The following is a 57671-nucleotide window of genomic DNA, read 5'->3' on the forward strand; positions in this document are numbered from 1 at the left end:
CATGATGTAATCCCCTCCGGTGCTTACTCTAGTATACAAAAAAAGGTACCCACAGTCTGAACACTTTTTCAAAGTGTCCAGACTGTGGGTACCAGTGTAAACCTTATAGCCTTTTTCATAATCCGAAGTGTATGAAAGAAACAATAACTAAAGCTTATTATCTTCCAGATGTAGTTAGAAGGTCCAATGAAGAGGATATCGCTAAACCCAGACTCAAAGACCCGGAATTGTAACGATCATAATCGTTTTGGTTCCAGCCGCGAGGATCCATTCCAAGTTCTCGCCTGCCCTCTCCTTTTTCATCTCCGTAAGTATGTTTTTCATTCTTACAGAACCGTTTCCGGACTTCTCTCACTCTATAACGCTGGAAAACAGCGTTACAAGTCAAGTTCCCACTCGTTCTGTCCTTTTCCACCTCTGTAAGTATGTTTTTCATTCTTACAGAGTCGTTTCCGGACTTCTATCACTCTATAACGCTGAAAAACAGCGTTACAACTTTAATAATTTAAATTTTAGCCTCAATCATAGCTATAGTATCCTTTTGAGCCTCTATATGGTTATCTTATTCACCTTTTAAAGGCTCCGAAAAATAATTTAGATGTCATTATTTCATATTTACATACACTAGGGTTGCTTAATATCAGCTGAATATTCATAAATTTCCGCCTTTATTAAATCCAAGCATAAAAATATTTTAAAATGGAATGGCAGGTAGTTCCTACCCTTCATCCACTAAAAAGGACAATCACGTGGAAAAGGATACCCCATTTTCTTCATTTGGTAGCAGCGATGTTGGGTGCATGACTGAATAGAGCACAACCGCATATTATAGTGAATTTGTCATACTTTACAATAATATCCTACAATGGAGGTTACTCATGGGAAAATGGATGCCCTTGTTTGTACTATTGATTTCCTTTATTCTTTCAAGTTGTACTTCCGATGAAAATGATATCCCTTCTGAAAATCAGGCCATAAAAGTGATTATTTTACAAGGAGTTCAATATCGTGTCACTGAGGAAACCATCGATGTAAAAGCCATTGAGCAGAAAGTTGGACAAGTTCATTCCTATTCCAATAAGCGCGGCGAACACTATATTGTCGATGCTTTTTCTAATGCATTTCCGGTTGGAACAGAACTTTACAAAATAAAAGATGATCAGGTCGATTTGGCTATTGCTGTACAAACAAATGCCTTGTATTTACGCGCAGTAAAAAGATAATAGTTATACCCCGCCTCAAAAACAAAACAATATACAAACTTCCCACGTCAAATAATAAGAATTGTTGGGCTTGGGGGGATAAAATTGAAAAAGATTTTGTTTGGTTTAGCTTGTGCTTTTGCCCTAGCCGGAATGTATGCTGTATATGTCACTAATAATAAAAAGTCCGCTAGTACCACTACTAACAAACAGGTTGAATCTCTACAAATTATTCGTAAAATAAATGATGTTGATGTCGATCAAGATGGCAAAAATGACGAGATCCTCTTATATTACAAAAGCTCTCAAAGAGAGGTTGGCTTACAGATCAAAGACGCGCAAGCTAAACTTTTAACGGTTGAGAGTGAAAAGCAGATTTTCAATCCCCAACCAAGTGATCAATATGTTTTTCAGTTATTTACCGAAGGAAACAAAATTTTAGTAGGAGTCACCTATTCTCATACCAATAAATACGGTTCTACTTCAAAAATAGATGCTTATGAATACAAAGATCATCTTTTATCTCCCTTATGGTCATCTGATGACGAATTACAAAAACGAATAATTATTAACAGTTATAACGAAGAAGTCATATCATGGATGTCAGGATGAATGAGGAAATAAAGAAACTCACATTAGATCACGAAGAAGAATTGGCTTATTTGGCTTTTATAAATGCTCAGAAAGAAAATGGACAAACTGAACTGGCATTAAATATGAGAATTACTCCTCAATTTACCTTCTTTGATTATAATCATGATGGCATCAAGGAACTCATAACCAAAACCATAGTAAGTTTTGAGGCCTGCCCAATTACTAAAACGTACTATTCAACCTATCGATTCTCGAAAGATGGTATTAGGCAGCTCGAAGGTTGGTTTCATGGGAGTTACCTTCCTACAGAACTGAATATCCCTTTTGATTAGAAAAGGGGACTATCATGTAATGTCCTTATTATACTTGCATTCTGTACGCTTTGGGCGTGATTCCCCGAACGGCCTTAAATACTCGACAAAGTAGGACCCATTCAGAAAGCCAACCTCCTGTGCAATGAAACTGGCCGTTTTCGTGCTTGTTTCCAGAAGCAAACAAGCCTCCTTCAATCTGCGAGAAATAATATATTCCGTAATCGAACTGCCCATAGACTGTCGAAAAGTATGGGACAAATAGTAGGTAGACAAGTGCAAATCTTCGGACATCCGATTTAAATCAAACTTTTCCTTATAATGAAGCTCGATCCACTCTATCATCAATACGACCGTCTGGCTGTAACGCGGCATCAACTTGCCTGTTAGAGATTTATAGATCACTTTCTCGCATAGCTCAAGGAGCTGCAGCATGGACAATAGAGACAACATAAACTCTTCTTGTTGTTGACCAGAGGAAACTTTCGAAAGCCTCTCATGCAAACGTTCATATAGAATTGCAAAATGATGCTGCTCCGGTATGACCTGGCATGTTAATGGCTGCTTCCAAAGGAGGTTAAACCATTTGCGGATACCGTTAAAAGACAGCAGCGCAGCATCCAACACATAGGGATCGAACATGAGAACGGAGCGGATGAAAGGCCCTTTTATTTGAATGCGGTGCAATTGAAAGGGTTGAAAAACTAACAAAGTACCCGGTCTTATTTCCAACACTTGCTTGTTTATTTTCACACTGCCATGACCTTCATACACATAGAGAAATTCCATACAAGGATGTGCATGATGGATTTCCCATATCTGCTTGCGACTAGACTTATTATGGTTCAAATGAAAGGGTTCTTTCCTGACATCAACACGCGTACTTAATTTCAACAGCTATCCCTCCATTGGATGAACTATTTGGTACCCGTAATCATGTGCAAATCGTAACATACTCTTTCAAGATAGGATTGTGTAAATCCAAGGCTTCTGGTGTTTTTCTCATATTCATGAAAAACCTGTATCTGTTTGCTTCCCACAAGCGAGAAGAACCACAGATACAGGCTATGACGTCCAACCCCAACGTAACAGATGGGCAGTTAGCTTTTATAAATCACATTTATATCGTATTCCTTCTGCAAAAAACTTGAAATTTGGTCACGCGACTCCGATTTCACATCACATAACCAGGAAGCATCCAGTCTATCGATCGTTTCCATTCTTAAGTTCTCATACTTCGTTTTTGCCTTTTCCGTTTGCGTCATGCGATTTCTTGTAAAAACAAACAATGAGATACAAACTAAGATCATATAACATAAATAGGTATTAGAAATGAGCAAATCTATCATTTTCATCGCATTTCCATCCGAATTCACCAAAACTTGTTTGTAAAAGGAAACCATGCAAAAAAAGCCAAGTCCACCCGTCAAAATGGCATATAAAGGCTGCTGGGATTTTAGTTTGTCCCATTTTTGTTTTCTCTCCTGCAATTCTTTTAACAATCCAATCGTATCATCACTTAAATTGAGTTCTGGCCAATGCATGGGACATTCCCCCCTGATACCCATCGTATGCAGGGTTGCTCAATTTCTTTCCATAAAAAAAAGACCAAGCCGCATATCTCTCCCCTTATAGAGATACGCGCTGGTCTTTGATTGGCAATTAGAAACGTTTCTTACCTACAAGAAACTTTTTATTTCCTTTTTTAGCGGCTACCGGCACATGCTTATAGCTGCGAACCATCGGATTTTTACATAGTGGACAAGGTGGTAAAGCTTCCGTAACGAATTCTTTGCGAACCCATGCTTTACAATCTGTCTCTTTACATTTCCATATTTCAATCTGTTCTAGTTCTGGTTTCTGTTCTTCTGTCACGGTACTCGTTGGTGTTGGCATTTCAGTATGTGCTCCCTGCTTCGTATATTAGACTACTAATTATTATACAGATCAGTTCGAATATCAAGTCTTCCTTGTCCAAATTTATTTACCAATGGTAAAATGAATCAGGCGGTTACAATTTAGACACAGAAAAAAAGGTAGGATCATCAAATGGCGCAATTTCTTCACGAATGGAAATCACAGTTTAACGGCTACAGTCGGAACATCATGTTATTTTTTTGGTTTAATTTCGTATGGAATTTAGGATTAGGGATGTTCGGGCTTGTTTATAATTTGTATGTCCGAAGTCTGGGTTATGATCAAACCACAGTCGGCAGCATGGTTGGCATTTCTTCCCTTGCAGCAGCTATTATCCTTATCCCTGCCGGCCTTATGAATGATCGATTTGGACCTAAGCGTGTTATTTCTTTCGGTCTTATTTGTGTCCTTGTTGCATTAACAGCTCGTTCTCTCATTGATGTTAAAGAAGGTATGCTCGTCGCTTCTTTCTTGAGCGGGATGTCGCTAGCCGTCGTCTCGGCAACCATTTTGCCTTTTATGGCGAATAATTCTTCTCCGCAGCAGCGCGTCCATTTATTCAGCTTTAATATGGCGTTGGTCATGATTGCCAATGTTGTTGGCATCGCACTTGGAGGCGTGCTTTGCGACTTTTTCCAATTCATCATCGGTTTAGACGAAATTAGAAGCTTACGTTTTACACTGCTCGTTGGTGTTGTCTTCGCTTCACTTGGTGTTATTCCAATTGCTTTATTCGAGAAAGGCAAAGACGTACAACAGACGCAGCGCCAAGCATTCCATTGGAAGGACATGTGGCGTCAACATAAGCCGTCTCTGCAAGTCATTGCTATTTTCTGTTTCCTTGGTTTATTATCCTCGACGGCCGGGGGCATGATTGTTCCTTATTTAAATGTATATTTTGAGGATCGATTTGAGGCTTCCAAGTCAGCTATTGGCATCGTCGTATCCTTAGGCCAAGGCGCTACCGCCGTTGCCTTTCTAATTGGGCCCATGATTGCCAAAAGATTTGGAGAAGTAAAATCCGTTGTGTATCTGCAGCTCAGCTCCATTCCTTTTCTGCTTTTAACGGCTTTCTCGGCCAACTTTTACTTGTCGTCAGGGGGATATTTGTTCCGTCAAGCCTTGATGAATGCAGCGAACCCTTTTTACAATTCAATTAAAATGAGTTATGTGCACCGCTCACTTCGCGGACTCGCGTCAAGTTCAGGAGAAGCTGTCTTTAACCTCGGGTGGTTCTTGGCATCCCCCGTCAGTACAGGTCTTGTTTTCCGTTATGGATCTTATTATGGGTACGCTTATGCGTTCTGTATTACCGCAGTCGTTTATTCACTTATTTCTTACTTATTTTACTTCTTTTTCGGAAAAAACCGCTTCAAGCCTGTGGAAGAACCGACTTAAGCATCTCGGATAAACGACTTCTTCGTCTTTCAGGACGCGCGAGTTTGTTAAGGTAGATGCGAAGCAAACGTATAGACATTTACTTTCTCTACAAAGAAGAAACGGAGCTCGCAAACTGCGCGGCTCCGTTTCTTCTTTAGCTTCCTAATCAGCATAACCTGCAAAGCCATTTTTCATCAAATAAGACATCTCAGCTTCGAGGATATTGTCTACATCCAACTCCGTCAACTTTACATCGGGTCGCCCCAAAATATAATCGATAAGCTCATCGCTATCAATATCCACTTCACCCTTGGTATTTTCCTCAGCCTTTTTAATGAAAGCTTCTTCATGCTTCAGAACCAGAGCAATCTGCTTCGGATCCAGCTTTGTATGATCCGCAATGAAGGATAAAAGCTCTTGCTCATTTAACGTCGCGCTCATTCAGTGTCATCTCCTAGTTATATGTCTGTTCCTATTGTAGCATACATATAAAAGGCTGCGCACGATTCACAAAGACGCCTATGGCTGTTTAAAAACAATCTCATTCTTATCTCTGTTCGCATGTAAATCCCAGTAGGATTCAGCGATGGCATCCGGATCGAAGAACGTCCCCGGTTTCACGCCTCCGGCAATCGTCACCGTGCCAACGTGAATGCCATGAGGCTGCAATTCCTCTGCTAAAGTGAACGCTAACGAACGAATGCCCGCTTTGCCAATAGATAACGAAGTAAGGGCAGCAGCAGGATACAGCGCAAGACCTCCGCCTGTAAACAAAATCGTTCCTTGCTTTCGCTCAACAAAGCTAGGAATGACTTGCTTAGCACTAGTTAAGGCGCCGACTACATTTACTTTAAAATCATGAATGAGCTGCTCCTCCGTAAGAGAGGAAGGATTTCCCTGCACTAATGCAGCTGCGTTGTAAACAAGCACATCCGTTGCCCCATATTCAGCTTGAATATGAGCAAACGCCGCGATTAAGGAATCCGTATCTGAGGCGTCGGCTTGCACCGAATAAGCCTCAATCTCATTTTCATGGAGTTCTTTCGTGTAGAGCGACAAGGATGGCTCGGATCTTGCTACGAGAACGATACGGTAACCTTTAGCGCCAAATTTTCTTGCAACCCCTGCACTCACACCAGGTCCAGCACCGACGAGAACTAAAAGTGGTTTACTCAATGTTCATCTCTCCTTATTTGATATTGACTATGGAACGAATAATCTCAATGATGGCTGTTTTCTCTTGCTCATGAGCTTGAGGCCGTTGTTTCTTCAAATAACCGAAAAAAGCCCTTCTCACGTCCTCATCCAGCTCGGAGATCGCTTTTGTGCGCCCCTCCCACTCCGGATGTTGATCCCAAAACTCTTCTTTCCACGCCTTATTCAGCTCTGTGATTTGATCGGGACGTTCGATGAATACCCCCAATTCCTCGCCTGCTTGATTAAAAAACACATAGGTCGGAATATGATTGCGGCCATCCGGATGCAAATAGCTTTCAGCAATATCTTGATTGTCAGGATCACGCGGCAAAATATGCAGCTTCAGCTTCTTCGTTTCGTGTTCAATCTTAGCAAAAAGCGGTAAATTCGCCACAACATCACCGCACCAATCGTGAGCGAGTACCAGAACATCAATAGGCTCAGATATTTCTTTCAAAAAGGCCAAATCCTGTGCATGTAAGGTATATTGATCATAATTGGATCGAAGTAAATCTACATTGACTTGGGCGCTATCCACAAACCTCTGGTACGTCCAACCTTCCCGAAAAGCACGCTCTCTTCTTTCCTTAGTAATACCACCAACTTTTTGAATACTCATACTGGTCATCCCTCCATGAAATGAATAATAAAAAAGACGCAACAAGTCATTGTTCGTCTCCGGTTGTCCGGTATAACAAGTATACACATTAAATTACTTGGTATTCAAACGTTAGCACACTATGGTCGTTGTGTAAAGAATTACCGTTTCATTCAACTCATTTTGGACCGTTAATATGATTCGACTGTAAGCCGCAGTTAAAGAAACGACCAAGTACAAACACTTGGTCATTTCTTTAGTTGTTAGCTGCTATTTAATCTCTTTTCCTATCTTTTCAAGTTCATCCCATGCTTTTTCCGGTGTTAATTTGTTAAACATCACTTGCTGTCTGATACTCTCATAGCTTAAATCAAACTTATCCCAACCGTTGGCTTTCCCTGGACCCGGGTCATATGTTTGGGCATCAGGTGCAACTTTGCTGATCATGTCAATGCCCAATTTATCCACAGGTGTAAATTTCGGCTGTAGGTAGGACAAGATTGATTTAGAGACCGGTACTCCACGTGCGGTGCCCAGCAGGTCAGCGGCTTCTTGGTCGTTGACGAACCAATCGATGAACTTTTTCGACTCTTCTACGCTTACAGAATCAGGACTTACACTAAAATACATGGAGGCTTTCAAGAAGCCGCTCGCTTGCTTGTCGCGCGGAGCTGTCGTAATTTGAATTTGGCCCGGCTTCAAGGTCTCTGATCCGGCAACCTCTGCCGCGTGAGAAGAACGAACCAAAATTTTATCCTGTCCGAGCAAATCCAATTTGGCGTCTCCCAGCTTATCGGACACGGTAACATCCGCAGGCGGTACGAATCCGCCGTCGCGCAGTTCCTTAAATTTAGTCATAAATTCAATAAATGTTTGTTTGTCATAGTTGAATTTGCCGTCTTGCTTCGGCCAGCCCTTACCTTTGCTTGTCTGGTAAGCATTGTAGAAAACGAAATCGTTCGTGAAGTCAGAAGTGAAGTACTGGTCTTTTCCCAACTTAGACTTGGACTCTTTAGCCAGACGAAAGAAATCGTCCCATGTCCAGTTCGCCGGTATCTTAATTCCGAGCTTATCCACCAACGATTTGTTGTAAACCATCCCATAAGCATTGTTGCCGAGCGGAACAGCGAACAGCTTGTCTTTGTACTTCCCTGAATTAACGAGCGCAGCATCTATCTCTTTGGTGTTAATGCCTGTTGAGATATCTGCTAACCGGTTTGAACTTTCCCAATCTTTAAGCCAGCCCGCATCCAGTTGCACAATGTCCGGCAAATTCTTGGCTGCTGCCATCGTGGCGATCTTGTCTTGGTAACCGTCGATGCTGGAGTATTCTGGCTCAAAGGTGACATGCGGATTTTTCTTCGTATACAAATCAAGCGCTTTCAAAGTAGCATCATGTCTGGCCTGAGAACCCCACCATTTAATCCGCAGCTTAACAGGCTTCTTGGCCTCTGGCGCCTTTGTTGCTTGAGACGTTGATACAGCGGTTGCAGCTGCCGTTGGCTGCTCCTCCTTCTTAACGCCGCATGCGGCGAGAGTAAGCGCCATTGTCAATGACAAACTGCTTAACAACACTTTACGAGGTGCATTCATGTTTTTTGTCCCCTTCCTAATATTGAATGTCTACATATTGATAGTAACAATGCACGTGTGCACTGTGTAGGAGAGAGATGTGCAATTCCTTTCAATTTTCTACGAAATAAGCACCGCTGCGGGCGAAATCACTCGGATTCAGACCTGTGCTCTTCTTGAATAGCGTGGTAAAGTAGGGCACATTTTTGAAACCAACCCTCTCGGCAATCTCATAAACCATATATTTGCCTTCAATGATCATACTCTTCGCTTTCTCCATACGCACCTTCGTCACATAGTTGTTAAACGTTTCCCCAGTTGCATCACGGAAAATGTTGCTTAAGTAACTGCGTGAGATAAATACTTTTTCAGCGAGATCAGCCAACCGCAAATCATCGCCATAATTCTCATGCACATATTGAATCATAAACTCGACAGCCTGCCTGTGCTTGATACTGTCCTGGCGGTTTACCTGACCCAGGATGGAGACGATGGCGTTTCTCAGCCAATCCGCAAGTTCTTCCGCCGTAGACAGCGCCAACATCTCTTTGTTCAAGTCCAGCATCGGCATCAGATCTTCCAATACAATACCGACATCGTATAGCGTATAAGCAAAAATCGTCCATATATTCGCACCAAGCTGCCGTATCTGAGGGGGACTAAGGCGGTTGTCACCATGAAGTCCAAGCGTATACTGCTGAATCAAATCTAGAATTTCTTGTTCTTGAAGGCGCTTTATCGCCCCAGCAAGCTGCTGATAGAACTTCACAGGACGGTGTCCGCTTTTATCGATCCTCTTTTCAGATATGCCATATTCATAAAAATCAATACCGCTGCAAGGGGCTGAAGTTTTGACTGCGAGCGCATGAAAAGCTTCCTCGGTTGAGTCAGCTATATCCTCGTATGTTTCCTTCAAACCTCCCATACCGATATGAATTTTGAGACTTAAGTACTTGTATACGCTGAGAATGAGCTCCGTGCCCACGTCCCGCGTCCGTAACAGCACTTCTTCCTGTGCCATCGCTGCTGGCACAGGAATGAGTATCGCCAAATACTGACCGTGGAGATCTATACAGGAGGCTTCTTTCCATAGCGAGTTTACAACTTCTTTGGCTATATTGCTGACAGCAAAGCGAAACAGACTCCAATCCGTCAAAGAGATCTCAGAAACACGCGTCGTACGGATTATTTCAAGCACGATGACGAGAAAGCTGCTTCCTTTCCACTGCTGAATAAACTTTTGCGTGAAAGGATGTTTAACTTGACGTTCCGCTGTGCCTGCAACAATCGTCTTTATCCATTCCTTTTCCACAAAAGGCTCATACAGCATCAGCTTCTCATGAAGCTCGTGCTGTTCAGTCATTTGCTTGGAAATCTCCTGCAGCCTGGCTATCGATTTCTCCAGCACCTCATAGATTGTCTGTACAGTAATTGGCTTTGACAAGTAATCGTTAATGCCTAATCTCAGCGCCTGACGGGCATATTCGAAATCGGCGTAGCCGCTAAGGATGATGATTTCCCCCTGATATTGCTCTCTTCTCAGCTGCTCCACCATATCCAATCCGTTCATTACCGGCATGTAAATATCCGTGATAATAATGCTCGGCTTAGTGGCCCGTATAAGTTCCAATCCTTCTTTGCCATCCATAGCATCCCCGACGTACCGGAGACCAAGCTGCTCCCAGGGTATTATTTTTTTCATTCCTTGTATCACTTGTTTTTCGTCATCGACTACCACTACATCCCACATGCCACTTCATCCTCCGTCCTTTTGCGTTTGCTTGGGCAGTCGGATCCTTACTTCGGTTCCGCCTGATTCGCCCATCTGCATCGTGATGCCGTACGGATAACCGAAATAAGCATCCAGCCGCTCGCGAACGTTACGGATCCCGTATCCTCCGGTTTTCCGTTTTGTCCCTTTATCCCAATCTGGCTCTAAACCGCATCCATCATCCCGTACCGTAATGGCCAATTCATCGTCGTTTACAACAGCCTCAATCTCAATATGACCGCGCTTGCGTCCATGGAATCCATGCATAATCGCATTTTCCACAAAGGGCTGAAGCGTCAGCTTCGGTATGAACAAGGGCATGGCTGACTCCGGAATGTTAATCTGATAGGTTAACCCTTCTTCCCAACGGATCTGCTGAATTTGCAAGTAGCTCACCGTGTGGACCAGCTCCTGCTCCAATGAAATCAGGCTTTCACCGTTCGACAATCCGACGCGAAACATTTTGCCCATCAGCTCCAGCACATGACTCATCCTTTGGTGTCCGGCCTCAATAGCCATCCAATTCAATTGATCGAGAGTATTATATAAAAAATGCGGATTAATCATTGCTTGAAGCGCTTTCATTTCTGCCTTGCGCTGCTGCTTATGTTCGGCTTCCAATGATCGGTAAAGTTCCTCAATCCGATCAATTAATCGATTATAACCGTTAAACAAATGTCCGAACTCGTTGCTGTAATCACCTGGCAGCTTAGGTCTTTTATCGTCCGCCGGATATTTCGCCATTTGGCGCGTGAGCAGAATAATTGGCTTCGTAAAGCTTCGAGATAAGTAAAAAGTAAACAGCAGAACGAATACAATCGCGGTCAGTCCAATGGTAAATACGGTAATGGCCAGCTTAACGCTGCCCGCCGTTATTTGGCTCCAAGGCGTCACTTCCAACAGCAGCCAACCCTCGCTGAAGGTTCGTGACCATACGACTAAATTGTCTTCTTTTCCCTTACCCAACGTGCCGCTCATGTCCGATTGTATACGCAAATAGCCCGAGTTGTCCTTAATATCAGGGATCAACTTTTCCAAATTCATCGGTATCCGATTCATATCAGAGGTACTGAGGATCGGTCTGCCGCCCGTATCAAGCAGGAATCGGGTAGCCGCCGATTTATCCTCCTGCATCATATTTTGGAGTACTTTCACTTTCACATTGATAAGCAGCATTCCCTGATACTCGAAAGAGCTGGAAAACAGCTTTCGAGCAAAAGTAACTACAGGCATTGTTCCCTGAAAGGTCTGAATATCGCGTTCTCCGATCCAGGAAAAGTCGGATTTCATTGCCGCCTCATACCAATCCTCTTTACTGGCCTGATCCAAATTTGTAATCTGCACGTAAGCTTTAGGGTTCGTGAACACGGAACGCTTCATATAAAGCTGTATCGATTCAATATTTGGGGTGCTGTATACGATTTTCAACAAGTTAAAGTTGGTTAAATCGTCTTGCGCTTTGTTTCGCGTGTAATAGTCGTCTACCGATAAGGTTAATAAGTTGTTGAGATCGTTGTTTTTCGATATCGTCAGGGAGATTTGTTCAATGGAACGCAGCTCGGAAGCCACCTGTTTATTTAGCTCATTCAACAATCTCTGTTGATAAAAGGAGGTGTTGCTGGCAAGCTCCCGTGAGGAAAGGAAATAGCTTGTAACGCACACGAGTATGAGCAGAATGATAAAAACACCGGCGAAACTTACCGCCAGTAGCGCATTGATCCGATAGCGCTTAATCGGGCTTCGCATACGGTCCCCCCCTTCGACGATAGACTAAAAAGCTGCAGAAAATCGCAGCTTTTGTCATTTTTATGTTCCATTTTATCCCTTTAGACCTGTTGTTGCAATACCTTCGACGAACTGCCGCTGCGCCGAGAAAAAAATGATGATTTGCGGCACGATCGAAAGAAGCGACATCGCTAGCAATTGCCCCCAAGCAGTAGCAGAATGAGCATCTACGAACATGCGAATCGCTAGCGGAATGGTAAATTTATCAACCGAGTTTAAGTAAATCATAGGTCCGAAATAATCTTCCCAATGCCATAAAAACGAGAAGATCATGACGGTGACCAGTGAAGGCTTCGTCAGTGGAACGATGATCCGCCAGTAGATGCCAAATGAGCTGCAGCCATCGATTCGGGCGGATTCATCCATCTCGCGCGGAATGCTTTTAATAAACTGCACCAGCAAAAAGATGAAGAATGCCCCTCCTAGGGTAGCCCCTCCTAAGGCGCTAGGTACGATGAATGGTAGATAAGTATTGACCCACTTAAAGGAATGGAACATAGAATATTGCGGGATCAGTGTCACCTGTGAAGGCAGCATGAGAGTAAGAAGTAGCAGCGAGAACCAAACCTTCTTGAATTTGAAATCCAGCCTTCCGAAGCCGTATGCCGCCAGGCTGCAGGAAATAACTGTGAATACCGTTGTCGCTATGTTCAGTTTCAAGCTATTCATATAAAAGTACGTAAACGTATAGCGGGGCAGAGCCACCCAACCCTTCGAATAATTACTCCACATGAACTCCTTAGGGAACAAGCTTGGCAGGCTCATTTCCGCATTCGATTTGAGCGATGCCCCGATCCACCAAAGCACTGGATAGAACATCAACAAACCAATAACAATTAAAAATAAGTGGACTAACCAATTCCATTTTGTGCTATTACGAATCATCGTCAGCGGCTCCCTTCCCCGTCATAGACCCAATATTTCGACGCCAAGAAGTTGATCGATGTGGCGATTGCGACAATAAGCAGCAATATCCAGGCAAGTGCAGATGCATATCCCATATGAAGATTCCCGAACGCCACCTGATACAAATACACCGCGTATACTTGTGTAGAGTTCATCGGACCACCGTTCGTAATGACAAATGCGGATGTGAACGTTTGGAAGGAACCGATTACCCCCATGACCAGATTAAAGAAGATAACCGGCGACAACATGGGCAATGTAATGTGGAAAAATCGTCTGATTTTGCCCGCTCCATCGGCAGAGGAAGCCTCATAAAGTTCAGTCGGGATTTGCTTCAAACCTGCAATGAAAATAATCATGGCCGATCCGAACTGCCAGACACTGAGAATGATGATCGTGCTGAGCGCCGTTTGCGGCATGCCAATCCAGTTTTTAGGCGCGATGCCAAACCAGGGTACTATGTTGTTAATAAATCCATCCAGTCCGAAAATGTTTTTCCATAGTACAGCTACCGCGACGCTCCCCCCGATCAGAGATGGTAAATACAATAGCGTTCGGTAGACCGACATTCCGCGAATGTTGCGGCTCAGCAGCATCGCCACACCCAATGCTACTGCCAATTTAATCGGTACGGAGAATAATACAAACGTAAATGTGACCTTCAGTGAGTTATAGAAGAAACGGTCGTGAAAAATTTCCTTCATATTGTCAAAGCCGGTCCACTGTGCCGAATTCAGCAAGGAATAGTCGGTAAACGAATAGTAGAGCGACAATATCATCGGCCACAGAGTCAAAAAGCAAAATCCTATGAGCCAAGGGGATATAAACAAGTAACCCGCCAAATTTGTGCTGGTATGTCGCTTTTTCAGCTTCTTCGCGCTAGTTTGTGGAACAACTGCGATCGTATCGGAATGCATAAGGCCACCTCCTTCTTTCGAATACTTGGCCTTACAGAGGCAGCGTAACCTCGCGACCTGTGCGAGCCGATTCATAAACGGCGAGAATAATTCGGAGCGGCCTTAATCCGTCTTCCCCGTTCATCTTGGGCTCCCGGTCCTCTTCGATTGCGGCAATCATATCTCTAATTTGGAACATGTGGCCTCCGACATCAATAGCAGAAGGGTTTGCCGCCCCCGTACCGGCTTGGACAGCCTCATTGTTTTCTTGATTGGATTCATCGCGGAACTTCTGATGCACCAGTTTATCGGATTGAATAACCGCGCTGCCGTCTTTGCCGAACACTTCGATTCGCGCCGAGAGACCGGGATACGCACAGGTCGTTCCGAGCAGTGTGCCGATGGCCCCGTTGCGGAATTTTAGAATTGCTACAGCAATATCCTCAACCTCGATTCGATCATGACCGGCAGTCTTGCAATAAGCTGTTACGGATTCCACTGGACCCATTAAATATTGAAGCACGTCTACGGTATGGACACCCTGGTTCATCAGTGCGCCTCCGCCATCAAGCTCCCACGTACCGCGCCACTCTCCACTGTCATAGTACTCCTGAGAGCGATACCAATTGATAGCTCCTGTACCTGCGATCAATGTCCCGAATCGGCCCGCATCAAGCTCCTGTTTAACCTGAACGGTGGAATCCTGGAACCTGTGTTGTGAAATGACCGCCAGCTTTACGCCGGCCTTCCGACATTCCGCCACCATCTCTTCCGCCTTCGCAACCGTTGTATCAATCGGCTTCTCCGAGATGATGTGTTTGCCTGCTCTGGCGCAAGCAATCGTATGTTCACTATGCATGCCGCTTGGCGTACAAACATGGACAATGTCGATATCGGGACGACTCAGCATGTCGTTCAAGTCCGAATAATAATCGCATCCGTACCGCTCCCCTATTTCCTTAGCTTTGGCCGGATTGATGTCACATACGGCGATAAGCTTGGCCCGTTCAATCTCCTGCAGCCATTTAGCATGCATACTTCCGATAACACCGACGCCGATAATTGCAAAATTGTATATTTTTTCTCCCATGTTCATATCCCCCTTTATAGTCGAAGTCATTTAGTTCCAATCCATTCCAGCTTGATTCAACATTGCCTTAAGCGCTCTTAAGGCTACAAGATAACGGTCTTTATCACTTAGCTCAGGGAATGCCTTATGCAAGTGGGGCTCTACAGACAAAAAACCTTTAAATCCTTCCTGTTTCAATGCTTGTAGAAATGAACCAAATTCCGAATCGCCTTCTCCTGCCGGAACAAAAATCGGCCCTTCCTTACGAGCATCCTTGACGTGGACATATGCAATATAGGAAGACAGCAAAGGGTATGCTTCTGCCATCGGCTGTTCTCCGTTGATTACGAAATTGCCTGGATCGAATGCAAGCCTTAAATAAGGAGAATCAATGGTCTGCAAAATATCAAGGCAGCCTTGGATCGACGTGCCGTACAAATTACTGTCATTTTCCATGACCAAATGAATTTGGGCTGCTTCAGCCTTACTGACCAGCTGCTTCATGCGTAGCATGACTTCATCGCGATGTATCGCAAGATCGTCGCCTTGCGGAATATAGTACGAAAAAATACGAATATAGGGGACATCAAATCTTTTTGCAATACGAATGGCCTTATCCATGTCATCCAACTGTGGAGCAAAGTCTTCCAAGACGCCATATTTGCCTAGTGGCGAAGCGATGGATGAAATGCGAAAACCTCTGGTGTGTAAACGTTCCTCAAGCAAGTCGAGTTGAGAATCGGATAATTTCATCACGTTGGTGCCCCAGACTCCACGGAGCTCTAGATATCTGATGCCCTCCTCCTCCAGCACATTCAATTGCTCCTCTAATTCCTGTGAAATTTCATCTGCAAAACCGGTTATCATAATCAAACCCGGCCACATCCTCTCTTTGAAGTATTACCTTCATTATAGAGAAGTTATGACCGGGCCTTAAAGAAGGGATATGTGTAATTTCTTTTGAAATAATACGATCGTGTCAGCTTATCACGAAACTATCATAGACGCTTTTGTTTGTTGTGTAAGGCACTGACTTCACCTGTTGATTTACAAATTCCGCATATTCGGAGTCAACATAGTTCGATCTCACCAGATCCCGGTTTGCTTCAAATGGTTTATATCCGCCTTCTTTCCGCTCCACGCAGCGAAGGATCAGAAACGAGGCGTCTTCCTCTAATATCTCGCTGGTCTGGCCGGTCTTCAACGTAAAGGCAGTTTCCATCATCAGCGGAGCCAGAATTAAATTTTTGCCTGAGCTTTCAGGATCAAGCGTAATCATTTCTGACACCATCTTGATGCGATCCTCTTTCCGATTCCGATCCTGCTTCTCTTCAATCGACCCTTGATCCATATCTTTCTTGATCGCTAACATGCTCTGGGACGCCAGCATTCTTTGAGCGGACATCTCTTCGGGCGTTCTCCCGCTGTAAGATATCGACAGCTTCTCAAGCGTTATGGTATCCGTATTTTTGTACTGCCGATCTTTAACGGATTCATAATACAACCTAAGCTGCTCCTCAGGCATATTTAAATCTGTCTGAGACCATTTTGCTTTTAGTCCGCTTACCATATTATCGAATATATATTCGAAATATCCCCGCTCGTCATATTCTTTTGGTCCATATATGACTTGTCGGTTTTGCAGTGCCGAGCGTCTTCTTTCGTTTTCCTGCAGCAAGCTTTTCAAAAAGCCTTCATAGCTGATATCTTTCATGACTCCGTATTTCTTGGCGGTGATCTGCTGCTGCTTGACGGTTACAGCCTCTTTCAACGCTATAGCCTTTAGCTTATCCGCCGGAATTCGTTGCCCAGCGGAGTGCTCCAGAACGAAGCGCTGTCTTGAGCGCCATACGTTTGCTGAAAGTATCTGTATACGCTCGCCCTGTTTTTATCAACGAAATGTTTGAATTCACGAACGGATATCGGTTCACCCTCGATGCTAGCCACTGCAGGATCCGCCTCATTGCGAGCATAGGATACGCCAATCCATAGACCACAAAGTACCATCAGCAGGATTACATATCCCAAATAACGGTAAAGGTTCGTTCGATGATTTCGTTTCATTTTTTGCATGACAGCACCTCATTCTGATAATAAGCATTGGCTTAAGGATTGGATTAGAGACGGCAGCCCGTTAATCGCTCCCACCATCCCGAACTTACGTTATCTGACTTCAAATTCATATATTCTGGCAGACGTATTGGTTGAGCTCGTCGGCGTGATGACATTCAGCTTCACATAGCGTGCCGTAGTCGGCGTAATCGTATGCGTGACTACATTCGTCGTGTTATTGGTCACGGTTACGACAGTCGTCCAATTCGTGTTATCCGTGCTGGTTTGAATATTGTAGTCTTTGGTGATCCATGAAGAATTCTCACGGCCCGCATGTGTGAGGACAAACTGGCTTATGCTGTTGTTGGCACCGAGGTCCACCTTCCACCAATAGGCGCCTCCCGTGCCATGAGAGCACCATTTGGTCAAGGTATCCCCATCTACCGCACTGCCCGCTACTTCCGATGTCGTATTGCAGGAACTGTCCGCTGTTGCGGTTTTATTTAAAGCCAGATTCCCACTGCCTCCACCGGTAGGAGCGCCCTGATATTCGAACGCTCCGATATCCGGATTCGTACCGTACAATGCGTCCCCACCCCAGAAATCCTTTAATCCCGTATAACTCACGCCTGCAACCTGAATACCCGCATTAATGAGCGGTGATGAGCTTTGAAGCTTATAGCCAGGCAAATTGTTGCCACGGTTCACCAAATCGATTCCCGTTCCACCTGACCCCGCATTTACCAATTTGGGATCGCTTAGTCTACCGGATTTTCCGGTTTCGGACGGCTCAGTCGAAGGGTGATTGCCATAGTACCAGTTATTCGCAAAAGAAACATTCGTCCCGTTATTGACCGTGTATCCACCGCTGCCATGGTTATAAATCAAATTGTTGTTATAGGCTATGTTGTCCACTGCAGGTACGGGAACTGTATTCCCGCTTGCATCCGTACCTGTGCCGGCCGCTTTATGCCAGAAGATCGTCGTATCCAAAGCAGATCCCACATATACCGTATTGTTATATACTTTGACATTGCTTACGTTGCTTATGGTGAATACGCGATTGCGGTCATTCTGACTGATGTTATATCGAATGGTCGTATTCGTCGTTCGCGAGCCCTTCGCATAATTATCAACCATGTTCAAAGCGAAACCGCCCTCGTTGTCGTGGCTGTAATTATACTGCACCACGGCGTTGTTATTGTTCCCGTCAACGTCGAAAGCTTGCCCGTCCTGCGTGGAACGCGTGCTGTAAACCTCATTGAACTGCATCTTGGTTCCCTCGCTGAAGAAAGGAAACATACCCACGGCCCAACCGTTCCCGCCGTAATTAGCCGCATTCGGACCACAAACGTAATTCGCGTTGGAAATGACGTTGTATTCCATGACCGGTTGGTCGGCCCCGATGATGATCATACCATCACCGGCAATATAGCTGAGGTTATTATTCCTCACGGCAACGCCGGAAGACCAGTACTTGAATTCATTCTTCTGCCAATCCGTCAGCATGGATATACCCGTTCTTCCAACACGTGTAATCGTATTATTCTCGATCCGCACATCATTGAATTTCGTCTGCGTGACCTGAGAGATCGATTTGCTCGTGTCCCTATACACGTAGAAATAAATGCCTCCAGTGCCTTTGCCGTTTCCTGTGAATGAATTGTCACCCAACACATCATGAATATAAAGATTGTTCAAATAAATATGGTTCAAGGTTCCTGCATTATCGGCATAGACGAAAATGCCTCTTCTTGTCCCTTCCGCTGCTGCATTATTGGTAATTTCCAGACCTGAAATCTCCCAGTACTGTTGATTTTTCAAATAAATCACGCTGGATACAGCTCCGGCCCCATCCAGAATCGGTTTGTTTCCGGTGCCGTATGAACCGATAACAATCGGAGAACCGGATGTACCTGATCCCATCGAAGCGAGCTGCCCTGTCCACATACCGCCTGATTTGAATAATAGTTGATCACCCGGGGCAAATGTCACGCTATTTACTTTGGTCAATGTCTTCCATGGCGTCGATGTCCCCGTCCCATTATTGCTGTCGCTGCCGCCCGCAGAGTCCACGTAATAAATGGTACCAACTGCCAGTGTAGTCTGAGGTGCCGTTACCACAATCAAAGCCGAAAACAGAAGCATGCACAGGAATAAGGCAATGTGTCTAACAGAAACTAATTTCTTCATAAATACGCCTCCTCATATTTAAAATTCCCCATAAGCCATGCTTATTTTCAAAAAACGATTGTCGGCGACGCACGTTTGCACATCAAACTTCACCTCCTTTTTTTAGGCACTCATACACAAAAGATTGATCCTCCAGTGATTTATTTGCAAAGGGCAACTATCACTTGTATAGCTGCCCTTTGCTATTTATATCAGATCCATCAGTCTCCTAATCACAGCCGCCGCTTCCGCGCGCGTAACCGACTCTTTTGGCGCATATTCCCCACCGCTTCTGCCTTGCAGTATGCCCAATCGGCTTACGGTTCTGACAGCTTCAAGCGCCCATGGGCTAATGCTGGTCTCATCCTTAAAGCTTACATTTTCGCCTGCCGTTATTGCCGTTCCGCCTGATTGGGTATACACTCTCGCGAGAAAAACAGCCATCTGTTCCCGGCTCATGTTCGCCTCCGGTTCAAATCGATTTTCACTGCCTTGTATCAACTGATGATCGAATGCCGCTTGCACAAGGCCGGCATACCATTTATCGGCTGTTACATCGCTAAACCCATCGGTATACGATTTTTCATCCAACCTCAAGGCCCTTGTCATAAAGGCAGTAAACTGTGCCCTTGTGACCGACGCCTCTGGCAAGAATAACTGCTCCTCGATCCCCTGCACGACATGTCGGGACGTCATCACTTCAATGTCTGATTTAGCCCAATGAGAGGCAATATCGCGAAACGTTTTATTCCATTCCAGAATGGCGTATAAGCTAAAGTGAGAGGTTTGAAAGTTTAAGGATTGCGTTTTCTTATCGAGCTTACCGCCTACGTACACCCAGGTTTTGCGTTCAGGTTCGTAGCGGTATATGCCCCATTTTTCCGCATTGTAAGGATTCGCCGAGAAATTACTCTCATGAATCGAAATCGTCACCTTATCCGTGAAACTTTCAATCGTTTCCGTAGCTTCCCCTCTCGTTTTCAATACCTGAAAATCAAAAGCATCTGCGACCGCCTTCATGCTTCCGCCCGTGTCGCCGGCAGCACCCTGAATATCCGTCAGAGCTTCTTGGCGGAATTTCTTATAAGCAACTGAAATAGCGGCATTCTCCGCAACAGCCTTTTTCACCATCGCAGTATCAAAGGCAGCAGATGGAAATTGAATGTCAATACTATCCGTTCTGATGACAATGCCGACGGCTTGGGATGCCGCTTGCTGAACAACCCTTGCCGGAAGACTGGTTTGAACATCTTTCTTCGCTGTTTGGCCGACATCAATGACAATTCCCTCAGCCTTTGACGGCAGGTGTACGTCCAATCCGCTTTGTGCAAGCAATTCGGACAGTTCTGCTCTCACCGCTATCCAACGATTCAAATTGGCAATCGCGGTGAGAGCATCTATCGTGACACGGATCTGCGTTCCCGTTTCCACTTTATGGAGCGATGTCGCCTGCATAGTTGCAAATTGGGCCATGACTTCTTCCGCCAGCTGCGTCAACTTATGAGTGACTTCCTGCTTGGCTGGCTCAGCTATATTGGGGGAACCGGATCGCGCAGATCGAATCAATTCCTTTGCCCCGGCAAGCGCCAGCTCAGGTGTTATCGACAAGGCATACATACTACCGAGCAAGGCATCGATATCCTTAACAAGTCTGGATGAAGCAGCCCCTGGCGTTGTACCTGAAGCTGTGTCGGAGTCAAGGTTCGTTCCGTTCCCCTGACCCGTGCTAGGATCAGAACCCGGATTCGCCGATCCGTGGTACTGGAATTGGGTACTTGCTGAACTGTCTGGCTGCTCACTATACACTTTCACCGTGTAAGTCTTACTTGGGCTTGCACTATTCATCCGAAACGACTCTGCAAACATGCCGCCATCTCCGCTAACCAATTGATTCAAGTATTCCAGAACCTGATCGGAGTCGATGACCTCCACAAATATCCGCTGTCCTTTCCCCTTGCTCGTTGTTCCCGCAAGTGTCACCTCTTTCGTGTCGGCGTCGATAGCCGCACTGACACTTAGACTAACTGAAGCGGCAAACCCTTTACCTGCACACATGCTGACTATGAGTACCGCTGCGAATATACTTACTACGATTCTTTTCAAAGCTGCCTCCTCCATTTCCACAAGCAAAACCGCTAACACTGAATTCAAATAACCTAACGGAGCTCAAAAACGTTTGATAACGGGATCAACGGCGAATAAATACTTGTGCCCCCAGCTGCAAACAGCTTTACCCGGTATCCGGCAGTCGAGCTTGGAAGCTTAAATCCGGCACTAAGTGCTTCACTGGTTCCTGGCGCTATGCTTTTTTGCGAGAACGACACGTTGACCATAGAACCACTGCTGTCGTACAAAGCCACGATGATCAAAACATCAGCGGCCAATGTATTCTGATTGACGATAACCGCGTTCCCCGTCAACAATTGGTTAGGCATAAGCTGTGTTGCCACAGATCCGTTGCCGGCCACAAATGATGCCGTCACTTGAACGGACTGGGCTACGGGTCCGAAAGAATTGCTGAGTACGGGCGCTCCCGTTTCAGGCGCAACATCGGTCCTAGGTGTTACTTCAAATTTCAAATATTTGTCTGTATCCTCGTTTGTAAGCATGTAAGTAGTTTCCGTTGCATTCGCAATGGCCGTGTAAATGCCATTCTCAGAGTCTGATCTGAGCCATCTGTAGCTGCTTCCAGATTCCAAGTCGCCATTCGGATCCAGATAAGTATAGCTGCCGGTTACCAAACTTCCGACCAGCTTGCTGCCTGAAATTCCGGCTTCGGACGCTATAGGAGCAGTCGGCGGTAAATTAGAGCCGATCACAGGACCGATAGCGGTAGAGCTTTGCTTTGGACTGCCAACCGACGATGTGGCGGCATTATTTATAGGCGTAACCTCGAATTTTACGTATTTACCTACTTCGGCTGCCGTGAGCGTATAGGTTTTGCCAGTAGCTCCCGGAATTTCGGTAAAGGCTCCGTTTACTGTATTTCCGCGAAGCCATTTATAGGAGCTTCCTTTCTCCGGCTTGCCGAAGGCGTCACGGTACACATAGTCTCCACCCAGTGTCGCTCCTACTGAAGCATCACCGGTGACGGCAACGGTATGAGCCGTTGGCGCCTGCTCTTGCAGCGCTCCATCCGTGATCTCAATATCGTCGAAATAGGTTAGGAAATTTCCGACAGCACCCGGATTATCGAACTTGATCTTGATCGTTTCAATCGTTTTCCCTCTTAAATTCGGATATGAACCGATGTCGCTGACAATTTGTGTCCATTCATTGAGCGGAATATCTTTTCCGCCGGTAGGTTTATGCGCTTTGTTTGGATGCATGCCCGCTCCCGTTTTGTCCACCGCTCCCGAATCTCTAAGCGAACTGCCGCTGGCGGAGAAGTCGATTCCGATGTATCTGGAAATCTCGTTGGTCGGATAGATCCAGTAGCTTAATTTGGTATCCGCTGTAATCGGGATGCTTGCATTAAACGTTAAAAAGTCTACATACGTACCATCGGTAGGGAGTGATCTTATATTTGCGGTTCCCGAAACCGCGAAGGACTGCGTACCGGATTTGGCCACCGTCGAGCTGATCTCCGCTTTCTCGTTCGTGACGCTCATTTTCCTGCCGCCATTACCGTCAACCGTGTTGACGATAGCCGGGAAGTCACCGGCTTCAAAACTCGTCGTACCGTCAAACCCCTTGATCTGAATTGGAGCGCTTTCTACCGGAGTTCCGGTACCAAGATCATACACATTTTTTGGCGTAACTTTGAACTTGATATACTTGCCGATCAGCGACGCAGTTGGGGTGAACGAGGCATAGGTTGCCCCGCTAACGGTTGTATAGGTGCCTCCCGCCGTCGGTGCGCTCAGCCATTCGAACACGCTGCCGAACTCGGGTTCGCCGTTAGCATCCGCATATGTGTAACTGCCTGTTAACTGGCTTCCGGCAAATACAGCGCCGTTACTAGAGCCGATCAGGCTAATATTCGATGCCGTCGGCGCTGCTGCCGCAACAGCTTGATTCGTAATCCGGATATCGTCGATATAGCCCGAGAAACTTCCTTGGGCGTTATAACTGGCGGTGGTATCAAATTTAATCGTCATTTTGATAATTGTTTTGCCGACTAACGAAGCGTTCCCCCCTATATTCATGGCAACCTGCGTCCACTGGTTAAGCGGAAGCGAATAGCTCGGATCCGAGGTTTTGATATGACCCGTATTAGGGTGTGTGGAGGACCCATTCATATCTTTTATCCCCGTGTTGATGAATGTGCCTGTAGTCCCATCGCTTCTCCGATAGGTGAAATCGACAGAGGCGTATTTCCCGTTGGCATCGGACGGATTGATCCAATAACTGAAATTCGTTGCCGCCGTAATCGGAATATTCAAGTTTTCGAAAATTTTAAAAGCCACCTTCTTGTTGACATTAGAAGCCGAACTGAGAGTTCCCGAATACTTCAACGAGTTAGAGCCATATTGCTGGCCACAGAACTTGTTTCCAGATGATAATCGGATACCTCAACCGCAATAGCCGAAACGACTCCGTCATCCAACGTATTTTTCAGTGCGGTGTCATCACTGATGCCTTCCTCAGCACCATAGCTGAACAAAGCACCAAATTGCGGTTCAAACGAACGTGTCCCCTGGAACTCGTGAGCACCAATATCCGGCTGAGATCCTACGAGAGCAGGGCCGCCCCAAAAATCCTTTAGTCCAATGTAATCCAGTCCGCCGATTCGGACTCCTGCATCAATTAATGGAGACGTATTCTGCAATTTATAACCCGGTAAAATGTCGCTGCGGTACACAAGGTCCGTCACTGTTCCACCCGAACCCGGATTCACGAGCTTTGGATCGGTTTGCCGAAATGCCTTACCGTTCTCTGCAGGTTCGCTTTGCGGGTGATTGCCGTAATACCAGTTATTAGAAAATGAAATGTTGGTGCCGTTATTGACCGTGTACCCGCCGCTGCCCAAATTGTAGATCAGGTTGTTGTTATAGGCAATATTATCCACTGCGGGAACAACAATAGACTGTCCGTTCGGATCGGACCCGGTTCCCGCAGGCTTATGCCACCAGATCATCGTATCCAATTCCGATCCTACATAGATCGTATTGTTATATACCTTCACATTACTAACGTTGCTGATCGAGAACACCCTGTTTTTATCGTTTTGACTAATGTTGTAGCGGATGGTGGCATTTGTTGTTCTTGAGCCTTTGGCATAGTTGTCGACCATGACAAGGGCGAACCCGCCTTCATTATCGTGGCTGTAGTTATACTGCATGAGCGCATTATTGTTGTTGCCGTCAATATCGAACGCTTGGCCGTCCTGCGTAGAACGCGTAGCGTAGACTTCGTTGTACTGCATTTTTGTACCTTCGCTGAAGAAGGGAAACATGCCTACGGCCCATCCCCCGTTATAGCCCGGTCTACTCTGGTTCGGTCCGCATACATAGTTGGCATTGGAAATTACGTTATACTCCATGACTGGCTGTTCCATGCCGATCAGGATGATGCCATCCCCGTCGATGTAGCTGAGCCGATTATTGCGGACCATGACGCCGGTAGACCAGTATTTGAAACTATCCTTTTGCCACTCCGTCAACATGGAAATTCCGGATCTTCCTACCCTTTCTATGGTGTTGTTTTCCAGTAATATGTCATCGAATCTAGTTTGCGTCAGTTCAGAAAGCGCTTTCGATTTATCTCGATTGACATAAAAATAAATGCCTCCTGTGCCTTTCCCTGTGCCGGTGAACGAATTATCGCCTCGCACATCGTGAATGTACAAATTCGTCAAGTAGATGTGGCTCAAAATACCGGCGTTGTCCGCAAATACGTAGACCCCTCTTCTGACACCTTCCTCAGCGGCTTGATTGGTAATTTCAAGCTCGGAAATTTCCCAATGCTGCTGATTGCTTAAATAAACCACGTTCTCCACGGTTCCTCCGCCATCGATGAGCGGTTTACTTGCACTGCTGCCGTACTTGCCTATCTTAATCGGAGCGCCCGGTGCGCCGGAGCCCCTCGGCCATAATTGACCTGTCCAGATTCCCCCTGCTTTGAATTGAATCAAATCGCCCGGCTCGTAATGCATCGCATTGACTTTATCCAGCGTTTTCCATGCTTGACCTTCATTCAAGCCGTTGTTGGCATCATTCCCGCCTGTAGAATCTACGTAATAGGTATGATTGACCGGAGCAGCCGCAGCAATGGCAGCGGAGCTCGCCAGATCTACCATGCCCAGCAGCATATTCCCTAGCAATAAAAAGACTAACAGCTTTGAAAATATTCGTTTATTCATTTTGCTCATCCTCCCAAACATAAAGTAAGCTGCCCTCACCAAGCATGCTTGCTGTCATATTCGTTCCTCCCCTTCTGTTTTGCCAAGTTTACAAGTCCATACTATCAGCAGCAAAACAGCAAGAGATAGCCGATGAATGTCTCATTTATTTTGATATTGTACGATAATTCGTTCGAGCGGACTTAAAAAACATTGAGGGTAAATTGATTTCCCAATTGCCCGCATGTCCATTCATTCATAAGATCATAATGTCTTATATAAAGTGAATTGTTCCAAAAAATAGGAAAAGCGAGACCGCAAGATCCCGCAAAATTAATTTTTACTATAAATAGCCGATTAAACGGCAACATAGCTAGCGTTTGCACACTAATGCGGCTGTTGTTCATGCCTTTTCTGAATCGCATGCATGCCTAGTATGACAGAAATCCACTCATAGCTGTCCACATCACTGGAATGGTTGACTAAACAGTAAGCGGAAGCGGAAAACCAACCATTCACTCTCTCAAAAGAAGCGGACAACTGACCACGTTCATCTCGAATTTCATATTCCCGCGAAAAGGCCGGAGAAGTAATTTCATATACACCTCTGCCATAAGCTTCATATTCATACCGTTTGGACATGAAAGATAGTCGATATCGCAGCAGGCCACATTCTTCTCCCGTAGGTCCTGTGACATTCCACTTGTTGGAAAGCATCGGAAATTTGCCACTATACAATGGACTGCCTTTCTTATCCAATACATCCAGAGCCGAGCCGAAGGAGCTTCGTAAATCCACCTCTCCGATCCGTTCGTTACTTTCATTTAAGATATCTGTTCGTCCTGCATTAAAGAAATTATCTCGAAAATATAGCTTCATGGGCATCGACTCCTTTTCTGTACTGTCATTTTACCTTATCTTTATGCCTATAGGAAAAATATTTTCCAGAATATAGGATGGAAATGGACTAATCTCCAGACAACTTCCTTCACCCGCTCCCAACAGCCAGATTGAATTTAGAGGATTGAACCTATCTTACTCCGTGTTTGGCATCTGATTGATGTATAATAAAAAGGAGATTGACCAAGCCGACATTACAAAACCAACGAATCCAGTTGCCTACATTATCATTAAGAACGGCTTCTTTTCCAAGTTAGGAGGCTTCTTTTGTGAAAAAAAGTGAAGTGGACCATACAGCCGCTTATATGTTAGATATGTTTACCAATCATTTTCTGGCCGAGTATCCGATACACTGTGAGCATCGCACCTCCCCGCTTGGACAGCGCTTGCTTCATTCTCATCATGGGTATGAGTTTTATTTATGCTTACAGGGATCAGGTTTTTACATCGTTGGCGATCGTTTGTATCCTTTGCATGCCGGTACATTAACTGTCATTCGGCCCCATGTCATTCATCGCCCCTACTCAGAAGATCGTCCGCTTTTCAGCAGATACGTCTTAGCTATCGATGAATCTTATTTGACACAAATAAATGCGATATGCCGCTCATCAGCCCTTCGAATCGGAGATCTGCTGACCGTGTCTAATACGGATTCAAGCCATTTTTTCCTATCCGTTCAACAGCTTCATCGTCTTGAAACCCTGCTGGAGGGCTTAGCACTGCTGCTTCATTCCCGGGAGACCAACTATGAACTAAAGATAATAGGCTGTCTTGCTGATTTTTTTCTCAACGTGATCGAGCTAGCGAATAACCCGCTTACAGCCAGAAATACCAAAACAGAGGATGAGCAAATTATAGGGGACGTGCTTGCGTACTTGATAACCCATTATCAAGAAGACATGCAGATTGATTACTTTCTAGAACGTTTTCCCATTTCACGTTCCCGTTTATTTGACCTATTCAAGAAAACAACTGGCTGTACGATCATGCAATTTCTGATTGAGTATCGATTGAATAGAGCGAAGCATATGCTAACAGAGACAGACCTCACCATTACCGAAGTCGCCGGTCATACCGGATTTAATGACATGTCTCATTTCTTCCATATGTTCAAAAGAGAAACAGGATTCACCCCAAGGCAATTTCGTCAGGAGACTCATAAACGAAAAAAAGGCTACCCGATTATTCCGGGATAGCCTGTTGCTCTTCGTTTCTGCGCAAAGCATGGGACAACAGCATGAGAACCAAACCTTGTCCGTATAGCGTTGGGTACGTAGGAATTTCATTGTAGGCTTCAATGCTGGGCATAACTGGAGTTCCGCCAGAAACCCCCTCGACAATGCCATTATCTCGTATGAACGGCAGTACCGCTTCTGTCACCCTATCCGATGCTGCTTGATAGGCAGAAAGAGGCTCAATCAAGCCTGTTTCCATCGCTTTCTTGAGCCCATACCCAATACCCGCACTTCCAGAAATCTCCCGATAATAATCGGTTTGATCCATAACCGTGCTCCATAAGCCGTCTTTTTGTTGAAAATCAACCAGACCAGCCATTAGCTTGCTGTATCTGTCTTTGAGCTCAACTGGAATTGGCATAAGTTGCGAAATTTCTTCTACAATCATCGGTATTCCGGCAGCTATCCATGCATTCGCTCTTGTCCAGCGAGCAGATGACATATGGTTGCGAGATCCACAGTCCCATCCATGAAACAATACACCGCTCTGGTCGTCCTGGAGCAATCGCAGATGAATCAGCACCTGCTGCAAGGCTTCCTCTGCATAGCGAATATTACCTAACTGTGAGGCTGTGCGAGCCAAGAATAATACAGCCATGAACACGGTGTCAGCCCACACTTGCTCAGGGAATATAACATCTTCTGTTACCGTATGTTCGAAAGCTTGCTCCCGCGTGCGTGGCGCTTCTGTCAATAACCATTCCGCAACTCGCACTGCCTCTTCCTTATACCACTCCTCCCCCGTCAATTGATACAAGGCAGGAAATATCGCATAAGGAGCCATCGAATTAATCACCTTGGTGTCTGCTGCTTTTTCCTTATTCCGCTCTACCCATTCAATGAGAAATGTGAGCACTTGGGGATATTGAGTAGCTTGATGATAATCCAACATCGCTATAACGCCTACACCGGGAACCCAGTCCCATTTATTCATATCCATTCCCCGATCACCGCTGTGATCCATCTTCATTTGCTCCCAAACCTTTTTGGCATAAGCTTGCATCCGCTTGCATCTTCCTTTCTTTTGGATGACCTCGGTCCATCCTTCATAGCTCTAATGTATCACCAACCGACTTGCAGCAACTTGGGGTTGCGTCTTGAAAATATGGGGGAAAGTCCAATCATAACGCCATTTTCATGCTTCCTCTTATTAACAGCCCATTTCATACCTATTTCTGTTAAAATAAAAGAAGCGACAATAGATAGGGGATTTTCATAAATGGATTACATTATTTTGGATATTGAATTTAACGGCCGTAAGTTTGCCAGTGATTTACCGATGGAGGTCATAGAAATTGGAGCCGTGAGGTTGAATGCCTCTTTAGAGCAAACCGATGAATTCTCCTCTTTGATTAAGCCTGTTTACTTTTCTAAACTGAATAGCTTTATAAAAAAGAAAACCGGTATTGAGCAGGAAGCGATTGATCAAGCCAACGGCTTCCAAAAGGTCATTGCCGATTTCTCGCACTGGTTGCGTGAACGTGAGCCCTTTATACTCGTTACTTGGGGTGGGGAAGATTTGAAGCGCATCGTGTTTGATACACGCATGCATAAGCTTGATGATTCTTATTGGATGGCCGTTGACTATTTCGATTTATTAAAGGGCTTTGTCCGATATAAAAATATAAAAAATGATATGAGTGTGGAAGCCGCTTTACTCGATCTAGGTATTACACCTACCGGTTCAGCTCATAGGGCATTGGACGATGCCATCATGACAGCCGAAGTGTTCCGCGCTATCTTTGCCAGCTTAGATTTCGAGCAAAAGCAGCAGTTCAAAGACGTTTACTCCAACGCCAAAGAACGCAGAATTGTGAAAAATGCCGTTAGAGCCATGTGTTCTCAACAAGTTGTGCCACAATGGGAACTAGTTGTTGAACACTATCTCACTAATAAAGTGCCGCTTACTGATCCTAGAAAGCTTTCTGAGCTGCATAATTATTTTATCGCGGAAACGGCCGTGCAGCCAAAAGTTGGCCCCGTTGTGAAATAAGCAAGATGTTGAAATAGCTGCACTTACTAGACAAGCATGTTTAATCTTGGATTAATCCAGAGATTGTGTGGCGTCATATTTACTGTCCTCATTGACAAAATTTGCATCCAAATTCTATTCTATTAGATTTTAATCTAGTTAAATTAATATGTTAACTTAAGTTTGTAGCTCATGCCTCATAATAAAGGCAGAGTTGTTTTCCTTTCAGTTTCAGAGGGAATCTTCGGTGATCTCTATTCGAGGGTTTACGGTGACCCCTAATTGAACATCACGACCTGAATAAAAGAACCACCTCTTCCGGATCAAATCGAGTACTCCTTTAATCCTCGACAATAGTTCCAGATAGAGGTGTACTCATGAAAAAGACAACCATGTTCAAAGAAGAACCGCTATTCCGTTATTTGAACGGCTAGTATGCCAACATGTACATCGGGTACATTCACTTCAATCGTAAAATCATGCAATAACCGGTTGGGACAGCAAGCCATCCGGAACACTTTAAGGTAGTCCTGTGGAAAACATCCGTTTCTATTTTGACAGGAATGGTCTCCTCCGCAAAATGAGAAAACAGCGTATCGATCTGCTTGCCTACGATAAGCGGAACTAGAGACATCCCGCCGTCAGCATACCGCAACGTCAAGCTTCCGACTTCAGCCCCGCTGCCGTATTGTCAGTCGTATCCTCCATGTCCGCAGTAAAGTATTTGGCTGTTATCGTCCTTTCACAAAACGCCATACCGCCATAGACAAACTGGAAGCGGATCGTGAGCGCTTCTATTGGGCTGCTATTGTAAATGGACAGTCTCGCTGCAGCCCCCCAATCTTCCGCCTGTGTAACGGTCAAATATAATCTAGCGGTCGGCAAATCATCAAAACGAATTTCATACTCCGTACGATTCGGATGAAACACTGTGCGGATATCGTCGCCAGATCGAGATAATAAAAGTAATGGCGTGAAGATACGAACTTCGTCTAGTTTTCATAAGCCCACCCGAATAACAGGCCAATTGGGCGTGATCGTACATTGTCCGCAATTGGCCTGAATTTTTTATACGCTAGCCTTACCTATTGCCTACGGCATAATCAGTGTTGATTTATCCTTATCGTAATTTTTCTGAGCTTCATCAAGGTCGCCGTCCGCTTTGGAGCCGGAAATGACTTTCTGGGCCGCACGAACCAAGGTATCCAGCGAGGATTTTGGGAAGGTAGTACCGTATACGAGCTCGTGCAGGGCAGAAGGCTGTTTTTGCAGCGCATTGCTAATATCAGTCATGGCCGGCTGGGCATAGGTCGCATTAATACCTTTTATACCGGCGAAAGCGATGTCTTTCAGGTTCACGGAGAGCACTTCCTGCGATAGCGTCAAAGCCAGGAAGTCTTTTGCCGCCTGCAGATGCTTCGATTTCGCATAACGGATACGCTGTGGTCCGGACCGACGCCCATCAGCACTTTACCGTTCTCATCAGCGATCGGGAAAAATCCGACTTCAAACGGGGTAAAGCCTTTGTCTTTAAACGTTTGCTGCGCCACACCCGGCATCCAGTTGCCTTGATAAATCATCGCCGCTTTTCCGGAAGCGAATTCGATTTGCGTTTGCGGCCAATCGATGGTGAGCGCGCTCTTATTGAAGTAGCCCTTACCCGCAAGCTCTCCTAATTTGTTCAGGGCGCCCTGCAGCTCCGGTCCGTTCAACTTGGCTTTACCGCTGTAAAAGTCTGCCTCCAATTTCGGATTTTGACTGGAGATTTCCGTCAAGCCGCTGAGCAAATACTGCAGCGTCCATTGATCTTTAAAACCACCTACTATTGGTGTGATCCCCTTCGCCTTAATCTTCTCGTTAGCAGCAATGAAATCCTTCCAGTTCGCCGGAGGCTGTATCCCCAGATCGGCAAACATTTTTTTGTTATAGAACATACCAAAAGTAGCAACGGTCTGTGCGGCGCCGTAAACCTTTCCTTGATACGTGATGGTAGGTTTAGTGGCGTCAAGCGTATCTTTCACCCAAGGCTGATCCGAAAGATCGGCCAGGTAACCCGCTTTAGCGAGTTCGGGAACATTTTGGTTGAAAATAACGTCGTCGCCCACACCAATCGCCAGTTCGGCTTTCATTTTCTCGAAATATTTCTCGCTGACGAGAATGTCCCATTCCACTTTGGCATTCGGATATTTTTCTTTAAATTTTTTCTCAGCTGCAGCCTCGAAGTCCTTGCTTTGCGGAAGATCGTCAAGGAACCAAGCACCCACTTTCAGGGTAAATGATTCCGCATTTGCATTGCCTGCCGCAGGAGTCGCCGCTGCTGTTGCTGCAGCTGTTGCAGTCGGACTGGGAGTTTGCGTCGCGCTGGAATCGCTTGACGTTTTCGCACCGCACGCCGTTAATGCCATCGAGAAAACAACGAGAGAACTGGCTATAACACTGAATTTTTTATTCATATCCCTTACCCCCATACGTCATGTAATTCATTACACGATTTATTGTAAACGCTTTAATTCCAATTGTATTTGGTCTAAATAACAATTAGTTTGTAATTTACGATAATTGCAGCCTCTTGATAATTTTCAATAACACAATCTTCATGACTTAGTACACTCTCTAAAATCAAATAAAGCAATACGAGAGAAATCAGTTCATACTTCTCCTATCATCGGATGAAGTAAAATGATCTTCGGAATAATCTACCTATGATATAAGTGAATTGCATCATCCGGTTCTTTGAAGAGGACTGCTCAGAAATGAATTGAAACAATTTGGTTCAAACGTCCAAGCAACCACTATTTAACGAACATATTTTATACTGTAGTGATTAATCACCAGAGGGGAATGAGTAAACATGGGAGCAGTAGGTTATGGTGGAAGTTGTGCAGGTTATGGTATCGGTACTAGTACAGCAGCTATTTTGGTTCTTTTTATTCTTTTGGTTATCATCACATCAGCTTTTGTATGGTAATTTCTTAATCCAACACAAAGAACAAAGAGAAAAACGGCCGCGAAATAAAATACGGGCCGTTTTTTCTCTTTGTTCTTATCATAAAAAAAGTCACCCTTGATCTTAATCTCAGGGTGACTTTTTTTATGGTAAATGAAGGGTGAAATATAAGATGGGTGCTGTGGAGGCTTCATATATAAGATTCAAATTTAAAAATAATGCGTGGACACATAGGGGGAATTTGCGGTTATTTTTTCCGAGTGTTATGAAAAGGTATCTAACCCGGCACTGCATTAGCGGATCAAAATAATACCAATTCTCAAACACCAACATAGCTGCCGTCACTCAGCTGCAGGGACGATCCGAATTCTTTTTTACGAATGCCGGCTATTCCAACACTCAATTTGGTTCATACGTCCAAGCAAATACTATTTAACGAACATATTTTATACCGTAGTGATAAATCACCAGAGGGGAATGAGTAAACATGGGAGCAGTAGGTTATGGTGGAAGTTGTGCAGGTTATGGTATCGGTACTAGCACAGCAGCTATTTTGGTTCTTTTTATTCTTTTGGTTATCATCACATCAGCTTTTGTATGGTAATTCCTTAATCCAACACAAAGAACAAAGAGAAAAACGGCCGCGAAATAAAATACGGGCCGTTTTTTCTCGTTGTTCTTATCATAAAAAAGTCATCCTTAATCTTAATCTTAGGGTGACTTTTTCATGGTAAATGAAGGGTGAAATATGAGATGAGTGGCTGTGGAGGCTTCATATATAAGATTCAAATTTAAAAATAATGCGTGGACACATAGGGGGTATTTGCTGTTATTTTTTCCGGGTGTTATGAAAAGGTATTTAACCCGGCACTGCATGAGCGGATCAAGATAATACCAATTCACAAACAGCAACATGTATGGTAATTCCTTAAACCAACACAATCAGAAAAAACCAACTGGAATTTGGATCAGACTCGTTATTCCTTGCTAAGTCATCTTGTAGATCTCATCACTCAAACTGGCATCAAATCCGAGGAACGGATGTATGAGCAGTGCTTTCATACTGGTACGCGCCGTCCCGAATGCCATCAACGTTATACAAATAACCGTGCAGTGAGACGCGTGAAACGGGGCTCTCATGTGCTCCATCCAAACCATTCCGATTTCTGAAAGAAGTCGCAGTTCACTCATCGTGCAGCACCAGCGCAAAATTCACCGCTTCAGGTACACCTGCCTCGAAATTGATCTGGCGTACAACGTCTGAAAGTTCCTCGTATACGCAGTCCGCTAACACCCCATCTCCCACAATCATAACGACAGCGCTACCGGGATACCCTCTCTCGCAGCAACACCCCAAACACTCCTGCCATTTCCTCTTTCAAAAACGGTTCTACTGCCAGATCCAAGACCAAGAGGCACTTATGGTTCCGTTCCAAGACCTGCAAGGCGGACTGCAGAACATCCGATTTTAACGTCACTTCACATGAAGGGATCTCTAAGATTAGCGGCAACTGTTCAGCTAGACGCACGGACGATACCTCCAACACTTGCGATATGAGGCAAGCTGGTTGGTTTTGTGCCTCCAACAAAGCCTGTTGCAAAGCATCCCGCAACGCCAGGGTCACATTCAAGCCTACACCGCCATACCAACGATCACTTGTACCGACCCACATCACAGGGAATCCGGAAACTTCCTCTCCCAAACCAATCATTGGTGCTCCCTTCATCGTCGTCAGAGCCTGCAAATAAAACTGGCAGTGTTTATCTTCTATTGCTGACAACTGTACTCGAAAGACAGAAGGCAACTGACATGCCTGTCGCTTGCCCAGTACCTCGGCCAAACTCCTTTGCAACCCTCGGCCAATGCCTTCCGCAACCGTTTCTCCCGCTCCAACGCCGATAAATTCCTGCGGGTCTATCCTGTTGCACTCTGATTCCTGATAGGATAGAAGCGTCGAAGCGAGCAGGCTGACCATTCGCGACACATACGCTTCAATCCCGACCAGCCCTGCTTCCCGCCTCGCTCCCTCATGCGTCAGATCTGTACAAACAATGTCTGGCAGAAGCACAGCCGGTCCTTCCGATAGCGGATCGACTGCCTGAACACGACACTGAGAGAGCGGTAGCTGCTTTAAGTCTCCTTCCTCCCAAATATGGAAAATCCCTGATTCGGCCGATGTCAACCGGCTGAAGTAAGGAAGCAATCCGTTCTCACTTTTGCTTGATCTCCGTTCGAGCTGCAGATCGAAATCGTGAATCCATTCAGCTGCGGTACGTCCGGTCACAAGCGGATGGGGCATGAACGAATGCCATTTTCCTTCCAATGTCTCCAGATTAAGCAGGAAGAATTGATTACTTTGTTCCACATCGTTCGCTCCCGTAATCTTTTTTAATAATTCAAACACGATCACATTCGCTAACATCGCTCCCGCTGTGGAAGAAAAGGTGTTCAGCTGAGGGGTTTTATAAATCGCAGATTGGTGAAATCTGCGCCACACTGACTCCCAGCATCCCTCAAAGTCCGGATGCACTAGCGGACCCGCCAGACCCACCTGCTGCAGACACACTGCGGGAAGAAACACCTTCTTCTCCTCCCTGCAAACCGCGTGAAGAACCCGCAGTTCCTCGATATCACCCTCCTGTGACACAAACAAAATTGAATCAAAAGGCCTCACAGCCTCCCGCCAACTACTACCCCCTTCCTTAAGCAGGGTAACTTCCTCTATTGTCACCTCGGGGTCCGTTTTACGGGCATGTGCCGCCAGTTCTAATATCTGTTTCCGATCAGTCGGCTCTGTGCCAGAGACTAGCACGTGAAGCTTGGGCATTCCGGATACAAGCAGCGCAGAAATGACCGAGATCAAAAATGAACCAGAGCCGACCGACAGTACTTTGGCCTGACGATAGGACTGAAACCGGTAAGCACCCGAATTACCGAAATTGTCCAAAAATTCAATTTGAGAAGCATACTCTTTGAGAACCCCTTCCGGCAATTGATGTGAAGTGTCTTGACTCACATCCTGAACAAAGCCATTACGATACAACATTTCGAACGAACTATCATTGTTTTGAAAATCCACACTGCTGTTTGGATTATGGAGAAAAAACGTATCTCTTTTCATCTTCGGTCGCATCGAACGGTTCGAATTTGTCATTTTATTCCTCCTCCGTAATTCCCAATCTGCCCCAACTCTTCACTAGTAATCTTATGTACAGTTATTTGTCCCTCATGTCTTATACATTTAGGAAAGCCCCTGCAGCCAATATAGTGAAGTGCCCGCTTAAGGAGCCTTTTTGATGGGAACATCCACATCTCTGAAAACTCATATATATTGTTCTCTTTAGATATTTTCGGATGAAAAATTGAAAGCACCTTGTCCAATACAAGCATATACTAGTCATCACTAATATATAATGAAATCATCTTAAGGAAAGCGTGATATTAGGGAAAAATTGACTTAGCTTATATGAGGGCTGCCGACCGACAGTTCCTTCTCTTCAGCCTCGGGGAGATTAGCGGAGAAACCCGCCGAAACGAATCGGGGCACATTGCTGCGAGATGAGGTGATCTGCGTGAATGCTCTTATATCAGTTGTCGGAGTAGGTTTGTTGGCCGACTTCGTATGCGGAAAACTATCGGACCGTTATCAGGTCGTTCGACAGACAGATTTCACTTCAGACATTCCGAAAGCTGCGAAATTGATTGTCGTGCTGCACGATGACTGGCCTTCCTCCGGATACTTCGAGGCTGAAGAGGCGCTGCAGCAGGCCGGCATCCCGTGGCTGCGGGGCTTTATTTCAATGGAGGAGGGCATAGTCGGGCCTTTGATTCGTCCGGGTGTGCCGGGATGCTCTCAGTGTGCGGATAATCGGCGTTTCACTGCGTCGCCTGGGGAAATACAACGTACCGTAAGATCTTCGCCAGCAGGACTTTGGCATGTAGCTCACTTGCTGATTGCCGAGATGCAGCGAGTGCTGCGGGGCAGCCGAGCCCATACGGAAGAGCATATGTATATCGTTAACCTGAAAACTCTGAATAGCTCGCTCCACTTCATTCTGCCTGATCCGCTTTGTCCGGTGTGCGGCCGCTTGCCCGACGATTCATCGGCGGCGGCCAACATTTCGCTCAAACCGAGACCGAAGATAAGCACCGACAGTTACCGCTGCCGTCCGATAGACGACCTGAAACAACATTTGGCCAAAGACTATATGGATTCCCGGACCGGCGTTTTTAATGCCAAGATGCTTGATCTCGTGTCGCCGTTTGCCGGGGTGGGGGTCAATCTGCCGTCGTTTCTGATGGGAGATGAGATAACGGGAGGCCGCAGCTTTTCTTATGCGGAAAGCGAATTGACCGCGATCTTGGAAGGATTGGAGCGACACTGCGGTATAACCCCCCGCGGCAAACGGACCGTAGTCTACGACAGCTACAACCGTGTTGCGGATCATGCGCTCGCCCCCTCCAAGGTTGGGTTATATTCGAAGGAACAGTACGCGCAGCCTGATTTCACGTTCGAACCGTTTGATCCCGACCTCCCGATCGATTGGATATGGGGCTATTCGCTAGTGCGGAAGTGTCCGATCCTTGTTCCGGAGAGTCTCGCTTATTACAGCTCGGGATTCGGTGGCGGCTTTGTCCAGGAAGGCTCCAACGGGTGTGCGTTAGGCGGAAGCTTGGAGGAAGCCGTCTTGTACGGAATTTTGGAAGTGGCGGAGCGCGACTCGTTCCTGATGACTTGGTACGCACAGTTGCCTATCCCGCGCCTGGACCCCTATTCCGCTAACGATCAGGAACTGCAGCTCATGGTCGAAAGGCTGCGCGCAGTTGCCGGATACGATGTACATTTGTTTAACATGACGATGGAGAATGGGATTCCGAGCATTTGGGCGCTCGCGAAAAGCCTCAGCCCCGGGAAGATGAATCTTATCTGTGCGGCGGGAGCTCATTTGGATCCGCTACGGGCCGCGAAAAGCGCCATTCACGAATTGGCCGGCAGGCTGATCTTCCTGCAAGAGAAATTTGAGGCGGGACGGGAACATTTTATGCAAATGCTCGACGATCCGTTTCTCGTATGGCAAATGGAGGATCATGCCATGTTGTACGGTTTGCCGCAAGCAGAGGAACGGCTGCAATTTCTGTTGGACGGACAGCGTCCGCTCAGAACGTTTGACGAGGAGTTCAAGCGTAAAGCAAGTCATATGGATCTAACCGATGATCTGAAGGACACGATTGAGGTGTTTCGTCGCTTAAACCTCGATGTGATCGCGGTGGATCAGTCGTCGCCGGAAACGCTGCGAAACGGGCTGCATTGCGTAAAAGTTCTGATTCCGGGAATGCTGCCGATGACGTTCGGACATCATTTTCAACGCTTGACGGGGCTGAAGAGAGCGCTTCGGGTGCCGGCGGAGCTTGGATATGCGAAAAAGCCGCTGACAGCCGGGCAACTCAATCCGCATCCGCATCCGTTTCTATAAGACGCGAAGGATCAGTATGCCAACCCCATTATTATCGTCATCTGATGCCCCCTAGTTTCTCGATGTGTTGCGGAAGAGAAAAATCCACCTAATGATGTTTCTACATATTTATATTCTTACAATCTTATTCCCACTCTTCTTAACATGTTTTTACTGGTTGTGGTGCAAAGCTCTAATTCATGGTAACGTAACTGATAATGAAATCATGCGATGGAGCAACTTAGAATGGAAAGCAAATTGGATTTTTTAAATGGAAGCAGTTGTAAATTGTGTCCTCGTTAGAACATCCACATTTTCCGGCAATAGACTACTTTTGGTCACAGTCTCTTGAATCTCCCATGCTCAACCTAACCTTTCCGAATAGAAGATTTAAGAAATGAGCCCTTTGGAGTAATTACAAAGGGCTCTCTTTCAGTATCTAAATCTTCCGCGAAGTTAATTTAGCTTGTGTAAACAGCAGCAAATAATCGTGACCGCCTGCTTTGGAATCGGTTCCAGACATATTGAATCCGCCAAATGGATGGGCACCGACTAAAGCCCCTGTACACTTGCGGTTAATGTATAGATTGCCACAATGCACCGTATCCAGCGCTTCCGCAATCCGCTCTTCATTCGAGGAGAAGAAAGCCCCTGTTAATCCAAATTCCGTATTATTATACAAAGCAATTGCTTCTTTCCAATTCTTAGCTTTGCTGATCCCGAGTACAGGCCCAAAAATTTCTTCCTGCATAATTCGAGAGCTCCCGTCTACATCAATAAATACGGTCGGCTCGATATAATAGCCGTTGCCTGGGGCCTTGCCTCCTCCGGTAAGCAGTCTGCCTTCTGTCTTACCAATCTCGATGTATTGAAGAATTCTGTCGTAGGAGCTTTGATCAATAACAGGTCCAGTGTAATAATTATTCTCTGGGAGACCTGAAGCCAGTTGCTTCGTTAATTCGGCAACTTTCTCAATAACCTCGTCATACACAGACTCGACAATAAAAGCACGTGAACCAGCAGAACATTTCTGGCCTTGGAAACCGAATGCAGAAGCAACGATTGCTTGGGCGGCTGCCTCAAGATCTGCCGTTTCGTCAACGACAATACCGTCTTTTCCGCCCATCTCGGCAATGATTCTTTTAATCCAAATCTGACCCTGTGCTGTGTCAGCAGCCAATTTGTTAATACGCAGCCCGACTTCCTTCGAGCCTGTGAAGCTAATAAAGCGAGTTTTTGGATGTGTCGTTAAATAATCGCCTACTTCGGCTCCGCTGCCAGGAATAAAGTTAATGACACCCTCGGGAAGTCCAACTTCCTCCATTAAAGCTACGAACTTGTGAGCAATAACTGGCGTTGTGGAGGCTGGTTTTAGAAGAACAGTGTTACCAGCTACAACAGCGGCTGTTGTCATACCGACACAAATGGCAAGCGGGAAATTCCACGGCGGTATCACAACGCCTACACCAAGAGGAATATAAGTCAGGTTATTATCTTCGCCCGCTACTTTCGTCAAAGGCTGCGTCTCGTTGATGTGACTTAAACGAATCATTTCTCTGGCATAAAACTCCATAAAATCGATGGCTTCAGCCGTATCGGCATCGGCCTCAGCATAATTTTTCCCTGCTTCCAGAATCATCACAGCGGAAAATTCGTGCTTGCGCTCGCGCATAAGCTCGGCAGCCTTAAACAAATATTCCGCACGTTCCCTTGCCGGAACCTTCTTCCACGATTCAAATGCTTGCAAAGCAGCCTGCATAGCCTCTTCTGCAAGAGCCTGATCTGCTTTGCTGACGCTGCCGATAACATGATTCACATCGCCCGGATTAATGGAAACGATCCGAGCTTCTGTCATAACCTTCCTAGCACCGATATGCAGCGGATAATCCTTCCCAAGTTCACCCTTGACTTTAGCGATAGCAGCCTCCATCGCCTTCCTGTTTTCTTCCACACTAAAATCCACAAATGCTTCATTAACAAATGAACTTACTTTTGTAACCGCACTCATTTAAGTTTCCCCTCTCGATTTAGAATAAATGATTAATTAAACAAATTTTTTAAAACGAACCACACATTCGCTGGCCGTTCGGCTAAGCGCCGCATGAAATAACCAAACCAATCAATGCCATAAGGGACATATACACGTACCTTGTAACCTTCGCTAACCAACCTAGCTTGCAAATCCTCACAAATACCGTAAAGCATCTGAAATTCAAATTGATCCTTCGGAATTCCATTTTCTTCAACAACTTGCTTTGTAAACTCAATCATGCTCTCATCGTGGCTCGCTACTGCGGTATAGTTGCCGTTCATGAGATGCATCTTGATAATTTTTTTGTAATTGTCGTCAACATCTTTCTTGTCAGCGAAGGCAACCTTCGGAGATTCCTTATAGGCCCCCTTCACCAAACGCAGATTAGATTTGAGCTTGTTCAAATCTTGGATATCTTGCTCCGTGCGAAATAAGTATGCCTGAATGACAATACCGAAATTATCGTATGTCCTCCGAAGTTCTTGATATATGTCAAGAGAGATTTGACAATGAGAATAATCCTCCATGTCGATCCGCACAAAATTACCGTATTGTTGAGCCTTATTTAAAATTCTCCGCATGTTGGACATACACAAATCTTTGCTGATATCCAGTCCAAGCGAAGTCATTTTTAAAGAAAGATTGGATTGTACGCCTGCTTCTGCAATCGCTTCCAATGTTTGCAAACACATTTGTGTCGATGCTAGAGCTTCTTCCTCACTGGAAATAAACTCTCCTAGATGATCCAGCGTAACGACACGGCCAAATTGATTCAGCTTTCGAACAACGGCAATCGACTGTTTAATTGTCTCCCCAGCTACAAAGCGTGCGGCACCAAAGCGCAGGCCGTACCTTTTTGCTAATTTATTAGCAGAGCGGCTCTTCCCTAAAGCTTGAAACAAATTTCTCATGAGCACTTCCATCAAAGCCGAACCTCCTTCCTCATTTCTGATCACTTTCTAGAAATTTTGTTGTTCATATTCGTTACAATACAATAATTAATGTATTTTGTACACATATTTTTATTTTATTGTTCAAAATAATTAATTGAACACTTTTTATGTCTAAATAAACAAAAAGTGTTCTACTCTAATCATGAGTAATTATGCTTAAAAGCCGCTCTGTTGTATCACATTTCCTTTCGTGATACATTTACACTATTGAGACTTCACCAAAATATTATCGCGAGGTTGCCTATGTTCAATTATGAACACCTTCCCATTCATCGACAATTGCACACTCTTCCTTTTCAGTCGACGGTCGGCGAGATTGTTGAACACTTATATAAAGGTGTCGCGGTCTGCATTCCAGTAGAGAATAATGCCTACTTGTTTACCAACGAGGATCTTTGGCTATTTAAGCCTTTAGAACATGAAGCAGCGATCCATTTCTTGAAGGATAGAACGAATCTTTTATCTATTCTACTTCCTACTCCAGATGCAACCGTTGATGCCTGTGAATTGTTCATGCAACTGCCTTCTGCTACACAGCGGCCCATTGTGTTTAAGGAAAAAGACGGGGCGGTAGTTGGATACTGCTTGATAGCAGATATAATTACATTTCTTTGTAAAGAACAACAAAAATTCTCCTCCTACTTCTACACATTAGCCGATACCGTAACGGATGCAGTAACGGTTGTCGATTCAAGCGGGACAGTAATTTGCTGGAATTCCATTGCCGAAGAAACCTATGGCATTCTTAAAAAAGACATTTTAGGAAGAAGGATCGGCGAACACTTTGATCCGCAAGCCTTAATGGTTCTCAAGATGCTGGATGAGGGCAGAATGATTCGCAACACGTATCATCAGCCGCGTTCCGGCAATCACGTGCTGGTTAACGCCTCCCCCATTATCGATTCGAACGGTGACATTATCGGGGGAATTGCAACAGAGCAGGATATCACCCAGTTGGTACGCCTGAACGATGAATTATATTCATCTCATAGGTCTCGTCTGGATGACCAATCAACACACGATGACCCTTTTTGTTATATTAAAGGAACAAGCAGGTTAATCGGCAATGTGATACGTCTCGCCAAGAAGGTGGCAGGGACAGAAAACCCTTTATTGTTGTTCGGAGAAGCCGGCGTTGGTAAGGAACAGCTTGCTCAAGTGATTCATCAAGCCAGCCCTCGCACTGCACATCCGTTTATTACAATTAATTGCGGGTCAATTCCTGGCGGATTACTGGAGAGCGAGCTATTCGGTTTTCAGGGAGGCGCTTTTTCAGGGAATGATACTGGCAGCGCCGGTAAATTGGAAATGGCCGATCAAGGAACGTTATTTCTCAATGAAATTGATCGACTTCCAATGGATTGCCAGACCAAGCTTTTGCAATATATCCAGCAGCAAATCATCGTTAGAACCGGTGGAACCTTGCCGATTCCCTTGCGCACCCGTATCATCGCGGCTACTGAGCAAGATCTACAGATGATGGTCGACATGCAGCTTTTTCGATCCGACCTGTATTATGCTCTAAGCATAATCTCCATAGCATTACCGACGCTTCGCGAGAGAAAAGAAGATATACATGCATTAGTTCAGACGTTTGTCAGACAATTTGCTTTGAAATATCAAAAGCCGATTCCTCAGCTCGATCCTGAGGTGATGTTGGCTTTCTCCAATTATGATTGGCCTGGTAATATCAACGAGTTGATGAGTGTCGTCGAGAGATGTCTCATTCTTAGCGAGAACGAACAAATTTCTCTGTCTCACCTCCCCTTGCATCTGCAAAAAAAACAGCCGCAGCTCGATAAACCTGTAATAAAGCAGCCGCAGCCTGAGAATCAACTCAATATGTTAAAACTGCTGAGTTCAGAAGAAGAAGAACGATCCTTAATTGAAACAACGTTGGCCAAAACGCTAGGCAACAAAAGCGCTACAGCGAAACTATTGGGGATCTCTCGAGGTACCTTGTACAATAAAATGAAGGAGTTTCAATTATTATAAAATTTCAATACCGAAAGCGCGTCCCGATTGCAGAGGACGCGCTCTCTTTTTTTCATTCGTAGACAGATTGTTAATTTCGATTTTTGCGCAGGGAGGAGGTCAAATACCTAACTCCTCTCGGTATTTGGAAACTGTCCTGCGAGAAATATGAACGCCTTCTCCAGCGAGCAGTTCAGCTAATTGTTGATCGGAATAAGGTGCTTTTTACTTTCCAGAAGGACCATATCTGTTTGATGCGATGCTTCACCATCTGATTAGAAATAGTGTGTCCTTGAAAGGTTTGGAGACCTGAAGAAAAGAAAAACTTTAATTCATACAATCCCTATGGCGTCTGAATATATTTATTCTGGACAGCTCTGCTGATCGTCGATTCATGCAATCCTAAACGGTCTGATACTGCTTTTAGATTTAACGGTTTCATATACTCGGGCCCCCGAATAAGAAATGACACTTGCTCATCAACGAGCACTTGAATGACTCGCAGCAGAGTAAAATTGCGTTGTTCCTGACTTTTCAGCAACTAACCAGCCGATTTAAATTTATCTTTGAGATAAAAGGAAGCCTCTTCTTGCCGCTCTTTCACAAATCGAGTATATTCCGAATTCATGGATATGCGCGGCATATATTTGGTGTTCATATGAATAGTGAAACCAAGTTCATCTTTGTGAATGTAGGCATCCGGAATGACATAGGGGTGGTGGTGGAAACAGGGATAAGCTTGACCGGGCCAAGGATTAAGTGTCTTGATATAAGCAATGATTTGAACGGTTTGTTGTTCCGGCAGCTTAAGGCGGTTGCCGATTTCCTTAAACTTTCCTTGCGCAAGCAAAGCTAAGTGTTCCGTTACACAAGCGTAAGCCCCCACACAAGCAGAAGGGTCCTTGCGAATTTGCAGCAGCAGGCATTCCCGCATATCTCTCGTCCCGACCCCGGTTGGTTCTGTCGCTTGAAGTGCAGCAGGCGCGGATTCCGCCAGTTCCCTTGAAGCTCCAAGATTGGTGCACGCTTCTTCCAGCGAAATGCTCAAGTAGCCTTTCTCATCCAAATTCCCGGCCAAATAAATCGCCAATTTACGATCGTCACTAGCTAGATGGCTAACGCGCAATTGCGAGCATACATGTTCCTCAAGCGATTCTTCATGTGCTTTAAGAAGCAACAACGGGTCCGTATGTGAAGTATCCTGAGATGAAGCAGAACGCACTCTCCAATAAGTGTAGTCGGATTCTTCCACTTCCAGAAAAGCATGGTGGCCTTAATAGCATCGCCGAGCATTCTGGACTGCTGCAGACGAATTTCCTTACGGTCAATTGTTGCCTTTTGGTACATGGTTACCGTTACAACGACAGCTAAAAGAATCATGGCTGCCGCAGCCAAAGCGACGAGCGTATAAAATTTTCAGCCTAATCGTAGCAGATAAACGGAACGGCAATTTCATCCTGCAGTCTCCTTGCAGTTCGGCAGCCGAAAGACAGGCTCGATCCGTCCGACTTCAGCTTGAATGCAATTGCGGATTAGCGGATAGCGATATGACACAAGTTCTTGCTGCTCTTGTTGATCGATCATCCCAAGTTGAACTAATGTTTCTATTGCTGCCGGATAAGCAGCCCGGTAATTGCCGTCATCAATTTTGATCGCCATGCCGATCCCGCTCTCCACCAGCCCTATGCAATATACGCCCTCGGCTCCTCCTTTGGCGACTACTTTATTAGGCAGGGCTCTCATTAAATCCGTGCAGAGCACATCAATGCCTCCAACCATCTCTGTCTGCTCCATCATGGAACCGGCAATTCGTCGAACCGCCATCTTCATCGAATGGCCGTCTATGGCAGATGGCATTGCCAGTAAAGCGTACATATGGTGCGACTGCTTAATGGACATAAAAGCTAAACTCATTGCAGCTCGTTGCCCTTCTCCCCATGGAAGCAAGTGGGAGCTGCAGGAGAACCAGAAAATTTAGCAGCTATCCTTCTCATTTATGGCAGGAATCACGCTTTCCGAGTAGAAGATTAACTTGAAGTATACGCCTATGGGGGATTCGTATTCCCCGATCGCACGACGGGCAATAATCTACAGGGAGCGTGCTGTGATGTCGTATTTATCTTTAAGCACTTGGAGCTTACACCGAAACCTTGGTCCTCTTCATTGGCATCATTGGGACAGTGAAGCACGAACAATCATCTCAACCGAGGCTGCCCAACCGCAAACCATTCATCTTCTTGATTTGCCTCATCGTTTGGCCGAAGAAGGATTTTCCGCGCTGGAAATCGGCCATTTTCATTTTCCAAGCACAGAACCTGATTATTTAAAAGAACTCAAACATGCCTTCCTACAAAGCGGAATCGTGTTCGATACCTTGCTTCTCGATTATGGTGATATTTCCAGCGCTGACGAAGACAGAAGAGCAGCCGATATCCGGTTTATTCAGCATTGGATTGATGTTGCAGCACGCTCGGGTGCTAAGCGCATACGTGTAATCGCAGGTGACAGTGAGCCCACGGATGAAATGGCTTTAGCTAGATCTATCGAAGCTTTGCGTGAGCTCCATGCGTATGGATGCGAACGAGATGTCCAGGTTATTACGGAGAATTTCAAGAAACTAACATCCACTGCGGATAACTGCCTGGCCATTATGAAAGCTTTGGACGGCAACATGCAATTGATTGCTGACTTTGGAAATTTCCATGGTGCCGGTAAATACGATGAACTTTCAGCCATTCTGCCATATGCTGTATCCGCACATGCCAAAGCACATTATGACGATCAAGGGTTTCCGGATGTTTCCGAATATAAGCAATGTCTCGACCGTCTCACGGAAGCGAACTATCAAGGAGCCATTTCATTAATCTATGATGGTGCCGGCGATATGTGGGAAGGGATTAACAGAATCCGAAACATTGTACAGCCTTATCTGGACTAGCAGCACAATAACGACAAAAATCCTCTTCCTTCGAGACAGCTCGAAGAAAAGAGGATTTTATTTCCCAGGAAATCGTCGATCCTAGTCGAAATAGACCGCTTTACCTGTTTTTGCTGATTCATAAATGGCTTCCAAAATTTCAGATACGACACAAGCTTGTTCAGGTGTTACAACAGGATCTGTATCGTTCTCAATGGCTTGAATCCATAGACGCATTTCCAGATCAGGGGCACTATCGGCTGCACCATCATAGAAAGCAACACCGCCTGCTTGCAGCTCGACTTCTGTCGTATACAAACGGCTATGCTTCTCGCCATTAATGCGCAAACCGTTTTTCATATCGGCTCCGCCTTCTGTACCGCTTAGTGTACATTTGGCTTCATCAACTTCAAGTGTGTTCAGTGCCCAGCTGGACTCTAAAATAATCGTTGCGCCATTTTTCATTGTAATCATACCAAATGCGGAATCTTCAACCGTAAACTTGGATGGATCCCAAGGTCCCCAAGCGTTCGCAGCGTTCTCACGTTGTGACAGCTTATGATACGAAGTTCCAAGTACAACCTTCGGCTCGTAGTTGTTCATCATCCATAAGGTCAAATCCAGGGCATGCGTCCCAATATCGATCAGCGGGCCTCCGCCTTGCTTTTCTTCGTCCAGGAATACTCCCCATGTTGGTACAGCGCGGCGGCGAATCGCATGTGCCTTGGCAAAATAAATTTCTCCTAGCTCACCTTCTGAGCATAATTTGTGCAGGTGTTGGCTATCGCTGCGGAAACGGTTGTTGTAACCAACGGTTAGCTTTTTGCCAGTACGTTTGGCTGCTTCTACCATGCGGCGAGCATCAACCGAAGTTTTAGCCATTGGCTTTTCAGACATGACATGCTTGCCAGCCTCTAAAGCAGCTATTGTAATTTCTGCGTGGGAATCATTAGGTGTACATACGTGAACGATATCAATAGACTGGTCCTTTAGGACCTCGCGGTAATCTTCGTAAACACGCGTCTCCCCTTTGCCGTATTTACTGGCAGCTTCATGTGCTTTTTCCGATACGATATCACAGAAAGCAACCATTTCAACATTATGTAATTTGTGCAAACTTGGCATATGCTTGCCATTTGCGATGCCTCCGCAACCAATAATTGCAATCCGATACATTTTCGACATAAATCAATGATCCTCCTCAAAGGTATATATTCTTATCTTTCTCATATATGGGTTGAACTAGTCCAATAAAAGTATAACAAAATTTCATGAAAATAAAATTTCGAATCTGGCGAAAATTGTATGCGATTGTGCCATTGCGTTGACTAAACTTAACAAAAAAGCCTAGAGCGCTGATGAACCAGCACCAAAGGCTTATTATTTGCGAACCATGCTGGCTACAAGCTTGTAACCCACTCCACGAATCGAATCAATCTGTACCGATTGCTGATTCATCTCCAGCTTCTTGCGAAGCGAGCTCACATGCACGTCAACTGTTCTTTGACCGCCGATATAATCAAAACCCCAGACAATATTCATCAGATCGTCGCGTGTAACTACGACCCCAGGACGCTGTACCAGATAAAGCAGTACCTCGAATTCTTTGGGTCTTAGTGAAATCGACTCTCCATTCAGAACGACTTCATATTTCTCTGGATAAATAAATAATTCGCCTGCCTGAATGACTTTTTCATTCGATTTGTGCCTTTCTACCATCGCATCCTCTGACTGCGTTCTGCGCAATACGGCAGATACGCGCGCTAACAGCTCAGCCACTCCGAATGGCTTCGTTATATAATCATCTGCGCCATGTTTGAGCCCTTGAACAACTTCATCCTCGGCATTGCGGGCTGTCAAAATGATAACAGGGGTACTGTTCCCTTTTTGCCGAAGCTTGGCCAAAATCTCAAAGCCGCTGAGGCCCGGCAGCATAATATCCAGAATAATTAAATCGTACATCTGCTGCAAAGCTTCTTGAAGTCCGTCACCGCCATGATCAACAACCTTGGTATCATATCCTTCTTGGGAAAGATTATAAGACAGCAATCGGGCCAGCGTCGGTTCATCTTCAATAACAAGTATTTTTTGTGCCATGGGATCCCCCGGATTTACAGTTTATTAACATTGCACATCTTTATTTTAACACAGTATTGTAAATGGAATGTAAATGTTTCGTGCATTTCGTGTAAATTAGTGAATGACAGGCAGTTCTATGGTAAACTTCGTACCAATTCCGAGTTCACTATCCACCCGAATCGTTCCTTTATGCATCTCAACAAGATGCTTGACGATCGATAACCCCAGTCCTGTTCCTCCTGAGCTTCTCGATCTTGCCTTGTCTACACGATAAAATCTCTCGAAGATACGAGGTAAATCTTTCTTTGGAATCCCAATTCCTGTATCCGAGACAATGATTCGCAACCGCTCATAATCGCCATCCACATTCATATCAAGAGGCTCAACACGTACCTTGACCTTGCCGCCTTCTTGCGTATATGAAATCCCATTGGAAAGCAGATTGATAAAAATTTGTCGTAAGCGATCCTCATCGGCTTCAATATAAATATCGTCATCAACCTGCATGCTCAGTTCAATATGCTTCTTCTCAGCTTCTTTTCTTAGCACATTTAAAGACCTATCAAGAAATTCCGGCAAATAAATCGGCGAGAAATTCATCGGAATCCGTTTCGATTCAATCTTGGATAATTCAAGAATATCACCAATCAACCGATTCAGCCGCTCGCTTTCATCAAAAATAATTTGTAGGAATGACACAGCCGTTTCCTTATCGTTAAGCGCACCGGCAAGCAGCGTCTCTGCAAAGCCCTTAACTGCGGCAATAGGTGTCTTCAATTCATGCGATACATTCGCTACGAACTCGCTGCGCATTCGCTCCAATCTGCGCACGGCCGTAATATCGTGGATGACGATAAGAACGCCTGACCACTCTTCATCTTCATGAGCAATGGGATTCAGACTGATATCCAAAATACGCTCTGCCGGATAATAGAAAATCATTTCATCGCGAATCGGGTCACGTGATTCAATACATTCCTGAATCAACTGCGTGAATTCATATTGCTGCTTCGCCTCATTATATTTCTTGCCCAGCAGTTCCTGTGAGGAAAAACCGAGAATGTATTCCGCAGAAGGATTCAGCAGCATAATCCGTTCATCTCGATCGATCATCATGATGCCGCTCATCATATTTTCCATGACGCCCTGGAGTCTGCGCTCGTTCTCTTGAATCCGCTCCATTTGCTGCTGCAAGCTCTCGGACATACGATTTATGGCTTGACCTAGCTGCCCAACTTCATCATTCCGATAAGATGGTACGCGAGATTCGTAGTTCATATTCGTAATTTGCTGAGCAACCTTCGTCATCTTCTCGATAGGTCGCGTGATTCCTTTCGCTATGCGATAGCTGACGATACCGGCAATCAGAAATAATAGGACAAGACCGAGAGCTAGGAAATACCATAATCTGCGAATGGAATCATCCACTTGCTCCAAGCTCAGCGCAATACGCAAATATCCAGACACTTGCTGATTGCTTTTTATAGGGATAGCGGCATAAAGCATATTCTCTTTTAATGTGTCGCTATAACGGGTAACGTAACCAATTCCCGCCGTTTTTGCGGCAGCTATTTCAGGTCGATTCAAATGGTTATCCATTTGCTCCGGTTTCTGATCCGAATCACCTAAAACATGACCATCAGCACGAACAAAAGTCAATCTAGCTTTGGTGGCTTCTTTTATTTTCTTCGCTTGTGCGGTGTAATAAGCGATAAGCTCGTCTTCGGTCCCCGATCGATTCCAATCACTGGTAGCATTGATTAAATTGAGCTCCCGCTCCATATTATCTTTTAATGCCTCTACATGAGCATCTTCAAGCACTTTCGCCATAAAAACGCCGGCAATCAACATCGAGCAGCCAATTAATAAAACCAAAATCAAAGTAAGTTTGGCACGGAATTTTGTCATCCGTTATCTGTCCTCCGATACATAAGTGCGTCTACCCTATGAGTTCAAATATAAAGAAAAAGGGCTACTCTACATAGTAACCCTTTCCTCCGTACCGAAGCCAGTTTTTTTTTGTAAATGCTTAATTGAACATCTAAGCTTTACTTAAATACAGGCTCTTTCAATGCAGCCAGTTTTTCTAACGAGTTTTTCTCCACATCGGCATGTAAGCTGTTGCCATGGGAATCCATCGTAACAATCGCTGCAAATCCCTGTGTTTCGAGGTGCCACATCGCTTCCGGAATTCCGAATTCCATGTAATCGACGCCTTCAACCTTTTTGAAACACTGTGCATAGTATTGTGCTGCGCCACCAATCGCATTCAAATACACACCGCCATGCTCTTGGAGCGCAGCCAAAGTTTTGGGACCCATCCCGCCTTTACCGATCACAGCGCGAATCCCGAACTTTTTAATGATTTCACCTTGATATGGCTCCTCGCGAATGCTTGTCGTCGGGCCAGCTGCTTTCACATGCCATTCACCGGCTTCATCTTTACTCATCACCGGTCCACAGTGATAAATAGCTGCGCCGTTCAGATCAACTGGAGCGTCATGATCCATCAAATATTTATGCAAAGCGTCGCGACCTGTGTGCATCGTGCCATTAATCACGACGACATCTCCAACTTTCAATTGACGAATTTGTGTTTCCGATATCGGAGTTGTCAGCACAATTTCACGACGTTCTTCAGCTGTCGAATTTTTTGCGGTCTCGCTGCTCGCGTTAAATGCTTCCTGGAACGAAACTTCTGTTCCTCTTGGGTAAGACCATCCGTTAATTTCACCGGATTCTGCATTCAGAATTACGCCTTGACGGCGGAACGCCCAGCAGTTGTAAGCAACGGATACGAAAAAGCTCGCTGGCAAGCGGTTCATAACGCCAACTTTACAACCCAGCAATGTCACCTGGCCGCCAAAGCCCATCGTTCCGATACCGAGCGTATTGGCATGTTCCATCACATACTCTTCCACTTTGCGCAGATCCGGATGAGGGTTCACATCGTCAACATGACGGAATAATTGATGCTTCGCCAATTCATAACCGCTTGTGCGATCCCCACCGATGCCAACTCCGATAAAGCCGGCGCTGCAGCCTTGACCCTGGGCTTGATAGACAGCGTGCATCACGCATTTGCGAATACCGTCCAGATCGCGTCCTGCTTTGCCAATGCCTTCAAGATCAGCCGGTAAGCTGTACTGAATGTTCTTATTCTCGCAGCCGCCACCTTTGAGGATCAGCTTGACTTCGATATCCTCACGTTCCCATTGTTCAAAATGAACAACTGGCGTTCCGGGCCCCAAATTGTCTCCGCTATTCGCTCCAGTAAGGGAATCTACCGAATTCGTGCGAAGCTTGCTCGCTTTCGTTGCATTGGCGACCGCTTCAAGAATTTGCTTCTTCATGATAATTTGGTTTGCTCCAACCGGACAGTGTATAATAAACGTTGGCATGCCTGTATCCTGACAAATTGGAGATACATTGGTTTCTGCCATATGGATGTTGTCGGCAATGCGAGATAAGGACATCGCTGAGCGCGTTCCTTTATCCTCGTTTTCTTGAGCGGCTTGTACCGCACGGCGAACGTCACCTGGAAGGTTTGTGGAAGTTTCGACAATCAAATCGTAGACGCTTTGATAGAAATGCTGCATGACTAGGTCTGGCTCCTCTCTCAATTTCATACCTGATAATAATTACAAACTATTATAACATACCTCAAAGGAAGAGTTCGATGCTTCTTGTGAGGAAAACAAGGAGATTCATGAACATGTATAAGAGAATCGCCATTACGATCCTAGTTACGCTTATCGGCTTAACCCTATTACTTACACCATTGCAAGCCGAACGATCCGGACAAATCTACTACGAAGATCAGGTCGCTGTCCTGATGTACCATCATGTCCATGATACGGACCAGAGCTCAAGCACCATTACCACATCGCTGCTGCAAAACCAGCTTCAAGCTTTGCTCAGCAAAGGCTATCATTTCATCTCTTTACCGGAATTCAAACAGTACATGGAAGGTGCAACCGTCCCTTCCAATGCTGTGCTTATCACGTTTGACGATGGCTACCAAAGCTTTTATACGTCGGCATATCCGATTTTGAAAAGCTTGCGGATTCCCGCTGTGAACTTCGTGATCACGACCGATTTGAGCAATCCGCTAGGCTCCTACATTCCTTCGATGTCGAAGGAGCAAATCAGCGAAATGACACATGCTACGAATTTTATTGACATCGGCTGCCATACGAATAATCTACATCATAAGCTGCCTAGCGGACAAGCCGCTTTAGTCGGCCGACTGGATGAGAACGGAACGGTAGAGAATGAGGATGCCTATAAGCAGCGCGTCTTAAAAGATACACAAGCTTGCGTTGGCAAGCTTGCAGGATTAACCGATGCGCCGCTCGATACGATGGCTTATCCATTCGGCATCACGTCGCCCGCGGCGACAGAGCTTGTGAAGCAGGCGGGCATCCGCTACGCCTTCACGATTTCGCCGGAGATGGCGACGCGCAGCGCCGATCGCTTATTGATCCCGCGGATCAACGCGGGCAGCCCCGGCATCACGCCGGAGCTGCTGCAGCGCTCGATCCAGCGCCGCATTGTGGCGCAGTCGGGCACCGCCCCGCTGCGCGTAGACGTGAACAGCGCCGTCGCACAGCTCGGCGGCGGCGTCAATAAAGAAGGCGGCGAGCTGCGCTTCCGCCTCGGGCAAGAAGCATTCACCTTGACGGTGAATGCGAAGAAAGCACGCGCGGCGAAGCGCGCGTCTCGTTTCAGCAGCCCGTGCTGCTCGAGCACGGGCACGTCACGATCACGCTTGACGACCTGCAAGCGTTAATCGGGCAGCCGCTCGTCTACACCCCAGCCACCGGCAAGGTGGCGGCGCGGGTGACGCCGAGCGTCAAATGAAACAAAGATGACCCACCTGTAAACGGGAGGCCACTGAAAAACCCCGTTTACAAAAATGGGAAAAAGTAAAAGGCTCATCTTTTAGAGTCCGTACTTGATTTTAAACAAACAGGTAAGATTGGCATCCTGTGAATTCGGATCCACCCGTCTCGACTACGATGGTATAACGATTGGATAGGCAAGCGGACATAACAGCCGTTATTTGCCCTTTATCCCTCGCCTTGCGCCTGTTTACGGACATACGTTCCGTTAAGTGCGGAGAAATCGTAGACATCGGCCTCTGATCGCTCGAATAACGGCGCTGATGTCCGTTAAGTTTCAAATAGGCCATTCAAGACGATAATAACGGCTCCACAATCCGTTCATCGCCTCCCCCTCTTTCCTTTCGTCAAGCTCCAATTTCAATATTGAGCGGCCTAAAAAAGACGACTCTAAAATTCAAAAATGAATTTGAGTCGTCTTTTTTGATACAACTATTTAATTCCTTCAAAAAACCGAAGTTTTTCAGTGGCCTCGTAAACGGGAGGGTCATCTTTGTTAATAAAGCTATTGAACAACCACATCATCAAACTTAGCACTGGAGCGATGCGCGTTGAGCCCAATTTGTCCGGAGCTTATGCTTGAGTCAGAAGCGGTCAATTCCAGATTGCCATTCACCCAGAACTCCAAATTGCTTCCATTCACGACCGCTTTCATCGTATACCAAGTTCCCGTCGTCCAAGCATAATTTTTGGAAGATAGCGTTGTCAGAACGCCGCCGGCTTTTTTCTGAATTTTCAGCTGTCCCGTTAGCTTATAATACTGGAAGTTGTAATAATTGTTGGCATCCTGATAACGGGCATCCAAGCCAATCCCCGCATAGCCGCCACTATCAAAACTGTCTGCTTTCACTTTGGTGCTTAATGCATAATTGGTCCAGCCAACGTTTCCTTTAATCGAATGGGAATCCGCAGCCGTTGAATCGCTTTGCTGATATACTTTGGTGCCATCCGTAACATATTGGCTGTAGCTGCCTTGACTGTGCCCGCTTCAAGAAAAATGGATGCAAGTAAAGAGAATAAAAGCATGCATGATACATACACGATTGCGTTTTTTCTCATACGTCATACCTCCATTAAATCAAATTATTGGACTGGAACCAATCACCGATTCAGCCCTTAACAGCCCCTAAAGATAATCCCTTTACAAAATAGCGCTGTAAAAAAGGATATAAGATGACGATTGGAGCCGATGCCAATACGACCGTGGCCATTTGGGTCGAGACCGGCATGGGCAGCACCTCGCCTGCGCTTAACTGGGAGTAAATATCGCTCTGTCCCACAAGAACTACCTGTCTGAGCAGGATCTGCAGCGGCCACAAAGAGGAATTGTTCAAATAAAGAATCGCCGAGAAATATTGATTCCAATTGCCTACGGCATAAAATAAAGTGAACGTGGCCAGCGATGGAATGGAGAGCGGCAGCACAATTTTAAAAAAGATACCCAAATCGTTACAGCCGTCAATCGTTGCAGATTCAATAATGCTTTCATGGATCGATTCAAAAAATTCCCGCATCACGAGCAAGTTAAAGGCTGAAACAGCCGTTGGGATGACGAGTGCCCAAAGCGAATTAATCAAGCCAGTTGCCTTGACGATCAAATAAGTAGGAATCATCCCGCCACTGAACAGCATGGAGAATAAGACCATGAAGAGCAGCATGCTTCTTCCGCTAAATCGTTTTCTGGAACAAACGTAGGCAAGTAAGGAAGTAACGGCCAGATTCACAAAGGTGCCTACCACTGTAATCCATACGGTATTTTTGAGAGAGGAAAAAAATACGCCCGTATTGAAGATGTACTGGTACGCTTTGAAATCAAAGCCCTTCGGCCATAAAATGAATTTACCTGATATGATCTCATTCAAGGAAGCAAAAGACATCGCTACGACGTTTACGATTGGCAGCAAACACATAAGCGTTAGCAGGATCAAAATAAGCAGGATGATTCCGTCCATTAACCTATTGGTCAGCTTGGAAGACCTCATTTCCGGGCTCTCCAAGCCTCATTCATTTCGGTAAGCACTTGTTTGCCGCCTCTTGTTTTCCATTCGTCAAACATTTGATCCAAATAATCAACAGGCTTTTCACCTACGATAATTTTCACTACGCCGTCTACCGTGCTTTTGTATAGTTCTGCTCCTTTATCGGCATAAGTTTGGGAGAACAGGCCAACTTCCTGTGACGTGTATGGCTTTCCTTGCATAGCAACGGCGAACGAGTTTTGTTTCAGTTTCGTCGTTTCTGGCGTATCAGCCGAGCTTAGAATCCATTCGCCTTCATTCGCATGATTCGTCAGTTGATATTTGTTCGGTCCCTCGGTTTTACCAAGATCCGTGACTGCCTTCTGGCCGTTATCCGTTTTATAGTGGATACCGTCAACCCCCCATTTGAAGAAGTTTGCGCCTTCGTCACCCATTTGATCATCCAAAATTTTCAGCACCTTTTTCAGCTTTCCTTCGTCTTTCAACAAATCTTTATTGAGCGCGAAGACACCGAAGAAACCACTGCTTTTTACATAACCGCCGTCAGATCCGTCCGCAGCCTTAAGTGGCGGAATGGCAATCATTTCGAATTTCGGATTAGCCGCTTTTGCCTTCGTCAACCGCTCTGGCGTAAAACCGGTGTAACCCCAATTCGCAACTACGCCGGCTTTGCCAAGCAAAAAGTCATCCTCTACCTGCTGATCTTTCTTAATGGCGAAGTCTTTCGCAATGATCCCCTCTTTATAGAGTTTAGCCAGGTAGCCGATGGCTGCTTTATTATTCGGTGCGAACTCGCCCGGAACGATGCCGCCCTTGCCATCTTCCACCCACCCTACGCTCGGTCCCGCCTTCATGCTCGCCATCAGAGAAACGAACGGATAAGCTCCGTTGATGCCTGCTCCACTATTGACCCCGGCCGCTAAACCATAAGTGTCATCTTTGCCATTCCCATCTGGATCTTTTTCCTTAAAGGCTTTCATCACTTCATAAAGCTCGTCGTACGTCGTCGGCACTTTCATCCCCAGCTTATCCAGCCAATCTTTGCGCATCACGAGTGTTGCGCCCGGAATCCCACGCAGGCGCGGAATACCGTAAATGTGACCTTTATTTTTGAGTGTATCCATAACTTCCTTCGGCAGCTTAGCGAGATTCGGATAATTTTTGCTATCTGCCAAATAAGCTTCAAGCGGCAAAAATTGATCGCTGCCAATCGCATTGAAATAAATAGCATCCAGATAAGGAAACAGTACGGTATCCGGGATATCTCCCGACGCCAACGTGACCCCCATCTTGTTGTTGTATTCGCCAGCGGCAACCGGTATATAATCGAATTCAATATTGTAACGATCTTCAATGGCTTTCTTCCCTGTGCTGGAGTCCGGAGGCGCAGCCCCGTAAAGGATATTCATAGCACGGATTTTATATTTTTTCTCTATCGCCTGTGCAGTTTGTGCAGGCTGTTTGCTTGAATCCGTACTTTGTGTCCTCACCTCTCCTTTACTGCATGCTGCCAGTAACGATGCGGCCAATAGGAATGTGGAGGTAACTGTCAACGCTTTCATAGATTTTTTCATTGTAGACCCAACCCTTCGCTTTTATTTGTTTGTTTAATAAACTCCTTTTTCACCAAACGTCCGTGCCAGTTTATTCGCTGCGACGATCAATATCATACCAACGATTCCTTTTAACAGACCAACTGCCGTTGTAAAACTAAAATTTCCGTTAACGACACCCATCCGGTATACATAAGTATCCAGCACTTCACCGACTTCAGAAACGGAAGCATTCAACATCAAATACACTTGTTCAAATCCAACATCCAGCACCGTGCCTAATCGCAATATAAATAAAATGATAATGGTAGAGCGGATACCCGGAAGTGTTACGTGAAAGATTTGTTTAAGCCTGCCCGCTCCATCCATTTTGGCCGCTTCATAAAGCTCAGGATCAATCCCTGTCAGAGCCGCCAAATAAATAATCGTTCCCCAGCCGGATTCCTTCCAAATGACCTGCAAAATGAGCATCGCCCGGAAATTATCTTTATTGGAGAGAATATTGATCGGCTGCATGCCCCAATCCTTCAGCAAATGGTTTACTTGCCCATCGCTTTGAAACAATAAATAGAAGATCCCCGCTACAACGACCCAGGATAAGAAATGAGGCAAATACAGCAGCGTTTGTACCACTTTTTTGAACAATACTGCCCTTATTTCATTTAATAAAATGGCAATCACAATGGGGATTGTAAAAGCAAACACAATCTGATAAAAGCTGATGATGACTGTGTTCATAAAATAATGGCCAATCTCGGGCGAATCGAAAATACGGCGGAAATTGTCCAGCCCTACCCACTGGCTTCCAAGAAACCCTTTGGACGGCACATACTTTTGAAAGGCAATGACGATCCCGAGCATAGGAACATATTTATAGATACAGAAATAAATCACACCTGGCAAAGCCATTAGCCATAAATACCGTTCTTTCATGAAGCGCTGCCACCATACGTTGGGTCGCCTTCCTTTAATTACTTCCATGATGTCTGTAATACTCCTTTCTTTGGTCATCGTTGATCACTTGCTTCCCACATCATAAACAGTAGGTCTCAGACTGGGCAATCAAC

Annotated in this window: 54 protein-coding genes and 2 pseudogenes; 12 read left to right on the forward strand and 44 right to left on the reverse strand. The window is 45.5% G+C overall.

Going from position 1 to position 57671, the window contains the following annotated elements; genetic code table 11:
- The first annotated feature begins 878 nt into the window (after positions 1 to 878).
- The 3 genes from FU659_RS09795 (at position 879) to FU659_RS09805 (ending at position 2128) form a co-directional block, all read left to right on the forward strand.
- The gene (locus FU659_RS09795) at positions 879 to 1223 is read left to right on the forward strand and encodes a hypothetical protein (RefSeq protein ID WP_147947415.1); all 345 of its coding nucleotides are present in this window, start codon (positions 879 to 881) and stop codon (positions 1221 to 1223) included.
- A gap of 84 nt (positions 1224 to 1307) precedes the next feature.
- Entirely contained in the window at positions 1308 to 1814 is a 507-nt protein-coding gene (locus FU659_RS09800; RefSeq protein ID WP_147947416.1) for a hypothetical protein, read from the forward strand.
- Positions 1811 to 2128, forward strand: coding sequence for a hypothetical protein (locus tag FU659_RS09805; protein ID WP_222708519.1), 318 nt, complete (start codon positions 1811 to 1813; stop codon positions 2126 to 2128). Before FU659_RS09800 ends, FU659_RS09805 begins: the two co-directional genes overlap by 4 nt.
- A gap of 12 nt (positions 2129 to 2140) precedes the next feature.
- On the opposite strand, the gene FU659_RS09810 is transcribed toward FU659_RS09805, so the two are convergent.
- The 3 genes from FU659_RS09810 to FU659_RS09820 all read right to left on the reverse strand — a co-directional run bounded on the left by FU659_RS09810 (position 2141) and on the right by FU659_RS09820 (position 4003).
- On the reverse strand, positions 2141 to 3001 hold the full coding sequence (locus FU659_RS09810) for a helix-turn-helix domain-containing protein (protein WP_147947418.1): 861 nt from the start codon (positions 2999 to 3001) through the stop codon (positions 2141 to 2143).
- Between the two features lie 206 nt (positions 3002 to 3207).
- Complete coding sequence (locus FU659_RS09815; RefSeq protein ID WP_187274043.1) at positions 3208 to 3651, reverse strand: DUF2663 family protein; 444 nt, start codon at positions 3649 to 3651, stop codon at positions 3208 to 3210.
- 118 nt (positions 3652 to 3769) lie between these two features.
- Positions 3770 to 4003: a cold-inducible protein YdjO-related protein gene (locus FU659_RS09820; protein ID WP_147947420.1), complete on the reverse strand. Its 234-nt coding sequence runs from the start codon at positions 4001 to 4003 to the stop codon at positions 3770 to 3772.
- Positions 4004 to 4156: 153 nt separating this feature from the next.
- On the opposite strand from FU659_RS09820, the gene FU659_RS09825 reads away from it, so the two are divergent.
- Positions 4157 to 5422 carry an MFS transporter gene (locus FU659_RS09825; protein ID WP_147947421.1) on the forward strand — a complete coding sequence of 422 codons (1266 nt, stop codon included), beginning with the start codon at positions 4157 to 4159 and terminating at the stop codon, positions 5420 to 5422.
- A 144-nt stretch (positions 5423 to 5566) separates the two neighbouring features.
- Here the strand turns inward: FU659_RS09825 and FU659_RS09830 are convergent, their stop codons facing one another.
- From FU659_RS09830 to FU659_RS09910, 17 genes are all read right to left on the reverse strand, one after another.
- Positions 5567 to 5845, reverse strand: coding sequence for a hypothetical protein (locus FU659_RS09830; RefSeq protein ID WP_147947422.1), 279 nt, complete (start codon positions 5843 to 5845; stop codon positions 5567 to 5569).
- A 78-nt stretch (positions 5846 to 5923) separates the two neighbouring features.
- Positions 5924 to 6580 (reverse strand): SDR family NAD(P)-dependent oxidoreductase, encoded by a 657-nt coding sequence (locus FU659_RS09835; protein ID WP_147947423.1) that lies wholly within the window; start codon positions 6578 to 6580, stop codon positions 5924 to 5926.
- Positions 6581 to 6593: 13 nt separating this feature from the next.
- Positions 6594 to 7220: a thioredoxin family protein gene (locus FU659_RS09840; RefSeq protein ID WP_187274044.1), complete on the reverse strand. Its 627-nt coding sequence runs from the start codon at positions 7218 to 7220 to the stop codon at positions 6594 to 6596.
- Positions 7221 to 7469: 249 nt separating this feature from the next.
- A complete protein-coding gene (locus FU659_RS09845; protein ID WP_147947425.1) occupies positions 7470 to 8792 on the reverse strand; it encodes an ABC transporter substrate-binding protein in 1323 nt (440 codons plus the stop codon).
- 91 nt (positions 8793 to 8883) lie between these two features.
- On the reverse strand, positions 8884 to 10521 hold the full coding sequence (locus FU659_RS09850) for a response regulator transcription factor (protein WP_147947426.1): 1638 nt from the start codon (positions 10519 to 10521) through the stop codon (positions 8884 to 8886).
- Positions 10522 to 10527: 6 nt separating this feature from the next.
- A complete protein-coding gene (locus tag FU659_RS09855) occupies positions 10528 to 12288 on the reverse strand; it encodes a sensor histidine kinase (protein ID WP_147947427.1) in 1761 nt (586 codons plus the stop codon).
- Between the two features lie 72 nt (positions 12289 to 12360).
- On the reverse strand, positions 12361 to 13212 hold the full coding sequence (locus FU659_RS09860; RefSeq protein ID WP_147947428.1) for a carbohydrate ABC transporter permease: 852 nt from the start codon (positions 13210 to 13212) through the stop codon (positions 12361 to 12363).
- 2 nt (positions 13213 to 13214) lie between these two features.
- Complete coding sequence (locus FU659_RS09865; protein ID WP_147947429.1) at positions 13215 to 14150, reverse strand: carbohydrate ABC transporter permease; 936 nt, start codon at positions 14148 to 14150, stop codon at positions 13215 to 13217.
- 31 nt (positions 14151 to 14181) lie between these two features.
- Complete coding sequence (locus FU659_RS09870; protein ID WP_147947430.1) at positions 14182 to 15219, reverse strand: Gfo/Idh/MocA family protein; 1038 nt, start codon at positions 15217 to 15219, stop codon at positions 14182 to 14184.
- A gap of 30 nt (positions 15220 to 15249) precedes the next feature.
- Positions 15250 to 16065, reverse strand: coding sequence for a sugar phosphate isomerase/epimerase family protein (locus FU659_RS09875; protein ID WP_261807732.1), 816 nt, complete (start codon positions 16063 to 16065; stop codon positions 15250 to 15252).
- 112 nt (positions 16066 to 16177) lie between these two features.
- Positions 16178 to 16969: a peptidylprolyl isomerase gene (locus tag FU659_RS09880; protein WP_147947432.1), complete on the reverse strand. Its 792-nt coding sequence runs from the start codon at positions 16967 to 16969 to the stop codon at positions 16178 to 16180.
- 11 nt (positions 16970 to 16980) lie between these two features.
- On the reverse strand, positions 16981 to 17271 hold the full coding sequence (locus FU659_RS09885) for a SurA N-terminal domain-containing protein (protein ID WP_147947433.1): 291 nt from the start codon (positions 17269 to 17271) through the stop codon (positions 16981 to 16983).
- 90 nt (positions 17272 to 17361) lie between these two features.
- Entirely contained in the window at positions 17362 to 19443 is a 2082-nt protein-coding gene (locus FU659_RS09890; RefSeq protein ID WP_147947434.1) for a discoidin domain-containing protein, read from the reverse strand.
- Between the two features lie 186 nt (positions 19444 to 19629).
- A complete protein-coding gene (locus tag FU659_RS09895; RefSeq protein ID WP_187274045.1) occupies positions 19630 to 21525 on the reverse strand; it encodes an S-layer homology domain-containing protein in 1896 nt (631 codons plus the stop codon).
- Positions 21526 to 21578: 53 nt separating this feature from the next.
- Positions 21579 to 23807 (reverse strand): hypothetical protein, encoded by a 2229-nt coding sequence (locus FU659_RS09900; RefSeq protein WP_222708520.1) that lies wholly within the window; start codon positions 23805 to 23807, stop codon positions 21579 to 21581.
- A 68-nt stretch (positions 23808 to 23875) separates the two neighbouring features.
- Positions 23876 to 25726: a right-handed parallel beta-helix repeat-containing protein gene (locus tag FU659_RS09905; protein ID WP_187274046.1), complete on the reverse strand. Its 1851-nt coding sequence runs from the start codon at positions 25724 to 25726 to the stop codon at positions 23876 to 23878.
- 366 nt (positions 25727 to 26092) lie between these two features.
- Positions 26093 to 26584, reverse strand: coding sequence for an LURP-one-related family protein (locus FU659_RS09910; RefSeq protein ID WP_147947438.1), 492 nt, complete (start codon positions 26582 to 26584; stop codon positions 26093 to 26095).
- Between the two features lie 290 nt (positions 26585 to 26874).
- Here FU659_RS09910 and FU659_RS09915 point away from each other — a divergent pair, with 290 nt between their 5' ends.
- A complete protein-coding gene (locus FU659_RS09915; RefSeq protein WP_147947439.1) occupies positions 26875 to 27801 on the forward strand; it encodes an AraC family transcriptional regulator in 927 nt (308 codons plus the stop codon).
- Here FU659_RS09915 and FU659_RS09920 read toward each other — a convergent pair.
- Positions 27788 to 28843: a glycoside hydrolase family 88/105 protein gene (locus tag FU659_RS09920; RefSeq protein WP_147947440.1), complete on the reverse strand. Its 1056-nt coding sequence runs from the start codon at positions 28841 to 28843 to the stop codon at positions 27788 to 27790. The genes FU659_RS09915 and FU659_RS09920 overlap by 14 nt on opposite strands.
- 216 nt (positions 28844 to 29059) lie before the next feature.
- Between FU659_RS09920 and FU659_RS09925 the strand changes: the two genes are divergently transcribed.
- Entirely contained in the window at positions 29060 to 29833 is a 774-nt protein-coding gene (locus FU659_RS09925) for a 3'-5' exonuclease (RefSeq protein ID WP_147947441.1), read from the forward strand.
- Positions 29834 to 30272: 439 nt separating this feature from the next.
- On the opposite strand, the gene FU659_RS09930 is transcribed toward FU659_RS09925, so the two are convergent.
- The 4 genes from FU659_RS09930 to FU659_RS09945 all read right to left on the reverse strand — a co-directional run bounded on the left by FU659_RS09930 (position 30273) and on the right by FU659_RS09945 (position 32265).
- The gene (locus FU659_RS09930) at positions 30273 to 30473 is read right to left on the reverse strand and encodes a hypothetical protein (RefSeq protein ID WP_187274047.1); all 201 of its coding nucleotides are present in this window, start codon (positions 30471 to 30473) and stop codon (positions 30273 to 30275) included.
- Positions 30470 to 30742, reverse strand: a complete 273-nt coding sequence (locus tag FU659_RS09935; protein WP_147947443.1) for a hypothetical protein — start codon at positions 30740 to 30742, stop codon at positions 30470 to 30472. Before FU659_RS09935 ends, FU659_RS09930 begins: the two co-directional genes overlap by 4 nt.
- Before the next feature lie 162 nt (positions 30743 to 30904).
- Positions 30905 to 31198: a hypothetical protein gene (locus FU659_RS09940; RefSeq protein ID WP_187274048.1), complete on the reverse strand. Its 294-nt coding sequence runs from the start codon at positions 31196 to 31198 to the stop codon at positions 30905 to 30907.
- Positions 31195 to 32265: an ABC transporter substrate-binding protein gene (locus FU659_RS09945; protein ID WP_187274049.1), complete on the reverse strand. Its 1071-nt coding sequence runs from the start codon at positions 32263 to 32265 to the stop codon at positions 31195 to 31197. Before FU659_RS09945 ends, FU659_RS09940 begins: the two co-directional genes overlap by 4 nt.
- Before the next feature lie 398 nt (positions 32266 to 32663).
- On the opposite strand from FU659_RS09945, the gene FU659_RS09950 reads away from it, so the two are divergent.
- Both FU659_RS09950 and FU659_RS09955 read left to right on the forward strand, forming a co-directional pair.
- On the forward strand, positions 32664 to 32780 hold the full coding sequence (locus FU659_RS09950) for a hypothetical protein (RefSeq protein WP_147947446.1): 117 nt from the start codon (positions 32664 to 32666) through the stop codon (positions 32778 to 32780).
- 466 nt (positions 32781 to 33246) lie between these two features.
- On the forward strand, positions 33247 to 33363 hold the full coding sequence (locus FU659_RS09955; RefSeq protein WP_147947446.1) for a hypothetical protein: 117 nt from the start codon (positions 33247 to 33249) through the stop codon (positions 33361 to 33363).
- Positions 33364 to 33746: 383 nt separating this feature from the next.
- On the opposite strand, the gene FU659_RS09960 is transcribed toward FU659_RS09955, so the two are convergent.
- The 3 genes from FU659_RS09960 to FU659_RS09965 are packed head-to-tail and all read right to left on the reverse strand — an operon-like array spanning position 33747 to position 35914.
- Positions 33747 to 33950, reverse strand: a complete 204-nt coding sequence (locus tag FU659_RS09960) for a hypothetical protein (RefSeq protein WP_261807729.1) — start codon at positions 33948 to 33950, stop codon at positions 33747 to 33749.
- A complete protein-coding gene (locus FU659_RS36985; protein WP_261807733.1) occupies positions 33943 to 34071 on the reverse strand; it encodes a hypothetical protein in 129 nt (42 codons plus the stop codon). Before FU659_RS36985 ends, FU659_RS09960 begins: the two co-directional genes overlap by 8 nt.
- Before the next feature lie 10 nt (positions 34072 to 34081).
- Positions 34082 to 35914, reverse strand: a complete 1833-nt coding sequence (locus FU659_RS09965) for a putative thiazole-containing bacteriocin maturation protein (protein ID WP_147947447.1) — start codon at positions 35912 to 35914, stop codon at positions 34082 to 34084.
- A 418-nt stretch (positions 35915 to 36332) separates the two neighbouring features.
- Between FU659_RS09965 and FU659_RS09970 the strand changes: the two genes are divergently transcribed.
- Positions 36333 to 38234 carry a TOMM precursor leader peptide-binding protein gene (locus FU659_RS09970; protein ID WP_147947448.1) on the forward strand — a complete coding sequence of 634 codons (1902 nt, stop codon included), beginning with the start codon at positions 36333 to 36335 and terminating at the stop codon, positions 38232 to 38234.
- Positions 38235 to 38652: 418 nt separating this feature from the next.
- Here FU659_RS09970 and pruA read toward each other — a convergent pair whose 3' ends face one another.
- Both pruA and FU659_RS09980 read right to left on the reverse strand, forming a co-directional pair.
- Complete coding sequence (pruA, locus tag FU659_RS09975; protein ID WP_147947449.1) at positions 38653 to 40221, reverse strand: L-glutamate gamma-semialdehyde dehydrogenase; 1569 nt, start codon at positions 40219 to 40221, stop codon at positions 38653 to 38655.
- A gap of 32 nt (positions 40222 to 40253) precedes the next feature.
- Positions 40254 to 41168, reverse strand: a complete 915-nt coding sequence (locus FU659_RS09980) for a proline dehydrogenase family protein (protein WP_147947508.1) — start codon at positions 41166 to 41168, stop codon at positions 40254 to 40256.
- 273 nt (positions 41169 to 41441) lie between these two features.
- On the opposite strand from FU659_RS09980, the gene FU659_RS09985 reads away from it, so the two are divergent.
- Positions 41442 to 43193, forward strand: a complete 1752-nt coding sequence (locus FU659_RS09985) for a sigma-54 interaction domain-containing protein (RefSeq protein WP_147947450.1) — start codon at positions 41442 to 41444, stop codon at positions 43191 to 43193.
- 99 nt (positions 43194 to 43292) lie between these two features.
- On the opposite strand, the pseudogene FU659_RS38760 reads toward FU659_RS09985, so the two are convergent.
- The 4 genes and pseudogenes from FU659_RS38760 to FU659_RS10005 form a co-directional block, all read right to left on the reverse strand.
- Positions 43293 to 43385: pseudogene (locus FU659_RS38760) on the reverse strand (RNA polymerase factor sigma-54); the annotation flags it as partial.
- Between the two features lie 130 nt (positions 43386 to 43515).
- Complete coding sequence (locus tag FU659_RS38765) at positions 43516 to 43713, reverse strand: RNA polymerase factor sigma-54 (protein WP_147947451.1); 198 nt, start codon at positions 43711 to 43713, stop codon at positions 43516 to 43518.
- Positions 43714 to 44424: an RNA polymerase factor sigma-54 gene (locus FU659_RS10000; RefSeq protein WP_222708521.1), complete on the reverse strand. Its 711-nt coding sequence runs from the start codon at positions 44422 to 44424 to the stop codon at positions 43714 to 43716. It abuts the gene before it with no gap.
- A 200-nt stretch (positions 44425 to 44624) separates the two neighbouring features.
- Positions 44625 to 45086, reverse strand: a complete 462-nt coding sequence (locus FU659_RS10005) for an asparaginase (protein ID WP_147947453.1) — start codon at positions 45084 to 45086, stop codon at positions 44625 to 44627.
- Between the two features lie 193 nt (positions 45087 to 45279).
- Here FU659_RS10005 and FU659_RS10010 point away from each other — a divergent pair, with 193 nt between their 5' ends.
- Positions 45280 to 46110: a sugar phosphate isomerase/epimerase family protein gene (locus FU659_RS10010; protein WP_147947454.1), complete on the forward strand. Its 831-nt coding sequence runs from the start codon at positions 45280 to 45282 to the stop codon at positions 46108 to 46110.
- 81 nt (positions 46111 to 46191) lie between these two features.
- Here FU659_RS10010 and FU659_RS10015 read toward each other — a convergent pair whose 3' ends face one another.
- The 4 genes from FU659_RS10015 to FU659_RS10030 all read right to left on the reverse strand — a co-directional run bounded on the left by FU659_RS10015 (position 46192) and on the right by FU659_RS10030 (position 51767).
- Positions 46192 to 47274, reverse strand: a complete 1083-nt coding sequence (locus FU659_RS10015) for a Gfo/Idh/MocA family protein (protein ID WP_147947455.1) — start codon at positions 47272 to 47274, stop codon at positions 46192 to 46194.
- Between the two features lie 195 nt (positions 47275 to 47469).
- The gene (locus FU659_RS10020; RefSeq protein ID WP_147947456.1) at positions 47470 to 48186 is read right to left on the reverse strand and encodes a response regulator transcription factor; all 717 of its coding nucleotides are present in this window, start codon (positions 48184 to 48186) and stop codon (positions 47470 to 47472) included.
- Positions 48187 to 48282: 96 nt separating this feature from the next.
- The gene (pnpS, locus tag FU659_RS10025; RefSeq protein WP_147947457.1) at positions 48283 to 50076 is read right to left on the reverse strand and encodes a two-component system histidine kinase PnpS; all 1794 of its coding nucleotides are present in this window, start codon (positions 50074 to 50076) and stop codon (positions 48283 to 48285) included.
- Positions 50077 to 50216: 140 nt separating this feature from the next.
- Positions 50217 to 51767, reverse strand: coding sequence for a fumarate hydratase (locus FU659_RS10030; RefSeq protein ID WP_147947458.1), 1551 nt, complete (start codon positions 51765 to 51767; stop codon positions 50217 to 50219).
- Between the two features lie 116 nt (positions 51768 to 51883).
- On the opposite strand from FU659_RS10030, the gene FU659_RS10035 reads away from it, so the two are divergent.
- Positions 51884 to 52960, forward strand: coding sequence for a polysaccharide deacetylase family protein (locus tag FU659_RS10035; RefSeq protein ID WP_187274053.1), 1077 nt, complete (start codon positions 51884 to 51886; stop codon positions 52958 to 52960).
- 171 nt (positions 52961 to 53131) lie between these two features.
- Here FU659_RS10035 and FU659_RS10040 read toward each other — a convergent pair whose 3' ends face one another.
- The 6 genes and pseudogenes from FU659_RS10040 to FU659_RS10065 form a co-directional block, all read right to left on the reverse strand.
- Positions 53132 to 53362 carry a hypothetical protein gene (locus FU659_RS10040; RefSeq protein WP_187274054.1) on the reverse strand — a complete coding sequence of 77 codons (231 nt, stop codon included), beginning with the start codon at positions 53360 to 53362 and terminating at the stop codon, positions 53132 to 53134.
- A 215-nt stretch (positions 53363 to 53577) separates the two neighbouring features.
- Positions 53578 to 53970: pseudogene (locus tag FU659_RS10045) on the reverse strand (3-keto-alpha-glucoside-1,2-lyase-like domain-containing protein); the annotation flags it as partial.
- Positions 53931 to 54131 carry a hypothetical protein gene (locus FU659_RS10050; RefSeq protein WP_147947462.1) on the reverse strand — a complete coding sequence of 67 codons (201 nt, stop codon included), beginning with the start codon at positions 54129 to 54131 and terminating at the stop codon, positions 53931 to 53933. The pseudogene FU659_RS10045 and the gene FU659_RS10050, both read right to left, overlap by 40 nt.
- Positions 54132 to 54181: 50 nt before the next feature.
- Positions 54182 to 55054 (reverse strand): carbohydrate ABC transporter permease, encoded by an 873-nt coding sequence (locus FU659_RS10055; protein ID WP_147947463.1) that lies wholly within the window; start codon positions 55052 to 55054, stop codon positions 54182 to 54184.
- Positions 55051 to 56625, reverse strand: coding sequence for an extracellular solute-binding protein (locus FU659_RS10060; RefSeq protein ID WP_147947464.1), 1575 nt, complete (start codon positions 56623 to 56625; stop codon positions 55051 to 55053). Before FU659_RS10060 ends, FU659_RS10055 begins: the two co-directional genes overlap by 4 nt.
- 33 nt (positions 56626 to 56658) lie before the next feature.
- Entirely contained in the window at positions 56659 to 57585 is a 927-nt protein-coding gene (locus tag FU659_RS10065; RefSeq protein WP_147947465.1) for an ABC transporter permease, read from the reverse strand.
- Positions 57586 to 57671 lie beyond the last annotated feature (86 nt).

This window comes from Paenibacillus sp. N3.4 (genome assembly GCF_008017805.1).
GTDB lineage: Bacteria > Bacillota > Bacilli > Paenibacillales > NBRC-103111 > Paenibacillus_E.

What these genes read in the sequence shown, in the direction of transcription:
- FU659_RS09945 (WP_187274049.1), bottom strand. Translation starts at nt 32,265, where the DNA reads ATGAATAAAAAATTCAGTGTTATAGCCAGTTCTCTCGTTGTTTTCTCG.
- FU659_RS09820 (WP_147947420.1), bottom strand. Translation starts at nt 4,003, where the DNA reads ATGCCAACACCAACGAGTACCGTGACAGAAGAACAGAAACCAGAACTA.
- FU659_RS10060 (WP_147947464.1), bottom strand. Translation starts at nt 56,625, where the DNA reads ATGAAAAAATCTATGAAAGCGTTGACAGTTACCTCCACATTCCTATTG.
- FU659_RS09850 (WP_147947426.1), bottom strand. Translation starts at nt 10,521, where the DNA reads ATGTGGGATGTAGTGGTAGTCGATGACGAAAAACAAGTGATACAAGGA.
- FU659_RS09795 (WP_147947415.1), top strand. Translation starts at nt 879, where the DNA reads ATGGGAAAATGGATGCCCTTGTTTGTACTATTGATTTCCTTTATTCTT.
- FU659_RS10065 (WP_147947465.1), bottom strand. Translation starts at nt 57,585, where the DNA reads ATGGAAGTAATTAAAGGAAGGCGACCCAACGTATGGTGGCAGCGCTTC.
- FU659_RS09955 (WP_147947446.1), top strand. Translation starts at nt 33,247, where the DNA reads ATGGGAGCAGTAGGTTATGGTGGAAGTTGTGCAGGTTATGGTATCGGT.
- pruA (WP_147947449.1), bottom strand. Translation starts at nt 40,221, where the DNA reads ATGAGTGCGGTTACAAAAGTAAGTTCATTTGTTAATGAAGCATTTGTG.
- FU659_RS09910 (WP_147947438.1), bottom strand. Translation starts at nt 26,584, where the DNA reads ATGAAGCTATATTTTCGAGATAATTTCTTTAATGCAGGACGAACAGAT.
- FU659_RS09845 (WP_147947425.1), bottom strand. Translation starts at nt 8,792, where the DNA reads ATGAATGCACCTCGTAAAGTGTTGTTAAGCAGTTTGTCATTGACAATG.
- FU659_RS09860 (WP_147947428.1), bottom strand. Translation starts at nt 13,212, where the DNA reads ATGATTCGTAATAGCACAAAATGGAATTGGTTAGTCCACTTATTTTTA.
- FU659_RS10005 (WP_147947453.1), bottom strand. Translation starts at nt 45,086, where the DNA reads ATGAGTTTAGCTTTTATGTCCATTAAGCAGTCGCACCATATGTACGCT.
- FU659_RS09875 (WP_261807732.1), bottom strand. Translation starts at nt 16,065, where the DNA reads ATGATAACCGGTTTTGCAGATGAAATTTCACAGGAATTAGAGGAGCAA.
- FU659_RS36985 (WP_261807733.1), bottom strand. Translation starts at nt 34,071, where the DNA reads ATGATTGTGGGAGATGGGGTGTTAGCGGACTGCGTATACGAGGAACTT.
- FU659_RS09890 (WP_147947434.1), bottom strand. Translation starts at nt 19,443, where the DNA reads ATGAAGAAATTAGTTTCTGTTAGACACATTGCCTTATTCCTGTGCATG.
- FU659_RS09815 (WP_187274043.1), bottom strand. Translation starts at nt 3,651, where the DNA reads ATGCATTGGCCAGAACTCAATTTAAGTGATGATACGATTGGATTGTTA.
- FU659_RS10010 (WP_147947454.1), top strand. Translation starts at nt 45,280, where the DNA reads ATGTCGTATTTATCTTTAAGCACTTGGAGCTTACACCGAAACCTTGGT.
- FU659_RS10055 (WP_147947463.1), bottom strand. Translation starts at nt 55,054, where the DNA reads ATGAGGTCTTCCAAGCTGACCAATAGGTTAATGGACGGAATCATCCTG.
- FU659_RS09920 (WP_147947440.1), bottom strand. Translation starts at nt 28,843, where the DNA reads ATGCAAGCTTATGCCAAAAAGGTTTGGGAGCAAATGAAGATGGATCAC.
- FU659_RS09840 (WP_187274044.1), bottom strand. Translation starts at nt 7,220, where the DNA reads ATGAGTATTCAAAAAGTTGGTGGTATTACTAAGGAAAGAAGAGAGCGT.
- FU659_RS09985 (WP_147947450.1), top strand. Translation starts at nt 41,442, where the DNA reads ATGTTCAATTATGAACACCTTCCCATTCATCGACAATTGCACACTCTT.
- FU659_RS09805 (WP_222708519.1), top strand. Translation starts at nt 1,811, where the DNA reads ATGAATGAGGAAATAAAGAAACTCACATTAGATCACGAAGAAGAATTG.
- FU659_RS10030 (WP_147947458.1), bottom strand. Translation starts at nt 51,767, where the DNA reads ATGCAGCATTTCTATCAAAGCGTCTACGATTTGATTGTCGAAACTTCC.
- FU659_RS10020 (WP_147947456.1), bottom strand. Translation starts at nt 48,186, where the DNA reads ATGGCACAAAAAATACTTGTTATTGAAGATGAACCGACGCTGGCCCGA.
- FU659_RS09855 (WP_147947427.1), bottom strand. Translation starts at nt 12,288, where the DNA reads ATGCGAAGCCCGATTAAGCGCTATCGGATCAATGCGCTACTGGCGGTA.
- pnpS (WP_147947457.1), bottom strand. Translation starts at nt 50,076, where the DNA reads ATGACAAAATTCCGTGCCAAACTTACTTTGATTTTGGTTTTATTAATT.
- FU659_RS10015 (WP_147947455.1), bottom strand. Translation starts at nt 47,274, where the DNA reads ATGTCGAAAATGTATCGGATTGCAATTATTGGTTGCGGAGGCATCGCA.
- FU659_RS09830 (WP_147947422.1), bottom strand. Translation starts at nt 5,845, where the DNA reads ATGAGCGCGACGTTAAATGAGCAAGAGCTTTTATCCTTCATTGCGGAT.
- FU659_RS09925 (WP_147947441.1), top strand. Translation starts at nt 29,060, where the DNA reads ATGGATTACATTATTTTGGATATTGAATTTAACGGCCGTAAGTTTGCC.
- FU659_RS09965 (WP_147947447.1), bottom strand. Translation starts at nt 35,914, where the DNA reads ATGACAAATTCGAACCGTTCGATGCGACCGAAGATGAAAAGAGATACG.
- FU659_RS09950 (WP_147947446.1), top strand. Translation starts at nt 32,664, where the DNA reads ATGGGAGCAGTAGGTTATGGTGGAAGTTGTGCAGGTTATGGTATCGGT.
- FU659_RS09825 (WP_147947421.1), top strand. Translation starts at nt 4,157, where the DNA reads ATGGCGCAATTTCTTCACGAATGGAAATCACAGTTTAACGGCTACAGT.
- FU659_RS09905 (WP_187274046.1), bottom strand. Translation starts at nt 25,726, where the DNA reads ATGAATAAACGAATATTTTCAAAGCTGTTAGTCTTTTTATTGCTAGGG.
- FU659_RS09980 (WP_147947508.1), bottom strand. Translation starts at nt 41,168, where the DNA reads ATGGAAGTGCTCATGAGAAATTTGTTTCAAGCTTTAGGGAAGAGCCGC.
- FU659_RS09865 (WP_147947429.1), bottom strand. Translation starts at nt 14,150, where the DNA reads ATGCATTCCGATACGATCGCAGTTGTTCCACAAACTAGCGCGAAGAAG.
- FU659_RS10050 (WP_147947462.1), bottom strand. Translation starts at nt 54,131, where the DNA reads ATGAGAAAAAACGCAATCGTGTATGTATCATGCATGCTTTTATTCTCT.
- FU659_RS10040 (WP_187274054.1), bottom strand. Translation starts at nt 53,362, where the DNA reads ATGGCCTATTTGAAACTTAACGGACATCAGCGCCGTTATTCGAGCGAT.
- FU659_RS09885 (WP_147947433.1), bottom strand. Translation starts at nt 17,271, where the DNA reads ATGCAAAAAATGAAACGAAATCATCGAACGAACCTTTACCGTTATTTG.
- FU659_RS10035 (WP_187274053.1), top strand. Translation starts at nt 51,884, where the DNA reads ATGTATAAGAGAATCGCCATTACGATCCTAGTTACGCTTATCGGCTTA.
- FU659_RS09960 (WP_261807729.1), bottom strand. Translation starts at nt 33,950, where the DNA reads ATGAGTGAACTGCGACTTCTTTCAGAAATCGGAATGGTTTGGATGGAG.
- FU659_RS09870 (WP_147947430.1), bottom strand. Translation starts at nt 15,219, where the DNA reads ATGGGAGAAAAAATATACAATTTTGCAATTATCGGCGTCGGTGTTATC.